The organism is Burkholderia sp. Bp8984, assembly GCF_003853755.1.
In the GTDB taxonomy this organism is placed as follows: domain Bacteria; phylum Pseudomonadota; class Gammaproteobacteria; order Burkholderiales; family Burkholderiaceae; genus Burkholderia.
In genome coordinates, this window is record NZ_QTQN01000039.1 from 1 (window position 1) to 56,747 (window position 56,747).

At 66.4% G+C, this 56,747-nt stretch carries 52 protein-coding genes and 2 pseudogenes; 26 read left to right on the forward strand and 28 right to left on the reverse strand.

The window, feature by feature from the left end:
• The coding region (locus tag DID98_RS29695) for a 4Fe-4S dicluster domain-containing protein (RefSeq protein WP_148093545.1) at positions 1-114 on the forward strand (114 nt) is incomplete at its 5' end.
• An 18-nt stretch (positions 115-132) separates the two neighbouring features.
• On the opposite strand, the pseudogene DID98_RS29700 reads toward DID98_RS29695, so the two are convergent.
• The 10 genes and pseudogenes from DID98_RS29700 to DID98_RS29745 form a co-directional block, all read right to left on the reverse strand.
• Positions 133-549 (reverse strand): annotated as a pseudogene (locus DID98_RS29700) (methyl-accepting chemotaxis protein); the annotation flags it as partial.
• A gap of 193 nt (positions 550-742) precedes the next feature.
• A pseudogene (locus tag DID98_RS29705) lies at positions 743-964 on the reverse strand (aldehyde dehydrogenase family protein); the annotation flags it as partial.
• Positions 965-1,218: 254 nt separating this feature from the next.
• Positions 1,219-1,926, reverse strand: coding sequence for a GntR family transcriptional regulator (locus tag DID98_RS29710; protein ID WP_124489294.1), 708 nt, complete (start codon positions 1,924-1,926; stop codon positions 1,219-1,221).
• An 11-nt stretch (positions 1,927-1,937) separates the two neighbouring features.
• Positions 1,938-3,044: an ABC transporter ATP-binding protein gene (locus DID98_RS29715; RefSeq protein WP_124571885.1), complete on the reverse strand. Its 1,107-nt coding sequence runs from the start codon at positions 3,042-3,044 to the stop codon at positions 1,938-1,940.
• A gap of 11 nt (positions 3,045-3,055) precedes the next feature.
• Positions 3,056-3,856 (reverse strand): ABC transporter permease, encoded by an 801-nt coding sequence (locus DID98_RS29720; protein WP_124489296.1) that lies wholly within the window; start codon positions 3,854-3,856, stop codon positions 3,056-3,058.
• An 86-nt stretch (positions 3,857-3,942) separates the two neighbouring features.
• Entirely contained in the window at positions 3,943-4,827 is an 885-nt protein-coding gene (locus DID98_RS29725) for an ABC transporter permease (protein ID WP_124489297.1), read from the reverse strand.
• Between the two features lie 141 nt (positions 4,828-4,968).
• A complete protein-coding gene (locus tag DID98_RS29730; RefSeq protein ID WP_124571886.1) occupies positions 4,969-6,009 on the reverse strand; it encodes an ABC transporter substrate-binding protein in 1,041 nt (346 codons plus the stop codon).
• Positions 6,010-6,159: 150 nt separating this feature from the next.
• Positions 6,160-7,128 carry a flavin reductase gene (locus DID98_RS29735; RefSeq protein ID WP_124489299.1) on the reverse strand — a complete coding sequence of 323 codons (969 nt, stop codon included), beginning with the start codon at positions 7,126-7,128 and terminating at the stop codon, positions 6,160-6,162.
• 206 nt (positions 7,129-7,334) lie between these two features.
• On the reverse strand, positions 7,335-8,024 hold the full coding sequence (locus DID98_RS29740) for a GntR family transcriptional regulator (protein WP_124489300.1): 690 nt from the start codon (positions 8,022-8,024) through the stop codon (positions 7,335-7,337).
• Between the two features lie 132 nt (positions 8,025-8,156).
• Positions 8,157-8,447 carry a DUF1330 domain-containing protein gene (locus tag DID98_RS29745; protein ID WP_124489301.1) on the reverse strand — a complete coding sequence of 97 codons (291 nt, stop codon included), beginning with the start codon at positions 8,445-8,447 and terminating at the stop codon, positions 8,157-8,159.
• Positions 8,448-8,553: 106 nt separating this feature from the next.
• On the opposite strand from DID98_RS29745, the gene DID98_RS29750 reads away from it, so the two are divergent.
• The 7 genes from DID98_RS29750 to DID98_RS29780 all read left to right on the forward strand — a co-directional run bounded on the left by DID98_RS29750 (position 8,554) and on the right by DID98_RS29780 (position 15,344).
• Positions 8,554-9,156, forward strand: a complete 603-nt coding sequence (locus DID98_RS29750; RefSeq protein ID WP_124523129.1) for an amino acid synthesis family protein — start codon at positions 8,554-8,556, stop codon at positions 9,154-9,156.
• Positions 9,125-9,943: an alpha/beta fold hydrolase gene (locus DID98_RS29755; RefSeq protein ID WP_124489303.1), complete on the forward strand. Its 819-nt coding sequence runs from the start codon at positions 9,125-9,127 to the stop codon at positions 9,941-9,943. Before DID98_RS29750 ends, DID98_RS29755 begins: the two co-directional genes overlap by 32 nt.
• A gap of 1 nt (position 9,944) precedes the next feature.
• Positions 9,945-10,880, forward strand: a complete 936-nt coding sequence (locus DID98_RS29760; protein WP_124489304.1) for a flavin reductase — start codon at positions 9,945-9,947, stop codon at positions 10,878-10,880.
• A gap of 11 nt (positions 10,881-10,891) precedes the next feature.
• Positions 10,892-11,929: an LLM class flavin-dependent oxidoreductase gene (locus DID98_RS29765; protein ID WP_124489305.1), complete on the forward strand. Its 1,038-nt coding sequence runs from the start codon at positions 10,892-10,894 to the stop codon at positions 11,927-11,929.
• A 12-nt stretch (positions 11,930-11,941) separates the two neighbouring features.
• Positions 11,942-13,411, forward strand: a complete 1,470-nt coding sequence (locus tag DID98_RS29770; RefSeq protein WP_124571887.1) for an aldehyde dehydrogenase — start codon at positions 11,942-11,944, stop codon at positions 13,409-13,411.
• A 115-nt stretch (positions 13,412-13,526) separates the two neighbouring features.
• Positions 13,527-14,939, forward strand: coding sequence for a cytosine permease (locus DID98_RS29775; protein ID WP_124571888.1), 1,413 nt, complete (start codon positions 13,527-13,529; stop codon positions 14,937-14,939).
• Between the two features lie 15 nt (positions 14,940-14,954).
• Positions 14,955-15,344 carry a carboxymuconolactone decarboxylase family protein gene (locus DID98_RS29780; RefSeq protein ID WP_124489308.1) on the forward strand — a complete coding sequence of 130 codons (390 nt, stop codon included), beginning with the start codon at positions 14,955-14,957 and terminating at the stop codon, positions 15,342-15,344.
• Between the two features lie 89 nt (positions 15,345-15,433).
• On the opposite strand, the gene DID98_RS29785 is transcribed toward DID98_RS29780, so the two are convergent.
• The 4 genes from DID98_RS29785 to DID98_RS29800 all read right to left on the reverse strand — a co-directional run bounded on the left by DID98_RS29785 (position 15,434) and on the right by DID98_RS29800 (position 18,375).
• Entirely contained in the window at positions 15,434-15,907 is a 474-nt protein-coding gene (locus DID98_RS29785; protein WP_124489309.1) for a hypothetical protein, read from the reverse strand.
• A 155-nt stretch (positions 15,908-16,062) separates the two neighbouring features.
• Positions 16,063-16,530, reverse strand: coding sequence for a sodium:proline symporter (locus DID98_RS29790; protein WP_124571889.1), 468 nt, complete (start codon positions 16,528-16,530; stop codon positions 16,063-16,065).
• 33 nt (positions 16,531-16,563) lie between these two features.
• The gene (locus DID98_RS29795; protein ID WP_124489311.1) at positions 16,564-17,223 is read right to left on the reverse strand and encodes a nitroreductase; all 660 of its coding nucleotides are present in this window, start codon (positions 17,221-17,223) and stop codon (positions 16,564-16,566) included.
• A 171-nt stretch (positions 17,224-17,394) separates the two neighbouring features.
• Complete coding sequence (locus DID98_RS29800) at positions 17,395-18,375, reverse strand: LysR substrate-binding domain-containing protein (protein WP_124571890.1); 981 nt, start codon at positions 18,373-18,375, stop codon at positions 17,395-17,397.
• 57 nt (positions 18,376-18,432) lie between these two features.
• Between DID98_RS29800 and DID98_RS29805 the strand changes: the two genes are divergently transcribed.
• From DID98_RS29805 to DID98_RS29815, 3 genes are all read left to right on the forward strand, one after another.
• Positions 18,433-19,338 carry a DMT family transporter gene (locus DID98_RS29805; protein ID WP_124571891.1) on the forward strand — a complete coding sequence of 302 codons (906 nt, stop codon included), beginning with the start codon at positions 18,433-18,435 and terminating at the stop codon, positions 19,336-19,338.
• Positions 19,339-19,919: 581 nt separating this feature from the next.
• A complete protein-coding gene (locus DID98_RS29810; protein WP_124523117.1) occupies positions 19,920-21,074 on the forward strand; it encodes a branched-chain amino acid ABC transporter substrate-binding protein in 1,155 nt (384 codons plus the stop codon).
• Between the two features lie 88 nt (positions 21,075-21,162).
• Positions 21,163-21,465: an XRE family transcriptional regulator gene (locus DID98_RS29815; RefSeq protein WP_124489315.1), complete on the forward strand. Its 303-nt coding sequence runs from the start codon at positions 21,163-21,165 to the stop codon at positions 21,463-21,465.
• An 81-nt stretch (positions 21,466-21,546) separates the two neighbouring features.
• On the opposite strand, the gene DID98_RS29820 is transcribed toward DID98_RS29815, so the two are convergent.
• Positions 21,547-24,600, reverse strand: a complete 3,054-nt coding sequence (locus tag DID98_RS29820) for an FAD-binding and (Fe-S)-binding domain-containing protein (RefSeq protein WP_124571892.1) — start codon at positions 24,598-24,600, stop codon at positions 21,547-21,549.
• Positions 24,601-24,753: 153 nt separating this feature from the next.
• Here DID98_RS29820 and DID98_RS29825 point away from each other — a divergent pair, with 153 nt between their 5' ends.
• The gene (locus DID98_RS29825) at positions 24,754-25,644 is read left to right on the forward strand and encodes a LysR substrate-binding domain-containing protein (protein WP_124571893.1); all 891 of its coding nucleotides are present in this window, start codon (positions 24,754-24,756) and stop codon (positions 25,642-25,644) included.
• Between the two features lie 24 nt (positions 25,645-25,668).
• On the opposite strand, the gene DID98_RS29830 is transcribed toward DID98_RS29825, so the two are convergent.
• Positions 25,669-26,517 carry a LysR substrate-binding domain-containing protein gene (locus DID98_RS29830; RefSeq protein WP_124489318.1) on the reverse strand — a complete coding sequence of 283 codons (849 nt, stop codon included), beginning with the start codon at positions 26,515-26,517 and terminating at the stop codon, positions 25,669-25,671.
• Positions 26,518-26,623: 106 nt separating this feature from the next.
• Between DID98_RS29830 and DID98_RS29835 the strand changes: the two genes are divergently transcribed.
• Positions 26,624-27,271 carry a LysE family translocator gene (locus tag DID98_RS29835; RefSeq protein ID WP_124571894.1) on the forward strand — a complete coding sequence of 216 codons (648 nt, stop codon included), beginning with the start codon at positions 26,624-26,626 and terminating at the stop codon, positions 27,269-27,271.
• A gap of 43 nt (positions 27,272-27,314) precedes the next feature.
• On the opposite strand, the gene DID98_RS29840 is transcribed toward DID98_RS29835, so the two are convergent.
• The 5 genes from DID98_RS29840 to DID98_RS29860 all read right to left on the reverse strand — a co-directional run bounded on the left by DID98_RS29840 (position 27,315) and on the right by DID98_RS29860 (position 32,459).
• Positions 27,315-28,763 carry an APC family permease gene (locus tag DID98_RS29840; protein WP_124489320.1) on the reverse strand — a complete coding sequence of 483 codons (1,449 nt, stop codon included), beginning with the start codon at positions 28,761-28,763 and terminating at the stop codon, positions 27,315-27,317.
• A 148-nt stretch (positions 28,764-28,911) separates the two neighbouring features.
• Positions 28,912-30,141, reverse strand: coding sequence for an SfnB family sulfur acquisition oxidoreductase (locus DID98_RS29845; RefSeq protein ID WP_124530020.1), 1,230 nt, complete (start codon positions 30,139-30,141; stop codon positions 28,912-28,914).
• Between the two features lie 192 nt (positions 30,142-30,333).
• A complete protein-coding gene (gene sfnG, locus DID98_RS29850; protein WP_044848650.1) occupies positions 30,334-31,437 on the reverse strand; it encodes a dimethylsulfone monooxygenase SfnG in 1,104 nt (367 codons plus the stop codon).
• A gap of 35 nt (positions 31,438-31,472) precedes the next feature.
• A complete protein-coding gene (gene msuE, locus DID98_RS29855; RefSeq protein ID WP_124523108.1) occupies positions 31,473-32,033 on the reverse strand; it encodes an FMN reductase in 561 nt (186 codons plus the stop codon).
• Positions 32,034-32,222: 189 nt separating this feature from the next.
• On the reverse strand, positions 32,223-32,459 hold the full coding sequence (locus tag DID98_RS29860) for a hypothetical protein (protein ID WP_124523106.1): 237 nt from the start codon (positions 32,457-32,459) through the stop codon (positions 32,223-32,225).
• An 88-nt stretch (positions 32,460-32,547) separates the two neighbouring features.
• Here DID98_RS29860 and DID98_RS29865 point away from each other — a divergent pair, with 88 nt between their 5' ends.
• Positions 32,548-33,666 (forward strand): sigma-54-dependent Fis family transcriptional regulator, encoded by a 1,119-nt coding sequence (locus DID98_RS29865; protein ID WP_124571895.1) that lies wholly within the window; start codon positions 32,548-32,550, stop codon positions 33,664-33,666.
• Positions 33,667-33,842: 176 nt separating this feature from the next.
• On the opposite strand, the gene DID98_RS29870 is transcribed toward DID98_RS29865, so the two are convergent.
• Positions 33,843-35,033 carry a collagen-like triple helix repeat-containing protein gene (locus DID98_RS29870; RefSeq protein WP_124571896.1) on the reverse strand — a complete coding sequence of 397 codons (1,191 nt, stop codon included), beginning with the start codon at positions 35,031-35,033 and terminating at the stop codon, positions 33,843-33,845.
• A gap of 353 nt (positions 35,034-35,386) precedes the next feature.
• Between DID98_RS29870 and DID98_RS29875 the strand changes: the two genes are divergently transcribed.
• From DID98_RS29875 to DID98_RS29915, 9 genes are all read left to right on the forward strand, one after another.
• Positions 35,387-37,096: a dihydroxyacetone kinase family protein gene (locus DID98_RS29875; protein ID WP_124571897.1), complete on the forward strand. Its 1,710-nt coding sequence runs from the start codon at positions 35,387-35,389 to the stop codon at positions 37,094-37,096.
• 269 nt (positions 37,097-37,365) lie between these two features.
• Complete coding sequence (locus DID98_RS29880) at positions 37,366-37,845, forward strand: MarR family winged helix-turn-helix transcriptional regulator (protein WP_124530012.1); 480 nt, start codon at positions 37,366-37,368, stop codon at positions 37,843-37,845.
• Entirely contained in the window at positions 37,842-39,992 is a 2,151-nt protein-coding gene (locus DID98_RS29885) for an FUSC family protein (protein ID WP_124489328.1), read from the forward strand. The genes DID98_RS29880 and DID98_RS29885 overlap by 4 nt, the downstream gene beginning before the upstream one ends.
• Positions 39,993-40,026: 34 nt before the next feature.
• Positions 40,027-40,239, forward strand: a complete 213-nt coding sequence (locus tag DID98_RS29890; protein WP_011879627.1) for a DUF1656 domain-containing protein — start codon at positions 40,027-40,029, stop codon at positions 40,237-40,239.
• Positions 40,240-40,241: 2 nt separating this feature from the next.
• Entirely contained in the window at positions 40,242-41,207 is a 966-nt protein-coding gene (locus DID98_RS29895; protein WP_124489329.1) for an HlyD family secretion protein, read from the forward strand.
• On the forward strand, positions 41,204-42,703 hold the full coding sequence (locus DID98_RS29900; RefSeq protein ID WP_124571898.1) for an efflux transporter outer membrane subunit: 1,500 nt from the start codon (positions 41,204-41,206) through the stop codon (positions 42,701-42,703). Before DID98_RS29895 ends, DID98_RS29900 begins: the two co-directional genes overlap by 4 nt.
• A gap of 183 nt (positions 42,704-42,886) precedes the next feature.
• Positions 42,887-43,312, forward strand: a complete 426-nt coding sequence (locus tag DID98_RS29905; protein ID WP_124571899.1) for a molybdopterin-binding protein — start codon at positions 42,887-42,889, stop codon at positions 43,310-43,312.
• Positions 43,313-43,397: 85 nt separating this feature from the next.
• A complete protein-coding gene (locus tag DID98_RS29910) occupies positions 43,398-43,988 on the forward strand; it encodes a nitrogen fixation protein NifQ (protein WP_124571900.1) in 591 nt (196 codons plus the stop codon).
• A 118-nt stretch (positions 43,989-44,106) separates the two neighbouring features.
• A complete protein-coding gene (locus DID98_RS29915) occupies positions 44,107-44,472 on the forward strand; it encodes a bleomycin resistance protein (RefSeq protein ID WP_124571912.1) in 366 nt (121 codons plus the stop codon).
• 125 nt (positions 44,473-44,597) lie between these two features.
• Here DID98_RS29915 and DID98_RS29920 read toward each other — a convergent pair whose 3' ends face one another.
• The 4 genes from DID98_RS29920 to DID98_RS29935 all read right to left on the reverse strand — a co-directional run bounded on the left by DID98_RS29920 (position 44,598) and on the right by DID98_RS29935 (position 49,040).
• Positions 44,598-45,659, reverse strand: a complete 1,062-nt coding sequence (locus DID98_RS29920) for a DMT family transporter (RefSeq protein WP_124571901.1) — start codon at positions 45,657-45,659, stop codon at positions 44,598-44,600.
• 782 nt (positions 45,660-46,441) lie between these two features.
• Positions 46,442-47,101 carry a ProQ/FinO family protein gene (locus DID98_RS29925; RefSeq protein WP_044849165.1) on the reverse strand — a complete coding sequence of 220 codons (660 nt, stop codon included), beginning with the start codon at positions 47,099-47,101 and terminating at the stop codon, positions 46,442-46,444.
• Positions 47,102-47,704: 603 nt separating this feature from the next.
• Positions 47,705-48,196: a flavodoxin family protein gene (locus DID98_RS29930; protein ID WP_124571902.1), complete on the reverse strand. Its 492-nt coding sequence runs from the start codon at positions 48,194-48,196 to the stop codon at positions 47,705-47,707.
• A gap of 193 nt (positions 48,197-48,389) precedes the next feature.
• Complete coding sequence (locus DID98_RS29935) at positions 48,390-49,040, reverse strand: TetR/AcrR family transcriptional regulator (RefSeq protein ID WP_124489333.1); 651 nt, start codon at positions 49,038-49,040, stop codon at positions 48,390-48,392.
• Positions 49,041-49,124: 84 nt separating this feature from the next.
• On the opposite strand from DID98_RS29935, the gene DID98_RS29940 reads away from it, so the two are divergent.
• On the forward strand, positions 49,125-50,249 hold the full coding sequence (locus tag DID98_RS29940) for an MBL fold metallo-hydrolase (protein WP_124571903.1): 1,125 nt from the start codon (positions 49,125-49,127) through the stop codon (positions 50,247-50,249).
• Between the two features lie 1,230 nt (positions 50,250-51,479).
• Here the strand turns inward: DID98_RS29940 and DID98_RS35965 are convergent.
• Positions 51,480-51,710: a hypothetical protein gene (locus tag DID98_RS35965; protein ID WP_185640900.1), complete on the reverse strand. Its 231-nt coding sequence runs from the start codon at positions 51,708-51,710 to the stop codon at positions 51,480-51,482.
• Between the two features lie 397 nt (positions 51,711-52,107).
• Between DID98_RS35965 and DID98_RS29950 the strand changes: the two genes are divergently transcribed.
• Positions 52,108-52,803 carry a ParA family protein gene (locus tag DID98_RS29950; RefSeq protein ID WP_006759638.1) on the forward strand — a complete coding sequence of 232 codons (696 nt, stop codon included), beginning with the start codon at positions 52,108-52,110 and terminating at the stop codon, positions 52,801-52,803.
• Positions 52,796-53,827 (forward strand): ParB/RepB/Spo0J family partition protein, encoded by a 1,032-nt coding sequence (locus DID98_RS29955; RefSeq protein ID WP_124523082.1) that lies wholly within the window; start codon positions 52,796-52,798, stop codon positions 53,825-53,827. The genes DID98_RS29950 and DID98_RS29955 overlap by 8 nt, the downstream gene beginning before the upstream one ends.
• Before the next feature lie 90 nt (positions 53,828-53,917).
• On the opposite strand, the gene DID98_RS29960 is transcribed toward DID98_RS29955, so the two are convergent.
• The gene (locus DID98_RS29960) at positions 53,918-55,234 is read right to left on the reverse strand and encodes a replication initiation protein (protein ID WP_124571905.1); all 1,317 of its coding nucleotides are present in this window, start codon (positions 55,232-55,234) and stop codon (positions 53,918-53,920) included.
• Positions 55,235-56,747: the final 1,513 nt, after the last annotated feature.

Below are 56,747 nucleotides of genomic sequence, written 5' to 3' on the forward strand. Positions count from 1 at the left end.
ATCAACGCGCAGAACTGCGTGCACTGCAAGACCTGCGACATCAAGGACCCGACGCAGAACATCGTGTGGGTCACGCCGGAAGGCAGCGGCGGGCCGAATTACCCAAGCATGTAACGTTGAGAACGCCCGCTTTCATGCAGACATTTCGCTCTCCGAGGCCTTGAATACCGAGCCAGCCTTGCCCGGAGTCATTGCCTGCTCTTCCAGCAAACGTGCCGCTGCCGCCGACTGTTCGCCAAGAGCCCCATTCTGCCGCGCGACGGCCTGATCGACTGGTTCGATCCCGCGGCTCGGCTCGTCCGACACAGCGGCGATCTCGCCGACGATATCGGACACCGGCCTGATCGCCTGCTTGACGCGTCCCATCGTCGCGCCGACGTCCGTCGCCTGCGTCGCGCCGTCCAGGATCAGGGCAACAGAAGTGCTGACCAGTTCCTCTATTTCTTTCGGAGCCGAAGCCGAGGACTGTGCCGGACCGTGCACTTCGCTCGCCACCACGGCGAATCCGCGCCCCTGCTCGCCAGCGCGGGCAGCCTCCACGACAGCGTCATTCGTTCGCCATCGTCTTCATCGCGAGGCAAATCGCAACGACGTGCAGCGTTACCCGGGCGGGTATCGCGTGCCGGCGAGTTCGCCCGCATCGACGATGCGTGTGTCCCATGCGATCGCGCGCGAGTCCGGCGTTTCTGGACGACCACGTATCCATGTCGGCGCGCCCTCTTTCAGTCAAACGAACCGGCGATCAGACCGCCATGCACAGATACTTGATGACCAGATAATCGTCGATGCCGTAGCGGGACCCTTCGCGGCCGACTCCCGACTGCTTCACGCCGCCGAACGGCCCGACCTCGTTGGAAATGAGGCCCGTATTGATGCCGACCATCCCGTATTCGAGCTGCTCGGCCACCCGCCACACACGCCCGATGTCGCGGCTGAAGAGGTAGGCGGCGAGCCCGAGCTCGGTACGGTGCCGAGTGTTGCGCCCGTCGCCGGGCCGAGCACGCCGAGGCGCTCGCCCGAGTCGGCGTCGCACCATTGCCCGTCGACATAAGCCTGCTGACGCAACAGCGCCGGGGCCTTCAACAGCGTGTTCAATTCCACGATCGGTCCTTCCGGGGATAAAAATGCAGGAGGCGACCCGAGCACGACTCGAGCCGCGAATACGGAGAATTTCAAATGACGGAGGGCGCCAGGCACTGCATCACGAAGCCAGACGCGCTACCCCGCCTGACGCCACGATGCACTCTCGTGACCGTGCGTGAGCAGCCCGCGTGCGATCTCGGCCACCCGGTGCACGTGCGCGATGGCCGCTTCGCGCGCCGCCACGCCGTTGCCCGCCGCGATGGCCGCGAGAATCGCGCGCATCTCCTCGACCGCCCGGTGCCCGCGATCGTCGGACGCGATCGTCAGCGCACGCAGCCGGTTGATACGCGCGATCAGCGTCTGAACGATTTCCCATGCGACGTGCTTTTGCCCGGCGATGAACATGCGTTCGTAGAATGCCGACGTGAGCACCTTCACCGCCTGATGATCCTGCGCATCGAACGCTTGCCGGATCGCGTCGATACACGCGCCCAGCTCGGCGACGAGCGATTCGTCCGCATGCTGCGCACAGGCCATCGCCGCCTCGCCCTCCAGCAACGCGCGTATTTCGTAGATCTCGGCGGCCGTGTCGAAATCGAGGACCGCGACGATCGGCCCCTGGTTCGGAATCGAGGCGACGAGACCTTCCGTTTCCAGATGCCGCAGGACCTCGCGCACGACGGTTCGACTCACGCCGAGGATCTCGCACAGCGAGCGCTCGACCAGCCGCTCGCCGGGCTGGAAATGCGCATCGAGGATCGCGGTGCGCATCTTCTCGAGCGCGAGCTCGCGCAGCGTTGCGGTCGGCCGCTGGACTTTCAGGGACGGCGGAGCAGGACTCATGACTGCCGCCGTCAGGCTTGCGCAAAGAGGCGCGCGTCGCGTGCGTCCCAGTCGACGAGTGCCTGCGCGCCGATCACGATGCCGTTGTCGTGCCGATGCGCAGCCGGCGTGCGGATCGAGATTTCCTGCTGCCACGGCGTCGCGACCGCGTAATGCATCGCATCGCCGAGATAGGTGACGTCGCGCACGGTCACGGGCAAGGCCGACGCGGCGCTCAAACCATTCGTGCCGCTCGCGCGCTGCAGCGAACTGATACGCATCTGTTCAGGGCGGATCATCAGCGTGTCTTCGTCGCCGGCGGCGAGCGTCGGGTGGAACATGTCCGACGCCATTTCGAGGCCGTTGGGCAACACACCGCCGATGCGGCCGTCGCCGTGCTTCATCACCTTGACCGGCAGGAAATTCGAGTTCCCGATGAAGCTCGCGACGAAGCGCGATGCCGGGTTCGCGTAAAGCTCCTCGCCGGTGCCGACCTGCTCGATGCGCCCCTGGTTGAACACGGCGATGCGGTCCGACAGGCGCAGCGCCTCCTCCTGGTCGTGCGTGACATAGAGAATCGTCACGCCGGTTTCCTGGTGAATGCGGCGCAATTCGAGCTGGATTTCCTCGCGCAGCTTCTTGTCGAGCGCAGAGAGCGGCTCGTCCATCAACAGCACGGGCGGATCATATGCCAGCGCACGCGCGATCGCGACGCGCTGCTGCTGGCCGCCGGAGAGTTGCGCGGGCATCCGGTCGCGGCATTCGGACAGATGCACGAGCTTCAGCATCTGCTCGACCTTCGCGCGCACTTCGGCGTCGGGCCGGTGGCGCACGCGCAGCGGGAACGCGACGTTCTCGCCGACGGTGAGATGCGGGAACAGCGTATAGCGCTGGAACACCATCCCGATATTGCGCCGGTTCGGCGCGACCGACAGCAGCGGCTTGCCGTCGAGCAGCACGCGACCGTCGGTCGGCTCCTGGAAGCCCGCGACGATGTAGAGCGTGGTGCTCTTTCCCGAACCCGACGGCCCGAGGAAGGTCATGAATTCGCCCTTGCGCACGTCGAGCGATACCTGGTCGATCGCGACGACGTCGTCGTAGGTCTTGCGCAGGCGCTGGATTTGCAGGAATGCAGTCATGGCGTGTTACCTCAGTGAGCGCGTGCGCGGCGCACCACGGCGCCCGCCAGCATCAATACGGTCGTGAGTCCGACGAGCAGCGACGAAGCGGCCGCGACGACCGGCGTCAGGTCTTGCCGCAGCGTCGCCCAGATCCGCACGGGCAGCGTTTGCAGCGTCGGGCTCGACATGAAGATCGACACGACGACTTCGTCCCACGATGCGAGGAACGCGAAGATCGCGGCGGCGAAGAGGCCGAGCCGGATGGCAGGCAGCGTGACGCGCAGCTTCACGGTAAGCGGCGACGCGCCGCAGATCAGCGCCGCGTCTTCGAGCGCCGTGTCGAAGCTCACGAGCGAATTGCTGATCGAGATGATCGAGAACGGCAGCGCGATGATCAGGTGGCCGATGACGAAGCCGGTCATCGTGCCGTTCAGGCCGATGCGCAGGAAGAACCCGTACAGCGCGACGGCGAGCACGACGACAGGCAGCACCATCGGTGTGAGGAAGAAGCCCCGCACGGCCTCGCGGCCGCGGAACTTGCCGCGCACGAGCGCCAGCGACGCGAGAAACCCGATCGCGACGGACAGCATCGTGACGATCACCGCCAGTTTCGCGCTGGTCAGCAGCGAGTCGATCCAGCCCGCGTCGGTGAAAAGCTGCCGGTACCATTCGAGGGTCCAGCCCGGCGGCGGGAAGATGAGCCACTGCGAATCGCCGAACGACAGCGCGACGATAAAGACGATCGGCAACAGCAGAAACAACGCAACAGCCGCGCCCACGGCCACGAGGATCCAGCGCAGCGCGCCCAGGCGATCGAAATCGAGCAACATGTCAGTCCTCCCGCCGGGCCGCCCCAAGGGAGGCTGGCGCCCCCTCCGGGAGCAGCGAACGTAGTGAGCTTCGGGGTTGTTTCATCTCAGCGGCCTCCGGTGGTGGCGTGCGCGCTGCCGGTGAAGCGCAGCTGCAACGCATAGAGGGCTAGCGTCACGGCGAGCAGCACGAAGGCCGCGGCGCCGGCGAGGCCCCAGTTCAGCAGTTCCTGCACGAGCTGCGCGATCAGTTCCGCCAACATCATGTACGACGGGCCGCCGAGCAGCGTCGGCGTGACGAAGTAACCGAGCGCCATCACGAACACCATCAGGACGCCGGAGGCCACGCCCGGCATCGCGAGCGGCACGAGGATGCGCCAGAACGCCTGCCAGCGGCTCGCGCCGCACACCGCGGCCGCGCGCAGTGTCGACGGGTCGATGCCGCGCAGCGTTGCATGCAGCGGCATCACGAGGAACGGCAGCATGATGTAGGTCATGCCGATCGTCACGCCGGTCAGGTTGTTCACCAGCGACAGCGGCTCGTGAATCACGCCGAGCGCCATCAGCGCGCGGTTGATCGGCCCCGTTCCCTGCAGCAGCACCATCCATGCGAACGTCCGTGCGAGCAGGTTCGTCCACATCGACAGCAGCAGGATCGCGAACAGCACCGAACTGAGCCGGCGCGGCGCGATCGCGAGCAGCCATGCCATCGGAAAGCCGACGATCAGCGTGACGAGCGTGACGACCGTCGCAACAAGAAACGTATTGCCGAACACGCGCACGTACGTCGTCGAGCCGAGCAGCTGCTCGTAGTTGTGCAACCCGGGCATCGGTTCGAGCACGCTGCGCAACAGCAGTGACAGCACCGGCAGCAGGAAGAAGATCACGAGCAGCAGCACTGCGGGCATCAGCAGCCGCATGCTGCGCCAGTCGCGCCGCTTGCGCGGCGGCGTCGCGCTCGGATGCGCGACGGTACTCAATACGTTTGGCATGGTGGCTCCTTGGTCGGCCAGCGCCAGCACTTGAGTGCCTGTTACCGCTGGCCCCAAGCAGGTTCGTTGCTCATCCGCGCCGGCTCGATCCGGTTCGGCCTCCTTAACAGAATTCAGATCCATACGACTGGCCACGCCGGCTTACTTCGACTGCCACGCGTACCAGCGCTTCGCGATCGCGTCGCGATTCTCGGCCCAGTACTTCATGTCGAGGTTGATCTGCGTGGCCTTGTACTGGTCCGGGAGCGTTTTCGCGATTGCCGGTTGCATCAGCGCCGCCGACTTCACGTTGATCGGCGCATAACCGGTGTCGGCCGCGAATTTCGCCTGAGCCTGCGCACCCGTCGCGGCGGCGAGGAACTTCATCGCCGCGTCGCGATGCTTCGCGCCCTTCGGGATCACGAGCATGTCGGCGGCGGTCAGGTTCTGGTTCCATGACATGCCGACCGGCACGCCTGTCTGCGCGAGCGCATGCAGGCGGCCGTTCCAGAACATGCCGATCGGCGCTTCGCCCGACGCGAGCAACTGCTGCGACTGTGCACCGCCGCTCCACCAGACGATGTCACCCTTGATGGAATCGAGCTTCTTGAATGCGCGGTCGAGGTCGAGCGGATACAGCTTGTTGGGCGCGACGCCGTCGGCGAGCAACGCGATCTCGAGCACGCCCGGCGCCGACCACTTGTAGAAGGTGCGCTTGCCAGGGAAGCGCCTGGTATCGAACAGGTCCGCCCAGTTCTGCGGCTGCGCGCTCGTGTATTTCGCCTTGTAGTAGCCGAGCACGAACGAATAATAGAAGCTGCCCACCGCAGACGGCGTCGTGAAGCGCGGGTCGAGTTCGGCCTTGTTCACCACCGAATAGTCGATCGGCTCGATCAGCCCTGCCTTTTCCGCCGCATACGCGAAGTCACCCTCGACGTCGACCACGTCCCAGCTGACGTTGCCGCTGTCGACCATCGCCTTGAGCTTGCCGTAGTCGGTCGGCCCGTCCATCAGCACGTTGATGCCGCTCGCCTGCGTGAACGGCTGCGCCCAGTCCTTCTGTTGCGACGACTGGGTCGTGCCGCCCCAGCTGGTGAACACGATCGGATCGGCGGCCAGTGCCGGCGCGGCGCACAGGGCGGCCAACGGTGCAATGCATGCCAGGCGCGACGCTGCGAAACGCGGGATGCTTCTGCTGCTCATGGTCTCTCTCTCCAAGGGGAAACGCCGCGCGTCGCGACCGCCGGGATGGCAGCCATTCGAATACGCGCCTTCAGACCGGCGGCGCAAACCTCGCCGGCATCATGATCCTGATTCTTGTGTCTTCGCCACGCCTGATTGCGGCAAGTCGCTTCAATGCGCGACTGCAAGTGTCTGCACGGTGCCAGCCTCCGTATCGCCGACATAGATGCCGTACGCGTCCTGCCGGCGTTCACGCACGTAGCGTTCGAGCATCGAGCGCACGGCGGGGTCGGCGATCTCGTCCCACGGCACTTGCCAGAGCGGCACGATACGGGTGCTGCTGTCGAACCACGGCGAACCGGTAGGCATAACACGGCCGCGGTAATAGATATGGACGCCAGCCTCGCGCCCGCCGGCCGATTCGAAAACTGCGAACAGGAAGTCGAGATGCGCGTTGAGCCCGAGCTTCGCGAGCACGCCGCGCAGGCTCGCGGGGTCACTGGCCGGATCGAGCCGGGTGCCGGTCGGCAAGCGCAGCCCGTGCGGCGTATCGACGAGCACCAGCCCGTCGCGATGTTCGAGAATCGCACCCACCTCGGCATGCCCGCCTGCTGCGGACAACGCGTCCTGCGACAGCGTGAAGTTCACGTAAGCGCCGCGGCAATAGCCGAGCGGCGACGCGCTCGTCTGCGCGAAATCGACCACGCGCCCGATCAGAATGACGTGGTCGCCTGCATCGACCACGTCGTGGGTCACGCAGTCGAAGCTCGCCGCCGCATCCCGGATCACCGGTGCGCCCGTCTTGCGCGTATCCCATGGCACTTGCGCGAACTTGTCCTGCGCCTTCGATGCGAACACGCCGGACACGTTGGTCTGGTTTTCCGCCAGCACGCTGACGGCAAAACGCTGCGTAGCCGAGAACACCGCATGGCTCGATGCCGTCTTCGCGATGCACACGAGGATCAGCGGCGGATCGAGCGACACCGACGTGAACGAGTTCGCGGTGAAACCGCGCGGCGACCCGTCGGGCTGGATCGTCGTGACGACCGTCACGCCGGTGACGAATGCGCCGAGGGCGCGGCGGAATCCGAGCGTGTCGAATGCCTGCTGCGCGGTGGACCCGGTCATCGACTCAGTCATGGCGTGCTCCCGTGATTACTGCGCTACTCGATGAGATTATGGTATGCCATCTTATGGTCGACAACAACGTGTCAAAAATCATGGAAAACCATGATGCATCCGCGGATCGCCACGTATTCGATAGCCAAAACAAAAGGCCGCCGGCGTAGCACGCCGGCGGCCTTCCGGGTCAATTCGCGCGTCTGGATGCTCGCGCTCGGGCTGCATCAACTATCGCTGGATGCCTCGTCCTGCTGTTGCGCGAGCGCAGACAGCGCCAGCTCGGAAACCCGCTTGATGTGCGCAGCCGACGCGGCCGATGCCGCGTTGCCGTCGCGCTGCTCGATCGCTTCGAGCAGGCGGTTCATCTCGGTGTTGGAATCGCCGCCGCGCCCCGGCATCGCGATGGTCAGCGCGCGCAACCGGTTGATGCGCGCGTTCAGCGTCTTGACCACCGTCAGCGACACCTGCTTTCCTGCGGCTTCGAACAGGGTTTCGTAGAAACGCTCGGTGAATTCGAGCACACGTGGCAGTTCCTGCTTCTCGAACGCATCCTCGATCGTTGCCCGAATTTCTCGCAACTGCCGCACGACTTCGGGCGTCGCGCGCTCTGCGCAGGCACGCGCGGCATTGGCTTCGAGCAGGCCGCGCAGTTCGTAGATCTCGCCGACTTGCGCCGGATCGAGCCGCGCGACCACCGGCCCTTGCCGCGACACGGTCTCGACCAGCCCTTCGGTCTCGAGATGCCGCAGCACCTCGCGCACCACCGTGCGGCTGACGCCGAGCTCATCGCACAGCGTGCGCTCGACGAGCCGGGCACCCGGCCGGAAATAGCCCTGCACGATCGCGCCACGCAGCTTGTCGAGCGTCAGTTCGCGCAGGGTCTTGGCATTGCGGTCGATTTTCAGGTCTTGCATGAGCGGCACTCTGGAAACGGGTATGGGCCTGCAGCCGGCCGCGAGCCGGGCGCAAACATGGAATGCCATATTATGACCTAACTGCCAGCGTCTTCCATCCCGCCCGGCCTGCGCCCGCGCCCGACCAGGCGATCAGCCCCCGAGCCCCTCGACGATCGCGATCTGCGCCCGGCAATATCCATCCCGCTTCGCCTTCGCCGCCTGGTACTCCGGCGAGTGATAACACGCAAGCGCCGTTTCCATGTCGGGAAAGCGGATCACGACGTGGCGCTCGAACGCATCGCCCTCCAGCGTCTGCGACGCGCCGCCACGCGCCAGGAACACGGCACCGAATTTCTTGAACGCCTGCGGCGCGATGTCCGTGTAGTCCTTGTACTTCACGGGATCCAGCACCTGCACGTGGGCAATCCAGTACGCACTCATTTGTCACCTCTCTTGGGAAATTCCTGCTACGGGTTTACACGCATGGCATGCCGTAACATGGTATACCACAATGAATCGCACAATCAACGCACGAAAGGAAGGTGCCATGAGCCTGATTCGGAAATCCGTCCTCCATGTCGAGACGCTCTACGTGGATGGCGACAAGGTCGCTGCCAAGCCACTGAAGATGATCGGCGCCGTCGCCGTCATCAAGAACCCGTGGGCAGGCCGCGGGTACGTCGAGGACCTGTCGCCGGAGATTCGCGCGATCGCCCCGCAGCTCGGCGAACACCTGACCAAACTGATCCTCGACGAGGCCGGTTCGGGCGACGCGGTCGAAGCGTTCGGCAAGAGCGCGATCGTCGGCCTCGACGGCGAAATCGAGCATGCATCCGCGCTGATCCATACGCTGCACTTCGGCAACATCTATCGCACGGCCGTCGGCGCGAAGTCGTACCTCGCGTTCAACAATACGCGCGGCCCGGCCAATGCGCCGCTGCTGATCCCGATGATGGACAAGAATGACGAAGGCCGCCGTTCGCACTACCTGACGCTCCAGTTCTCGATCCCGGATGCACCGGCCGCCGACGAACTGGTCATCGCCATCGGCGCCGCGACCGCCGGCCGTCCGCATCACCGCATCGGCGACCGCTACAAAGATCTCGCAGAGCTCGGAAATGACGTCAAGAACCCTGCTGCTGTCAAATAAGCGCGTCGCCCACTATCTCGACCAGGGCACCGGCGAACCGCTGGTGCTGATTCATGGGGTCGGCATGCAGGCGGGCGCGTGGTATCCGCAGATCGACGACCTGTCGCGCGATTTCCGCGTGATCTCCGTCGACATGCCGGGCCACGGGATGAGCGATGCGCTCGACACCGACGCCGACCTGCAGCAGTTCGTCCAGTGGGCCGTCGGGTTCATCGAGGCGCTGAAGGTCGGCCCCGTCAACCTTGCCGGCCACTCGATGGGTTCGCTGATCGCCGCCGGCGTCGCCGTGACGCGGCCCGATCTGGTCAAGCGCGTGGCAGTCCTGAACGGCGTGTACCGCCGCACCGAACAGGCGCGCGAGGCCGTGCTGCAACGTGCCGCCGAACTGCGCTCGGGCACCATCGACATCGATACGCCGCTGCGGCGCTGGTTCAACGCGGAAGACTCGCAGCAGGCCGCCGCGCGGAAGGTGGAAGCGTGGCTGCAGTCGGTCGATCTGGCCGGCTACGCGACCGCGTACACCGCGTTCGCGAACGGTGACGACATATACGCGGACGGCTGGCACCGGATCGCGTGCCCTGCCCTCGTGCTCACCGGGTCGGACGACCCGAATTCGACGCCCGAGATGGCCCGGCAAATGGCGCAGGCCGCGCAAGACGGCAAGGCTGTCGTGATCGAGAACGAGCGCCACATGGTGAACCTGACCGCGCCCGACGCCGTCAATCGCGCGCTGCGTGCGTGGCTGCAGACCGTGCCGCAGGCGGAAACCCTGAAATCGGAAGTGTGACATGAGCCAAGCAATCAGCCAGGAAACGCCGATCATCAACTCGCGGGAGCTGCGCGACGCGTTCGGCGCATTCATGACCGGTGTGACGATCGTCACCACCGCGCGCGACGACGGCCAGCCGCTCGGCTTCACCGCGAACTCGTTCTCGTCGGTGTCGCTCGATCCGGCGCTGCTGCTCGTCAGCATCGCGAAGACGTCGAGCAATTTCCAGACGTTTTCCACGATCGGCCACTTCGCGATCAACATCCTCGCCGAAGGGCAAAAGGACCTCTCCAACACCTTCGCGCGACCGAGCGACGATCGCTTCGCGAACGTCGGCTGGCACCTGAGCGCGCATCGCAACCCGCTGATCGACGACGTCAGCGCGTGGTTCGACTGCACGACGCACGCGGTGATCGACGCGGGCGATCACGCGCTCATCATCGGCAAGATCGAGGCGTTCCATTCCGCCGGCTACGCGGGGCTCGGCTACTACCGCGGCGGCTACTTCACGCCGGCGAAGCTGTCGGCCGAAGTCATCGCCGGACCGAAGGTCATCGTCAGCGCGATCATCACGCGCGACGACAAGGTCCTGATGGTGAAGACGGCCGATCGCAAGTGGGCGCTGCCCACCCGGGAAATCGGCAACGCAGGCGCCGACAAGGCGCTCGCCGAACTGTTCCGGCAATACCAGCCGGACGCATCGGCAAGCTTCATCTATTCGGTCTACAACAATACCGAGACGCACTACCAGTACATCTCGTTCCTCTGCAGCGCACCGGACGAAGCGGCGGTCGCCGGCGAATTCGTGAGCCTCGACGACCTCGACGCCGACGCGTTCCAGGACAGCGCGCTCGCCAGCATGCTCGAGCGCTATCGCAAAGAGAGTCAGTTGAAGAGTTACGGCCTGTACTTCGGCGATCACAGCACCGGCACCATCCGCCCGCTTCTTTCCTGAAAGGTCACATCATGCGTTTTTCGCTTTTCGTCCACATGGAGCGCGTCTCCGACCAGACCAGCCAAAAGCAGCTGTACGACGAGATGGTCGAGCTGTGCCAGATCGCCGACCGCGGCGGCATGCATGCCGTCTGGACCGGCGAGCACCACGGCATGGACTTCACGATCGCGCCGAACCCGTTCATCAACCTCGTCGACCTAGCGAACAAGACGAAGCGCGTGCGGCTCGGCACGGGCACGGTCGTCGCGCCGTTCTGGCATCCGATCAAGCTCGCCGGCGAAGCCGCGATGACGGACATCATCACGGGCGGCCGCCTGGAGCTCGGGATCGCGCGCGGCGCGTACTCGTTCGAATACGAGCGCCTGATGCCGGGCCTCGACGCGTGGGGCGCAGGCCAGCGCTTGCGCGAACTCATTCCGGCCGTAAAGAAGCTGTGGGAAGGCGATTACGCGCACGGCGGCGAGTTCTGGCAATTCCCGTCGACGACGTCGTCACCGCTGCCGCTGCAGCAGCCGCATCCGCCGATCTGGGTGGCCGCGCGCGATCCGAACAGCCACGAGTTCGCGGTGGCCAACGGCTGCAACGTGCAGGTCACGCCGCTGCACCTCGGTGACGAGGAAGTCGAGAAGCTCGTCGGCCACTTCAACGCCGCGTGCGCGAAGTTCAGCGACGTGCCGCGCCCGCAGATCATGCTGCTGCGTCACACCTATGTGGCAAGCAGCGAGGACGACGCACAGCTGGCCGCCGACGAAGTCAACGTGTTCTACAACTACTTCGGCGCGTGGTTCAAGAACGAGCGTCCGGTCAGCCGCGGGATGATCAAGCCGCTGAGCCGCGACGAAATCGCGGCGCACCCCTTCTACACGCCGGAAGCGATGCGCAAGAACAACGTGATCGGCACGCCCGCGGAAGTGATCGGGCGCCTGAAGGCCTATGAAGAGCTCGGCTTCGACGAGTACTCGTTCTGGATCGATACCGGCATGAGCTTCGAGCGCAAGAAGGCGTCGCTCGAGCGGATGATCCGCGACGTGATGCCGGCGTTCCAGTAAGGGGGCGATGCCATGAATGTGCAATTTCAGCTGTATATCGACGGGCAGTTCGGGCCCGGTGTCGCCACGTTCGGCAGCATCAATCCGGCGACCGGCGCCGTGTGGGCGCAGATGCCGGAAGCCCGCACCGACGAGGTGAACCGCGCGGTAGCGGCGGCCGGTCGCGCGCTGACCGATCCCGCCTGGGCGGGGCTTTCCGCGTCCGCGCGCGGCAAGCTGCTGTACAGGCTCGCCGATCTGGTCGAAAAAGCTGCACCGCGGCTCGCCGAAATCGAAACGAACGACACCGGCAAGATCATCCGGGAAACGTCGAGCCAGATCGCGTACGTCGCCGAGTATTACCGCTACTACGCGGGCATCGCCGACAAGCTCGAAGGCAGCAGCATCCCCGTCGACAAGCCGGACATGCAGGTGTGGCTCGAGCGGCAGCCGGTCGGCGTGGTCGCCGCGATCGTGCCCTGGAACAGCCAGCTGTTCCTGTCCGCGGTGAAGATCGGCCCGGCGCTCGCGGCCGGCTGCACGGTGGTGCTGAAGGCGTCCGAGGAAGCACCGGGACCGTTGCTCGAGTTCGCGCGCATCGTGCACGAGGCAGGATTCCCGCCGGGCGTCGTCAACGTCATTACCGGCTTCGGCCCGGAATGCGGCGCGGTGCTGAGCAGCCACCCGGGCGTGGACAAGGTCGCGTTCACCGGCGGCCCCGAGACCGCGCGCCACATCGTGCGAAACACGGCCAACAACCTCGCGAAGGTGTCGCTCGAACTCGGCGGCAAGTCGCCGTTCATCGTGTTCGCCGATACCGATATCCAGAGCGCGGTGAATGCGCAGGTCGCCGCGATCTTCGCGGCGAGCGGCCAGAGTTGCGTCGCGGGGTCGCGCCTGCTGATCGAGGCTTCCGTCAAGGAGCAGTTCCTTGCGCTGCTGGTCGAGCGTGTGTCGCGGATTCGCGTGGGTTCACCCAACGAGCGGGAAACCGAGTACGGCCCGCTGTGTACGGAACGGCAGCTTCGCAACATCGAGACGGTCGTCGAGAACTCGGCGCGCCAGGGTGCCAAGGTGCTCGCAGGCGGAAAGAGGCTGGAGCGCGACGGGTATTACTACGCACCGACGATCCTCGACTGCACCGGCGTCGCGCAAGCCGACAGCATCACGACCGAATTGTTCGGCCCGGTGTTGTCGGTCGACACGTTCGAATCCGAACAGGAAGCGATCGAGAAGGCAAACGGCACCGCCTACGGCCTCGCGGCCGGCATCTTCACGACCAACCTGACGCGTGCGCACCGCGTGTCGAAGCACGTGCGCTCCGGCATCGTGTGGATCAACACCTATCGGGCCGTGTCGCCGCTCGTGCCGTTCGGCGGCTTCGGGCTGTCCGGGCATGGACGTGAAGGCGGCCTGAGCGCCGCGCTCGAATACACGACCACGAAGTCCGTGTGGCTGCGCACGTCGGACGATCCGATCGGCGACCCGTTCGTGATGCGCTGAGCGGCTACGCTTTCGCCGGCAGTATCGACTCAAGGCCGCAAGGGCCATGCCGCGCCGCGCGCGTCATCAGGCGCATGCGGCGACGGATGGCCCCGGCAATAAAGATGGAGACAGCATGACAAAGCAGGAAAGCGACGGCAGCGTTCTCGCCATCGAAAGCAACTCGATCGAATATGTTCCGCCGGAGGCGCGGCACGGCAAGCCGGCCGACCTCTTCACCCTGTGGTTCTGCACGAACGTCGCCCCGCTGGCCGTGATTTCCGGTGCGACGTCGGTACTGGTGTTCCACCTCGACCTCATGAGCGCGATTGTCGCGATCGCGGCCGGGCAGTTCTTCGGCGCGATCTTTCACGCGCTCACTTCCGCGCAGGGGCCACTGGTCGGCGCGCCGCAGATGATCCAGAGCCGCGCGCAATTCGGCCGCTACGGATCGCTGCTGGTCGTGTGCTTCACCACGCTGATCTATCTCGGCTTCTTCGTGTCGAACATCATTCTCGCGGGCAAGACGCTCCACACGGCGGCGCCCGCAGTGCCGGTGCCGATCGCAACCGTCATCGGCGCGGTGCTCGCGACGCTGGTCGGTGTGATCGGCTGCCACTTCATTCATCGCTTCAACAAGATCGGCGCGTGGTTCATGGGTGGCGCACTGCTGATCGGCATCGCGCTGATGGTGCCGGGCCTCGATGCGCGGATGTTCCAGCAGGGTCATTTCGATCTCGCCAACTGGTTCGCGATGTTCGGCTTGTGTGCGGTCTGGCAGATCAGCTTCGCGCCCTATACGTCCGACTATTCGCGCTATCTGCCGGCTTCCGCCGGATTCGGAAAGACCTTTGCGTACACGTACCTCGGCACGTCACTGGGGACGATCTTCGCATTCCTGTTCGGCGTGCTCGCCGTCAGCACCGGGCATTCGACGGACGCGATGCAGGCGATCCGCGAGCAGACCGGCGCGTTCGGCTACGTGCTGATCTTCCTGTTTCTGGTCAACATCATCGGCCACAACGGGATGAACCTGTATGGCGCGGTGCTGTCGTTCATCACCGCCGCGCAGACGTTCCGGCCGCACTGGGTGCCCGGCCGCAACTTGCGCGTCGTCGTGTCGGCGGTCCTGCTGGTGGCGTCGACCGCGGCTGCACTGTGGGCGTCGAGCAACTTCATCTCGATCTTCCTCAACGCGATCTTCGCGCTGCGCATCGTGCTGGCACCGTGGATCGCGATCAACCTGATCGACTTCTACCTGGTCAACAACCGCCGCTACCGGGTCACGGAAATCATCAGCAGCAGCGGTGGCGTGTACGGGGCGTTCAACGTCAGGGCCATCGCGATCTACGCGTTCGGGATTGCGGTCCAGGTGCCGTTCATGGAGGAGAGCTTCTTCCACGGCGCGTGGGCATCGGTTCTCGGCGGCGCCGACGTATCGTGGATGGTGGGCCTCGTCGTCACCGCGACGGTCTGCTACCTGTTCGCGTCGAAGGACGGTTCGCGTTCGCGCGGACGGTGCCCGGCGGGCGCCGGGGCTTTGGAATAACCGGGGAAATCGATCATGAACGAAGATGATGCGCTGTTTCAGAAGGGCTTGCCGATCCGCCGGGAAGTGCTCGGCCCGGAATATGTCGATGCGTCGATGGAAAAGGCCGACGCCTTCATGATGGCGTTCCAGCGTGCAACCACGGCATGGGCGTGGGGCTGGGCATGGGGCGATGAAACACTCGACCGCAAGACGCGCAGCCTGCTCAATCTCGCGATGCTGACCGCCGCCGGTCATACGAACGAGCTCAAGCTGCACGTGAAAGGCGCGCTCAACAACGGCGTGAGCGTCGATGAAATCAAGGCGACGCTGCTGCATGCCACCGCGTATTCCGGGATCCCGCACGGGCTCGGCGCGTTCAAGGCTGCACATGAAGTGCTGGTGGCCGAAGGGGCGTTGAAGTAAGCGAGCCGCTCGCGCGCGCGTAATGCGAGATCGCAACGACGCGGCGCACACACACTGCGGTGGGCGTCCGCCGCGCCATGTACGCCGGCTCAATGCCGCCTCATTCCCCCGAACCCGTGCTCACCGCCGACGAACACCGGGCCACGGTGAAAGCCGGTGCCCATCGGAGCACCGACACGACCACGCATGCCCCCGTCGAAGTGGCCGGCGTGACCGAAGTGGTCGAAGTGATGGCGATGATGGAAACGGTCGATGAAGACGAAGCTGACGCCCGTGCCGACGAACACCGCCGGTCCCCAGTACCACGGGTCGGCGTACGGATAGGCGGTATCCGGATACCACACGATGCTGCCGTCCGTGCTCTGCATCATCTGCCAGGTGCCGTCGCCTTGCCGGCACGCGCGCCCGACGATCTGCTGTTCCGTGCCGTCGATTTCCGCTTGCATGACGACCGCACGGCAGCGGGCGCCTTCGTCCGGCGAGTCGTCATAGGTTTGCGCAAGCACGCACATGGAGCAGCCGAGACAGACGACGCCCATCCCGACCCGAAACAAGTTGCACATGATCGGCTCCTGCATTGTTGCCCCCGACCACCCGAGCCTTGGCGTCACGGACGACGCGCGGCTTCGTATAGGGTCACCCGACCATTAGACGATGTGGCATGGCGGATTATTCCTGGGGTCGGGATACGCATGCGTGATGCACGAACCGCCGACGATCATGCGCGCGCCGAACGCCGGACGATGCAGTAGACGCCCGCCGCCATCACGCCGAAGACCACATGGGCGATCAGCGTGATCGCGCCGCGCACCGGAACGAACCACGGGAAGATCGCGGTGAACGCGTGCAGGTTGATACCGTAGAGCAGCAGTCCGAACGCGCCGCCCGCCACCAGCGCGGCGCCGGGCGACAGGTTGCGCACCATCCTCGCCAGCACGGCCGTATAGGCAAGCGACAACGCGGCATGCACCAGCGTCGCCACGCCCATGATCGTCGGATCGAAGCCCGGGGACGCGCCGAGCACGGCTCGCCCCATCACGAGGGCGGCCGTCAGGCGCGCGTCGCGCAGCAGGTTGTGAAAGGGGTCTTCTCCGGCAATCGGCCAGAGCATCAGCTCGATGACGGTCGAGCCGACCGCCGCGCCGAACGCTGCCCAGAGAATCGGGACCGGACCGTCCTGTTTCAATGGTGCTCCACGATGGCCGCGCGCCGTGCGGACTTACAGCGGACGTTCGCAATCCGTCCAGTATGCGAACGGATCACGATGCTTCGGGTAGTGCTCGTCGAGCCATTTCAGCAACGTCGCACGCGCGTTGTCCAGATCGGCCTTCGACGACGACGTCGTCAGCTCGTGCACCTCGGCGGATTTTTCCCGATCCATCACGTAGCAGTTCCAGTCGGGGCCGTCGAGATCCGGGTCGTCGGACGCCTTCGACGACTTGCGCCAGCCGACCCCCTTGCGCGCATCGATGTAATAGCGCGGATGCACTTTCAGATACGACATCTCGCCGCCCTGCAGGCTGCTTTCCGCGCGCAGCACGTCGCGTTCGTCGACGATCTGCGTGACTTCCGGCAGCCGGCGCGAGCGCCAGCCGGCCGGCAGCGTCGCCGTCGCCCGCACGGCGTCGTACGGGCCCCACGCGAGGCCCCAGGCTTCGGCCATGCGCTTCATGAACGCATCCGCGCCCGGGTAGCCGCGCAACTGGATTCTCGTCGACAGCGTGACTTCGACGCGGCCGTCGGCGCCGGCGGGGTCGCCTGCCGCTTCGAACGGGTTGCCCGGGCGCGACGCGCGCTGCTGCGCGTCCGCGGGCGCCATGCCCGAAAACAGCTGGTCGAGCGCCGCACGCGCTTTCGACGACTTGTCTGGTCTATTCATTCCTCATTCCCTCTGCATTCGAACGGTTCAACACGCTCGATTCTCGTTAATCTGTCGGGTCCCGCAATTTTCCGCGGTCGCATTGTCGACGATCCGGTAGCCCGGGTCGAGCGGCGGCGCCGTCCGCGCCGCCTGCGTCGCCGGCGTCGCACACCTCGACGCCCGTGCCGCCTATCCCAGCGCGGCCCGCATCCGCTCCATCAGCGCGAGCACCTCCGGACGATTCTCGCCCTTCGCATGCACGAAGTGATACCTGAGCGGCGACTCGACCTCATGCCGGCTCACGCGGACGAGCGCGCTGCGCCTGAGATACGCATCCGCGAGCGGCGTACGCGCCAGCGCCACGCCGAGCCCCGCCTCGGCCGCCGCGAGCACGAGGTTGTAGTCCTCGAAACGGCGATCCTGCGCGCGCGGCTTGAACGGTATGCCGAGCGCGTCGAACCAGGTGCGCCAGCCGGTCACGTCGGAGTCGTGCAGCAGCGGCATCTCGAGCAGTGCGGCGGCGTCGTTGCGACGGCGCCGCGCGGCCAGCTGCGCGGCGAGCCGCGGATGCGCGACCGGATGGAGCGTCTCCGGCATGAACGCGCTGGTTTCGAGCTGACGCCAGTTGCCGCGCCCGTACCGGATCGACAGATCCGCTTCGCCGGCGGCGATGTCCACATTGCGAAGCTCGATGCCGAGCTCGATGCGCAACGCGGGCGCCTCGCTCTCGAGCGCATGCTGGCGCTCGAGCAGCCAGAGCTGCGCGAATGCCGGCACCACGCTCATCCTGACCAGTCGCGGCGTACGCGGCGAGCGCCACTGGTCGGCCGCGCCGTCGATGATCGCGAACGCCTGTTCGATCCGGCCGACGAAACGCTGGCCGTCCGGCGTCAGCCGCACGCCGCGCGCATGACGTTCGAACAACGCCATGCCAAGCCAGTTCTCGACGGCCGCCACGCGCCGGCTGATCGCGCCGTGCGTGACGCCGGACGCGTCGGCGGCCGCCAGGAACGAGCCCAGCCGCGCCACCGCACAGACGGTTTCCAGGCTGGCCAGCGGCGGCCGCGGGCCGGGTGCCGGCGCGACCGACGGCAGCGCGTCCGCCGCATGCTGCTGCGTGCGCGCCGGGCCATCGGCCCGGCGTCGCCCCGAGCTGTGAGCCATATTCATACCCGCTGGTTGATCTGTGCGCTAGCTTAACATCTCGCGTCGCCACACCATTGCCGCATGAACACGCTTTCCTCCCCCTCGTCGCGCAGCGCGCGACTGCCGCTCGTCGCGGCCGGCGCGGTGGCGTTCACGATCGTCTCGTGGGCCTCCGCCTTCCCGTTCATCCGGATCGGCCTGCACGGGCTGGCTCCGCTGCAACTCGCGGCCGCGCGCTTCGCGACCGCGGCGGTGCTCGCGATCGCATGGCTCGCATGGCGGCGGCCTCGCATGCCGGCCAGACGCGACGCGTTGCGCTTTCTCGTCTGCGGCCTGCTCGGCATCGCACTCTACAACGCGCTGCTCAATACCGGCGAGCAGACCGTGTCGGCCGGCGCGGCGAGCTTCATCGTGAACACGCTGCCGATCTTCACGGCGCTGCTGGCGGCGGTGTTTCTTCGCGAACGCTTCAATCGCCGGGGATGGCTCGGTTCGCTGGTCAGCCTGGCCGGCATCGCCGTGATCGCGCACGGCCAGCCCGGCGGCCTCGTGCTCGGCTCCGGCAGCACGCTGATCCTCGGCGCGGCATTGTGTTCGGCCAGCTATTTCGTGCTGCAGCGGCGGCTGATTCCCGTCTACGGCGCGCTGCCCTGCACCGCGTATACGCTGCTGGCCGGTGCGCTGCTGCTCACGCCCTGGTTGCCCGGCGCGCTCGCATCGCTCGGCGGCGGCGGCGCGTCACGCGACACGGCACTCGCCGTCCTGGTGCTCGGCATCTTTCCCGCCGCGCTGGGTTACGCGACCTGGACCTTCGCACTCGGCTACTTCGGCGCGGCACGCGCCGCCAATTTCCTGTACCTGACACCGGCCGTCGCGACGGTGTTGTCGATGGCGCTGACAGGCGAGCGGCCCGGCATCGAAACGGTGTGCGGCGGCCTGCTGGCGATTGCCGGCGTGATATTCGTGGCCTTGCGCGGACGGACGTAGGGATGCGGCCGCGCCGAACGGCAACGGCGGGCCGGACGAGCCGGCAGTGGGCCGAACCGGCCCCGTCATCTGCAAAGCCGGACGTACACGCTGCGCCGAACGGCCCGTCGCCATTCGCCATTCGCCGACGCCGCCGGGCTCGACCGTTAGTTGCAACAAGCGGGTGGCGGCATCTCGAGCAGCGCCACGGCGATGAAACTGTGCAGACGAATCGACCGAACAGTGCCGGATTGATTGCATCGCGCTGTCCATGGTCATCGGGATCGGCCCGATCGAATAATCGAAGCAATCGACGGCGCAAGACGCTCACACCTGCGCGACGCATCGCGAAACGGCTGCGCCATCGCATCACATTTGCGCAAGGCCGGGCAATTCGCGGAAGCGGGCGCAAGCGCGTTCGGATATATTCATACGAATTGCGTGTCGCCGGACGCAATCGCCCGCTCGCTCGTGCGAGCCCCGGGCGACATGCAAGCCGGGCCCGTCACGGGTCACGGAGATTCGTCCGGCACACCGACCGCCTCACAAGGGCGCGCGGCAAACCGGACGGCACCAGAAATATCAATCAACGGAGATGGCAGATGGAACGAAGCACTGTCGGCATGCGCTGCAAACCCCTGATCACCGTCGCACTGGCGGCCGCCGCATTTGCGGCCGCGTCGGGCGCGATGGCCGACCAGGTCGTGAAGATCGGCAGCGTCGAACCGACGACGGGCGGCATTTCGCACCTCGGCAAGGACAACGAGAACGGTGCGCGCCTCGCGGTGGAAGAAATCAATGCGAAGGGCCTGACGATCGGCGGCCAGAAGATCACGCTGCAGCTCGACGCGCAGGATGACGCGGCCGACCCGCGCCAGGCCACGCAGGTCGCGCAGAAGCTCGTCGACGACAAGGTCGTCGCCGTCATCGGCCACCTGAACTCGGGCACGTCGATCCCGGCGTCGAAGATCTACAGCGACGCGGGCATCGTGCAGATCTCGCCGTCCGCCACGAACCCGACCTACACGCTGCAGGGCTTCAAGACCACGTATCGCGTGGTCGCGACCGACGCGCAGCAAGGTCCGGCACTCGCGAGCTACGCGCAGTCGAAGGGCGTGAAGAGCGTCGCGGTGATCGACGATTCGACCGCGTACGGCCAGGGCCTCGCGAACGAATTCGAGAAGAAGGCGAAGGCGCTCGGCCTGAAGGTGCTGTCGCACGACGCGACCAACGACAAGGCCGTCGACTTCCGCGCGATTCTCACCAAGGTCAAGGGCGAGAACCCGGACGCGATCATGTACGGCGGCATGGACGCCACCGGCGGCCCGCTCGCGAAGCAGGCGAAGCAGCTCGGCCTGCGCGCGAAGATCCTGTCCGGCGACGGCGTGTGCACCGACTCGCTCGCCCAACTGGCCGGCCCGGCCGCCGACAACGTGCTGTGCTCGCAGGCGGGCGCGGCGCTCGAGAAGATGCCGGGCGGCGCGGCGTTCCTCGCCAAGTACCAGAAGCGCTTCAACCAGGGCATCAAGTTCGATGCGCCGTTCGCGTACGACGCGGTCTACATCGCGGTCGACGCGATGAAGCGCGCGAACTCGACGGACCCGGCGAAGATCCTCGCCGCGATGCCGTCGACGAAATATGAAGGCGTGATCGGCACGACGACGTTCGACGCGAAGGGCGACCTGACGCACGGGATCATCTCGATCTACGGCTACAAGAGCGGCAAGAAGACCTTCCTCGACCAGGTGAAGATGTAACGCCTCGCGACGCCGGCACGACGGGAACGCCACCCGTTTGCGCCGGCGTCGCGCGGGGCCGATTCAAGTTTTGCGGAGATGAGGCGACATGTGTGCAATGGCGTACGCGGAATTTCAACAGGAGTTGAAGAAAGCGCAGTTGACGGCGCGCGAGTTCGCCCGGCTGATCCGGATGAACGAAAGTTCCATCACGAACTATTCGAGCAAGGGCACCGTCCCTTCCCACCTCGCGGTCATCGCGACACTTATCGGCGCGCTCGCCGCGCACGAGATCGATTTCCGGCACGTGATCGGCAAGACGGGCATCGAGCCGAAACGGCCGCGCGGCGTCGGCGCGTTTCCGGTCGCGGACAAGCCGCGCACGCGAAAGACCGCGAAAGCCGGCTCCTGAGCCGCAGCGGTCGGTAGCGGCATCGCCGGTGCCGCTCGACACCGTCACGCGCGCTGCCGCGCCGCGCTCGCGGCCCGCCCGTCACGCCGCCGCACGCACGTGCTCGAGCAGCGCCTGCAGCGGATGACGCACCTGCCGCGCGGACATGCGCTTCACCTGGCTGCGGCACGAATACCCGGTCGCCAGCGCTTCACCCTCCACGTCCGGCGCATCGACATGCGCGGCCCACGATTGCGCATAGATCGTGCGCGACGTCTGCAGGTTGCGCGCCTCGTGCCCGTAGGTCCCCGACATCCCGCAGCACCCTGCCGCCTGAACCGCCAGGCGCAACCCGCGACGCGCGAACACCTGCGCCCACTGCTTGCCGCTGTCGGGCGCGTTGGTCTTCTCGGTGCAATGCGGCAGCAGCCGGTACGCTGCCGACACGCCGTGCGCGCCCGCCCCGGCCTCCGGCATCGCGTCCAGCAACCACTCCTGCGGCAGCGCGACCTTCGGCACGTCGGCGAGCCCCGTCACCTTCAGGTATTCCTGCCGATACGTGAGCGTCATCGCCGGATCGAGGCCGACGAGCGCGACACCCGAGGGCGCGAGCGCGGCCAGTTGCGTCGCGTTGCGAATCGCCGCCTGCCCGAACGCGCGAAGAAAGCCCTGCACGTGCAGCGCCTTGCCGTTCGGCGCGAGCGGCGCGAGCCACACCTGGAAGCCGATACGCGCGGCCAGTTCGATCAGCGTCGCCAGTTGCTCGGTGTCGAAATAACGCGTGAACGTGTCCTGCACGATGACGACACTGCGTGCGCGCTGCGCATCGCTCAACGCGGCGAGCGCCTGCGGCTCGGCCGGCCGCACCTTCCATTGCCGGATCACGGCCGCGAGGTCGAAGCGGCTCAGGAGCGGACTATCGACCATGCCGACGTGCCGCTCGAGCAGCGTGCGCACCCAGCCGGCGCGCATCAGGCCGTTGTACAGCGCGGGCACGCGCGCCATCCACGGCATCGTGAATTCGAGCGAGCCGATCAGGTAGTCGCGCAGCGGCCGCAAGTAGCGCTGGTGATACAGCTCGAGAAAGCGCGAGCGGAACTCGGGCACGTTGACCTTGACCGGGCACTGCCCCGCGCACGACTTGCACGCGAGGCAGCCGGCCATCGCGTCGTACACCTCGTGCGAAAAGTCGGCTTCGCCGTTGCGCGCCGCGCGGCTGTTGCGCCAGCGTTGCGCGAAACCGCGCAGGAACGGCTGTCGCGCACGCGCGGCCGCGACGACGTCGACGCCGGCCTGTCCTTGCAGACGCAACCATTCGCGCATCAGCGACGCGCGCCCCTTCGGCGACTGCACGCGTTCGCGCGTCGCCTTCCACGACGGGCACATCGCGTCGTCCGGATCGAAGTTGTAGCACGCGCCGTTGCCGTTGCAGTGCATCGCCGTGCCGTAGCTCTGCCACACGCGCTCGTCGATCTGCCGGTCGTGGTCGCCGCGCGTGGGCACCTCGTCGATCTTCAAGAGCCGCAGCGTCGGCGCCGGCGGCGTCGCGATCTTGCCCGGGTTGAACTGGTTGTGCGGATCGAACGCGGCCTTCAGCTGCTGCAGCGACGGATACAGCTCGCCGAAGAACGCCGGCGCATATTCGGAGCGCACGCCCTTGCCGTGCTCGCCCCATAGAAGGCCACCATGCCGCTGCGTGAGTTCGGCCACCGCGTCCGACACCGGCCGCACCAGCGCGGCCTGCTTCGGGTCCTTCATGTCGAGCGCAGGACGCACGTGCAGCACGCCCGCGTCGACGTGGCCGAACATCCCGTACTGCAACCCGTGGCCGTCGAGCAGCGCGCGGAATTCGGCGATGTACGCGGCGAGATTCTCGGGCGGCACCGCGGTGTCCTCGACGAACGGCTGCGGGCGCGCCTCGCCCTGCACGTTGCCGAGCAGGCCGACCGCGCGCTTGCGCATCGCATACACGCGCTTCACCGCGTCGTCGCCGGTCGCGAGCGTGTGGCCGAGGCGCTCGACGCTCGTGTCGGTGCGCAAATGCTCGACGAACGCACGCACGCGCGCATCGACGTCGCCGGCGTCGTCGCCGCAGAATTCGATCAGGTTGATGCCGAGCGTCGGACGCGCATCGTCCTGCGGGAAATACTCGGCCACGCTGCTCCACACGAAGTCCTTCATCGCGAGCATCAGCACCTTCGAGTCGACCGTCTCGATCGACAACGGCTTGAGTTCGAGCAGCGCGCGCGCATCGCGCAGCGCGTCCATGAAGCCGGCGTAGCGCACGTTGACCAGCACCGAATACTTCGGGATCGGCAGCACGTTCAGCTTCGCCTCGACCACGAAACCGAGCGAGCCTTCGGCGCCGCACAGCACGCTGTTCAGGTTGAAGCGGCCGTCCGGTTCGCGCAGGTGCGCGAGATCGTAGCCGGTCAGGCAGCGATTGAGCTTCGGAAACTTCGCGTCGATCAGCGCGGCCTTTTCGTCGCTGATGCGGCGCGCGGTGCGATAGACCTTGCCGACCCGGTCCTGCCGTGCGCAGCGGCGTTCCAGTTCGTCGTCCGCGAGCGCGTCGCTGTGCAGCTGCTCGCCGCCCATCAGCACGAAGTCGAGCGCGAGCACGTGGTCGCGTGTCTTGCCGTACGTGCAGCTGCCCTGCCCGCTCGCGTCGGTGTTGATCATCCCGCCGACCGTCGCGCGGTTCGACGTCGACAGCTCGGGCGCGAAAAACAGGCCATGCGGCTTCAGCGCGGCGTTGAGCTGGTCCTTGACGACGCCCGCCTGCACGCGCACCCAGCGCTCGCCGGCGTTGATCTCCAGGATCCGGTTCATGTTGCGCGACAGGTCGACGACCACGCCGTCGGTCAGCGACTGCCCGTTGGTGCCCGTGCCGCCGCCGCGCGCCGCCACCGCGACGTCGCGGTGCGCGGGTTCGGCGAGCAGGCGCGCGAGCAGCCGCACGTCGTCCGCATGCGCGGGACAGATCACCGCCTGCGGCAGGCGCTGGTAGATCGAGTTGTCGGTCGCCTGCACGGTCCGGTTCGCATGGTCCGCGCGGATTTCGCCGGCGAATCCGGCCGCCCGGAGGGCGGCGAGAAAGTCGCGGTAACGAGCCTCGGGCGGGCTGGCGGGACGGGGCAACGGAGCGATCGGCATGGGATGAAAGCGCAATGTGGAGGGAGCCGGTGCGCGGCCTCGATCGAAAACATGAGTTTTGAGCAAGATTTCGCGCAGCCCGGAAATCCAGTATCGTGCGAATCAGCGCGAGAAACAAACGAATTCTCCCCCGGCAAAACTTGCATAAAACTCATGAATTACCGTCGCCTGACCCCGTCCATGTCGCTGCTGCTGGTGTTCGAGGCCGCCGCGCGCCACGAAAGCTACACGCGTGCGGCCGACGAGCTGTCGCTGAGCCAGAGCGCGATCAGCCGGCAGGTCCAGACGCTCGAGGATCAGCTCGGCGTGCCGCTGTTCCGGCGTGAAGGCCGCTCCGTGAAGCTGACGGACGTCGGGCGGCGCTACTTCGTCGAGCTGAGCGGCGCGCTCGGGCGCATCCGCGGCGCGACGCTGCAGGCGATGTCGCACCAGGCCGGCGCCGGCACGCTGCGGCTCGCGACCTTGCCGACCTTCGGCTCGAAATGGCTGCTGCCGCACCTGCACGATTTCTATGCCGCGCATCCGGGCGTGACCGTGCACCTGCATTCGCGGATCGGCGGCATCGACTTCCATACCGACGATCTCGACGCGGCCATCACCGTCGGCGCGGGCGACTGGCCCGGCCTGCACGCGCACCGGCTGTACAACGAGTTCCTGATCGCGATCGCGAGCCCCGAGTCAGCCGCGCGCCGCAAGGCGGCTCCGCGTGCGCCGGCATGGGCGGCCGGGCAGACGCTGCTGGGCGTGACGAGCAATCAGCACGCGTGGGCCGAATGGTTCTCGCATTTCGGGCTCGATCATCGCGAGATGCGCATCGGTCCCAGTTTCGAGCTGACGTCGCACCTGATCCAGGCCGTGCGGGCGGGAATGGGGATCGGCCTCGTGCCGAAGGTGCTGGTGGAAGACGAGCTGAGCCGCAACGAGCTCGTGTCGATCGGCGACGCGATCACCAGCCAGCGCAGCTACTACCTCGTGTATCCGCCGGAAAACGACACACTGCCGTCGCTGGTCGCGTTTCGGGAATGGCTGCTGAAATCGTGCTGACGTGCAGGCAGCCGCGCGGCGCGCTCACGCGCGCCATTCGTCGAGAATCTGTTCGGCGAGGTAGTCGCACAGCGGGCGCGCCGATTGCGCGCTGCGCGCGAGCACGACCTCGACCGCGTCGAGCGGCGGCAGCCCTTCGTTCTGCGACAGCCGGACGAGATGCGCGGGAATGCTGCAGCGCGCGAGCGGCGCGATCGCGAGGCCGGCCTCGACCATGCTGAGCAAGCCGAGGAAGCTCGGGCTTTCGTATGACATCCGGAACGGAATCTTCTGCCGGTTCAGCGCCTTGAGCGCGTGATCGCGCGCCATGCTGCCGTGCGTGAAGAGCGCGACCGGCAGCGGCCGCTCTTCCCATACGTTCCGTTTCGCCGAGCCGGTCCACACGATCGGCTCGCGCCGCACCAGCTCGCCGGTCACGCCCTTGATGCGCGTGAGGCAGGCAAGATCGATGGTGTTGTCCTTCAGCATCGGCACCAGCGCGCTGCTCGGCTGGCCGATCACGCGCACTTCGACGCGCGGATGCATCGCGGCGAACTTGCCGAGCACCTGCGGCAGCAGCGACGAGATGTAGTCGTCCGGCACGCCGATCGTCACGCGCCCGCGGATCTCCGGCCGCACGACCGACGCCCACGCCTCGTCGCGCAGCGCCAGCATCCGGCGGCCGTATTCGGCGAGCATGCGGCCGTCGTCGGTGGCCGTGACGTTGCGCGTGTCGCGGATGAACAGCGGCTTGCCGAGTGCATCCTCCAGCGCCTTGATCTGCATGCTCACCGCCGACGGCGACCGGTGCACCGCCTGCGCGCCCTGCGCGAACGAGCCGGACTCCGCCACGGCCACCACCATCGCCAGCACATCGAGGTCGAGCTTTTTCATGTCATTCAGAAAATCTGATCAATCGATTCAGTTTATCCCGTTTTACTGTCCTCCTCCAACGCCGGACAATGGACGTCATCGACATTCATCGCGGGAAGCTGTAACCATGCATACCTCCGGCTCGCTCTACGGATTCCTGGTCATCGGCGGCCTGCTCGCGATCACGCCGGGGCCGAACATGGTCTACGTGATGTCGCGCTCGATCGCGCAAGGGCGCACCGCCGGGATGATTTCGCTGGCGGGCGTGACGGTGGGCTATCTGTTCTACATGTTCGGCGCCGCGTTCGGGATCACGACGCTGTTCCTGAGCGTGCCGTACGCGGGCACCGTGCTCGGCGTGGTGGGCGCCGCATATCTGCTCTACCTCGCGTGGCAGGCTGTCCGGCCCGGCGGCCGTTCACCGTTCGAGGTGAAGACGCTGCCAAACGAGCAGCCACTGCGGCTGCTCGCAATGGGCGCGACGACCAGCGTGCTGAATCCGAAGCTCGCGATGCTGTTCGTGTCGCTGCTGCCGCAGTTCATCGATTACCGGCAAGGCAGCGTGTTCGGCCAGTCGCTCTTTCTCGGCTCATTGCTGATCGCGGCGTTCGTGTCGGCGAACGGACTGGTCGCGATCGGCTCGAGCCGCATCGCGACGTTCCTGCACGGGCGGCCGGCGCTGCTGCTCGCGCAACGCTGGGCGATGGGCGCGGTGCTCGGCGGCCTCGGCGTGCAGATGCTCGTCGAGGCGTCGAGCATGGCGGGTGTGGCGTGACGGCCGCGACGCACGTATCGAGGTACATCGCGCCGCCGCGCGTTCACTTCGTCAGCAATTCGGCCTCCAGGTCGCGCAGTTGCTCCGGAAACCGCACGCGCAGCACCACGAACCACGCGAGCCCGACCGCCAGCAACGCGACGAACACGTATGGCAGCCATGCATAGACGCCGTCCGGCACCGGATACACGCTGCCGGCGAGCGGAATCGCGAGCAGCACGACCGCGACGACGCTGATCGCGACGTGCCGCGCGCGAAGCCTGCGTTGCCGACGCAGATAGAGCGGCGCACCGATCGCGACCAGCACGTAGGCGAGCAGCCAGCCGTAGGTGGCGATCGAGCTGAGATAGCCGTACGAATCGAGCAGCGCCGTGCCGCGTGCGGTCAGCACCAGCGCCGTCGCCAGCGCGAGCACCGCGATCAGCGCGACCGCGACGTGCGGCGTCGCGTTCGTCTCGTGCGCGCGCCCGGTCGACGCATGCAGCACGCCCTGTCGCCCGAACGTATAGACGATGCGCGCCGCCGCGTTGATCGACGAGAAGAACGCCGCGAAGAAGCTGAGCGCCACCCCTGCGTCGATCAGCACCCCGACCCACCCGGCGCCCAGCCGATGCGCTAGCACCGCGAGCGGCCCGTCGACGCGATCGAGCGGCGGCGTCTGCCCGTGGAACGCGCCGACCATCCCGTACGCGCCCACCACGAACAGCAGCGCCGGCCCGACCACGCTGATCAGCACCGCACGCGGAATCGCGCGGAACGGGTCGCGCGCCTCGGCGCCGAGCACGGTCGCGCTCTCGAACCCGGTGAAGCTGAAGAACGCCAGCACCATCCCGAGCTGCAGCTGCGTCGGCTTCACGCCTTCGAGCGTGAGCTGCGCGCGATCGACGGGATGACCGCCGAATGCGATCGTTCCGATCACGACGGCGGCGATCAGCAGCAGCGTCGCGAGCTCGACGAACAGCGTGAAGCGCGTGGACAGCCGGATGTCGCGAAACGCGATGTACCACGCGGCAAACGCGGTGACGACCGTGAGGCCGAGCACCGTGCCGAGCGGCGTGGCGCCGCCGAGCAGCCCCGTTTCGCGGCCGAGCACGAGAAACGTGTTGATCGTGCCCTGCAGGATGCCCGCCGCGGCCACCGCATAGGCGATCAGCAGCGACCAGCCGCAGATGGCGCCCCAGGTCGGCCCGATGCCGGCCGACACGTATGCATACAGCGCGCCCGGCGACGCCGAATCGCGCGCGAACACCGAGATGCTCCACGACGAGAACAGCAGCGCGACGATCGCGAACAGGTACGCGAGCCAGGTGCCGTTGCCGGCCGTCGCGAACACGGCGGGAATCAGCACGCCGATACCGCCCGACACGCCGACGAGGCCGATCGACTGCGCGATCAGCTCGGGCAGGCTCAGGTAATTGCGCCGCAGGCCGCCTGCCTGCGGCGCGGTGCCCGGCGCGGGCAGCGCCTGCGCGGGTGTGGCTGGATGGCTCATCGATTCACCTTGTCATGTTTGAGGCGGCGCGGCGTGTGCCGCGTCCGTGGCATCGCCTCGACGCGGGCCGCTGCGTGCGCCCGTACGAAAATGCGCATCGCGGCGCGCATCGGAACGACGTCACGGCAACGACGCCGGCTCGGGTTCGTCAGTTCCACGAATGGCGCGCGGGCTTCGCGCCGTTGAGGTAGTAGTTGCCGATCGCGTGGTATTTCCAGCGCACGGGATCGTGCAGCGTATGCACGCGCGCGTTGCGCCAGTGGCGGTCGAAGTTGTATTTCGCGAGCGTCGACTTGCTGCCGCCCAGTTCGAACAGCTTGCTCGCCGCGAGCAGCGATACCTCGGTCGTCGCGATCTTCGCCTCGCCGACGGCGATCGCGGCCTGCGCGACCGTGTCCTCGTCAGGCTCGCGCTTCGCGACGTCGACGAAGCGCCCCGCGCGCGCGAGCAGCGCTTCGGCCGCATGCACGCGGTACGCGATGTCGCCGATCTGCGCGATCGTCAGCGGGTCCTCGCTTGCGCGTTCGACGCCGCTGTCGATCCAGGGCCGCGCATGCTGCTGCACGAATGCGATCGTGTCCTGCAGCGCGGCGCGCGCGATGCCGAGATCGATCGCGGCCGTCGTGATCTGCGCGAACGGGCCCGCGAAGGTCGGGCGATCGTACGAACGCTGCGTGTGGAAGATCTCGAACGCGCTCACGCGCACGTTCTCGGCGATCACCGTGCCGCTCGCGGTGGTGCGCTGGCCGAAGCCGCTCCAGTCGTCGACCACGGTAAGCCCCGGCGCGCCCTGCCGCACGAATGCAAGTACCGCCTGGTCCGCCTCGTCGAGGGCCAGCACCGGAATCCAGTGCGCGAACAGCGTACCGGTCGAGTAGAACTTGCGGCCGTTCAGCACGAATCCGTCGCCGTCGCGGCGCACGCGGGTCCGGATGTCGAGCACGTTCTTGCCGCCCGCTTCCGAAAACGCGTTGCCATAGCGCGCGCCCTTCAGCACGAGATCGAAGAAGAAGCGTTTTTGCGCATCGTTGCCTTCGAGACGAATATCCTCGATCAGGCAGTAGTGATTCTGTGGAATCTGCCCGATCGACGGGTCCGCCTGCGAGACGATCGCAATCACTTCCGCGAGCGTGACGTTCGACACTTCCGCGCCGCCGTATTCGCGCGGCACGGTGATCCCCCACAGTCCGCTCGACGAGAACAACTCGATTTCGTCATACGGCAGCTTCCGTTCGCGATCGCGCAGCGCCGCATGTTCGGCGAGTCGCGCCGCGACCTGATGCGCGACGTCGAGCGCTTCGGCATCGGAGCCGATGACGGGAACCGGCGCAGCGTCTGCTTGCGGCCGCGTGTGTTCTTCGATGATTTCCGTGGACATGGAGTTTCCGGCAAAAATCTGCATGGATCGACGGCGCCGCGCAGGCATCCGTCGACCGCCTGTTTCGATAGGGGAAGCGTCAGTCACCTGCGATGCTCCTCGCAGGCAGTCCGTTCGCCCGCCCGGTGCGCGGCCTGCGTCAGCGTCTCAGCGTCTCAGCGTCTCAGCGCCTCAGCGCGCAGGCGCCGCGCATCACGCGGCAACCGCCTGCCGCTGCGCTTCCAGTTCGCGCACGAGCGGCAGCACGCGCTTGCCGAAGTACTCGACTTCCTCGATGAAATGCAGGAACCCGGCGAGCACGAGATCGACGCCGATCGCCTTCAGCGCGACGATCCGCTCCGCGATCTGCTGCGGCGTGCCGATCAGGTTCGTGCGGAAGCCGTCGTTGTACTGCACGAGATCCTCGAACGTCGATTTCGCCCAGTTGCCCTCGCCTTCCGGCGACGCCTTGCCGGCCTCCTTCACCGCATCGCCGAACGCATTCACCGCCTCGACATGCGCGTGCCGGATGATGTCGTCGAGCACGGCCTTCGCCTCTTCCTCGGTATCGCGCGCGATCACGAACGCGTTGACGCCGATCCGCACGCGATGGTTGTTCGCAGCGGCCTTCGCGCGGATGTCGTCGATCTGCGCCTTCAGGTTCTCCGGCGTATTGCCGTTCGTGAAGTACCAGTCCGACACGCTGGCCGCGTTGTCGCGTGCCGCGCGCGAGCTGCCGCCCTGGAAGATCTCCGGGTGCGGTTTCTGCACGGGCTTCGGGCTCAGCGTGTAGTCGTTGAAGCGGTAGAAGTCGCCCTTGAACGTGAAATTGTCCTGCGTCCAGATGCCCTTGAGTGCCTGGATGAATTCCTTCGAGCGCCGATAGCGTTCGTCGTGCTCGAGCCACGGCTCGCCGATCGCGGTGAACTCGCCCTTGAACCAGCCGCTCACCACGTTGATCGCAATGCGTCCGTTCGAAATGTGGTCGATCGTGGCAAGCTGCTTCGCGACCACGGCCGGATGCCACGGCCCCGGCAGGATCGCCGCGAGCACCTTGAGCTTCGTCGTCGCGTGCAGCAGCGCCTGGCTGAACGACACCGACTCGTGCTGGTATTCGGCGCCGTAGCCGGCCGTGAAGCGGATCTGGCTCAACGCGTAGTCGAAGCCGGCCGCTTCGGCTGTGCGCGCGAGTTTCTGGTTGTATTCGAGGCTCCAGTCGGTACGCTGCTCGATCGTGCTGACGACGAGGCCGCCGCTGACGTTCGGCACCCAGTATGCGAATTTGACGCCGTCGGCCGAAGGTTCTTGAATGCTCATGAGAAGTCCTGATCCAATGGAAAACGAGAGACGGGCTACGCGGCCGCGGCGGCAAGCGCGCGCGGACGCAGCTGCGGCACCGCACGCTCGACCGCGAGCGCGATGCGTGCGCGCAGTGCGGGGTTCGCGATCTCGTAGCGGTCGAAATCGCTTTCGGCCGCATACACGCCGATCGGCAGCGTGCGCGCCTGGAAGAAGCTGAAGAGCGGCCGCAACTGATGGTCGATCACGAGCGCATGCCGCTCGCTGCCGCCGGTGGCCGCGAGCAGCACCGGCACATCGACCAGCGACTCGTGATGCACGAGGTCGAACAGGTGCTTGAAGAGGCCGGTGTACGACGCGCGATACACGGGGCTCGCGACGACGAGCGCATCGGCCGTCTCGATCGCGCGGATCAGCGCGTCGAGATCGGGCGGTACCTGCGCGCGCTTCAGCGCGCCGGCCAGCCGGCTGCCGATTTCGCCGAGTTCGATCGACCGTGCGTCGATCGGCACGGCATCGCCGAGCGCGCTGACGATCGCGTTCGTCAGCGCCAGCGTGCGTGACGGCCGCTGCAGGCCGCCCGAGATGGCGACGACGTTGAGGGTATTGCTCATGCCATGCGTTCCCGTTGTCGAGTTGCGCGTTGCCGCGCCGATACCGTGTCGAGTCCGCAAGGAGCGTGCCATTGTCGACGCAGGCGCGATCGCGTCGATCTTCTGCATCACGAAATATCGTCCGAGCGCCCGCCTGGCATGGCTTCCGCAGCCATATGACCGGCCGCGGCAAGCGTTCCGGAAATCACGTCACATCGATATTCCGCACGGCGATGAACCGGCGGAAACAGCCGTGCTGATGCGCTGCTGCTCAATCAGCAGTGCCGCGCGCTCCAGCCGTCCGATCGCAACGCCCTGCGCGCGTCGCGCCGAGCGCAATGCCGTCGAATCCGCTGTCACGGCAGCACGTTCCCGCGCCGTTGCATCCTGCGCAGCAATCCCGCTTTCGTTATCAGAAATCGATGTTTCCCGTGCGGCGCAAAACACTGAACACTCTGCTGACCGGGCAGCAACCGGACCGCAGCGCCCGTCGGCGCGGGTCCGGCCCGTTCGATCGACTTACGCCTTCATCGCCATGACTTCACTGTTTGCCACGCCACGTCCGGTCAATCTTCGTGTCGTCACCGCGCAGCCGGACGAATCGCATAGCGCGCCCGCTCCCGCCGTTCCGGCGCACCACGCACCGGTCCGCCCACGTACGCACGTCTTCGTCGATCCACGTTCGCTCGCGCTACTCGAGCGCGTGCGGTGCGTCGCGCCAAGCGACGCGAACGTGCTGATCGTCGGCGAAACCGGCACCGGCAAGGAGCTGATCGCGCGCCACGTGCACGACGTCAGCCATCGCGGCGGCGGGCCGTTCGTCGCCGTGAATTGCGGCGCGCTCTCCGACACGCTCGTCGACAGCGAACTGTTCGGTCACGAGAAAGGTGCATTCACGGGCGCGGCCGGCACGAAGCCGGGCTGGTTCGAGGCCGCGAACGGCGGCACGCTGTTTCTCGACGAGATCGGCGACCTGCCGCTGTCGATGCAGGTCAAGCTGCTGCGTGTATTGCAGGAACGCGAGGTCGTGCGGCTCGGCTCGCGCACGAGCATCCCGATCGACGTGCGCGTGGTGGCCGCGACCAACGTCGACCTGCAGCAGGCGGTGGCGGACGGACGGTTTCGCGGCGACCTGTTCTACCGGCTCAACGTCGTGCGGCTCGACGTGCCATCGCTGCGCGAACGGCCCGGCGACATCCTGCCGCTCGCGCGCCACTTCTTCGACGCATACCGCGGCCGCCTCGGCCACGGGCCGCGCAGCATCGATCCGCGCGCGGCACGCCGCCTCGAAGCGCATTCGTGGCCCGGCAATATCCGCGAATTGGAGAACGTGATGCATCACGCGCTGCTGGTGAGCCGTCACGATGCACTGCAGGACACCGACCTGAACCTGGCATCGTCGTGCGTGCCGGTCACGGCCGCGGGGGAAGCGGCGAGCCGGGTGCCTGCCCGGGAAGCGCTCGAGCTGGCGCTGTGCGCGCTGTTCGACGAGGCGCACGAGAACCTGTTCGAGTATATCGAGGACACCGTGATGCGGGTCGCGTTCGACTTCAGTCACCGCAACCAGATCCAGGCCGCGCGCCTGCTCGGCATCAGCCGCAATGTGCTGCGCGCGCGCTTGATTCGCGCGAAGGCGATCGCGGCAGCCAAGTAGGCGCGATCGCGCGGCGGCACGCGGCGCCGCGCGTCAGGTGCTGCGGGTGACGGCCGCGTCGGCGCGTCGCGCATCGTCGCGCATCGTCGACGGCGTGGCTCGGCGAAGGCGATGCGGCGCGCGTTCCCGCAGCGGCGAGCCGCGCGTCGTCCGGCCGCTCGCCGCGCGGTGCGCCGCTATTTCCCGACGCCGCCCGTCACACCGCCGAGCAACGACGTCACGGGCGCGAGCGGATTCGCCGCGCCACTATCGACCACACCGGTGACCGTCGACACGAGATTGGTCACCGGAGCAAGCGGACTCGCCGCGCCGGCACCGGCCGCGCTGCCGAGCGCACCGGGCAGCGACCCGAGCGGCGTCGAGCCGGCCCCCGACAGCAAGCCGCCGAGCGGGCCGGACGCGCTCGAACCGCCCGGCGCGCCGTTCGACGGACCGTTCTGCACGGTGGTGATGGAAGCGCCCGCGAGACTCACGATCAGGCCGGGAATCGGCGCGACGCCGTTCGGGCCGTTGGCGTTCACGAGTCCACCTGCGTTCGTGACGGTATTGCCGAGCGCGCCGACGACTTCGCCCACCGCCCCGACCGCCGGTTGCGACGAAACGGAGCCCATCCGCCCCCCTGTCGTCGCCAGCACGCCGCCGACCTGCCCGAGCAGGCCGGCCACCGGCTGCCCGAGGCCCGTGGTCGCGCCGATCTGCTGCGTCGCCTGGCCGGCCGTGATGACGAGCGGCGTGACGGCCGAGCTGAGCGGCTGCGTGACCTGCTGCACGGCGCCCGACGCCAGCGTCGCGCCGACCGTCTTGCCCGCCGTGCCGAGGCCGCCGGCCACGGTGTCGAGCGCCGCGCCGACGGGGGTGGTCACCGGCGCGAGCGGCGCCAGCGGCCCCGAGCCGAGCGCGCGGACGGTCTGCGCGAGGCCCGCGACCGGATTCGCCGTTGCGCCGACCACGTCGCCGAGGCCGGCAACCGTCGTGCCGACCGGATCGGACGTCGAGCCGATCCTGCCGAGCCCGTCGCTGAGCGCATTGGTCGCGGCGCGCGAAATCGTGCTGACGCTCGAGATCGTGTCGCCTGCGCTGCGCGTCACGGCGTTGCCGAGTACCGGCAACGACGCCGCGCTGACGGTCGAGCCGACGCCGACCGCGAGCGCGCCGGCGGTACTCACGACGCCGCGCGTGCCGGGGGCGCCGCTGGTGCCCCAGCCTCCGTCCGGCGTGTTGCTGCCGGGCGCGTCGCCCGCGATGGTTGCGCCACTGGTGCTCGCGGCGGCGCTCGACGGCGCGGCGACGTCGTTGCCGCCGCAGGCGGCCAGCACGCCGGCGGCGGCGAGCAACGCCGCGGACGTGACAATGCGGGTGCGATACATGGTGGTCTCCTCGCGGTCCGGGCGATGGAAGGTTCGATTGAGGACCGGAGGAAGAAACAGCATTTTCCATGCCATTGGCGCGAGCGCACGGGCATCCCCGCCGCCGTGCCGGCGCCCGCGGGCCCGGACAAGCGCCTGCCCGCGATCGCGATCAATGCGTTTCATGCCCATGAGCGGCGCTGGTATCGTTACATTCGTGCTACGAATGCTTCGATGTTACGTAACGCTAGGCGCGGCGCATTGCATTCGGCGCGCGCCGCCTGCCATTCAGCGCCTACCATCCACAGTACGCAGCCCCGGCGGCACCGCACGCGTGCCGCCGTGCTACGCCCCATCGTCAGGAAACCGTCGCCATGAAAAAGCTCGTGAACCACCCGTCCGACGTCGTGCGCGAAATGCTCGAAGGCATCGCGCGGCAGTCGCCGCATGTCGCGATCCTCGGCGACGAGCAGGTGCTCGTCCGCCAGCCGCTGCCCGAGCCGTCGCGGCGCCCCGTCGCGATCCTGTCCGGCGGCGGCAGCGGTCACGAGCCCGCGCACGGCGGCTACGTCGGCGAAGGGATGCTGAGCGCGGCCGTTTGCGGCGAAGTGTTCACGTCGCCGCCGACCGACGCCGTGCTCGCCGCGATCCGCGCGAGCGCTGGCCCGAACGGCGCGTTGCTCATCGTGAAGAACTACACAGGCGACCGCCTCAATTTCGGGCTGGCCGCCGAACTCGCGCGCGCCGACGGCATTCCGGTGGAGACGGTGATCGTCGCCGACGACGTGTCGCTGCGCGGCCGCGTCGAGCGCGGGCAGCGGCGCGGCATCGCCGGCACCGTGCTGATCCACAAGCTGGCCGGCGCGGCTGCCGCGCGCGGGCTGCCGCTTGTCCGCGTCGCGGCGATCGCACGCGACGCGGCCGCCGACCTCGGCACGATGGGCGTCGCGCTCGACGGCTGCACGATCCCCGGCGCCGACAAGTCGGGCTTCAGCCTCGCCGAACACGAGATCGAGCTCGGCCTCGGCATCCATGGCGAGAAAGGCGTCGAACGCACCGCGCCGATGCCGGCCGACGCGCTCGTCGAGACGCTGCTGTCGAGCATCGTCACCGACCTCGTGCTCGATCGCGGCGAACGCGTCGCATTGTTCGTCAACGGTCTCGGCGCGACGCCGGACATGGAACTGGCGATCGTGCTGCGCGCCGCGTACGACAACCTGAGCCGGCGCGGTATCACCGTCGCGCGCGCATGGGCCGGCACGTTCCTGTCCGCGCTGGACATGCCCGGCTGCTCGATCTCGCTGCTGCGCTTGAACGACGAGCGGATCGCCCTGCTCGACGCGCCGACGCAGGCGCGCGCATGGCCCGGCGGCGGCGCCGTCAACGCGCAGATTCGCGTGGCCGCGGCCGCCGCGCACGACGAGCCGCTGCCGCCGCTCGATGCGGCCGGTCATGCATGGGCCGCCCGGCTGCAGCCGGCGCTGCGTGCGGTCGCGCAGGCGTTGATCGACCACGAGGCGACCCTGACGGAACTCGACACGGCCGCCGGCGACGGCGATCTCGGCGCGAGCATGCGGCGCGCCGCGCAGGCGATCCTCGCGTTGCCTGACGCCGCGCACGGCTCGCCGGCCGGCACGCTCGCGGCGCTCGGCGCCGCATTGCGCCGCGCGATCGCCGGCAGTTCGGGACCGTTCTACGCGACCGCGCTGCTGCGCGCGTCGCGGCGCCTCGCCGCGGCAGCCGATACCGCCGAGCCGTCGGCACGCGACTGGGCCGCGGCGTTGCGCAGCGCAGCCGATGCAATCGCCGAACTGGGCGGCGCACGCGCCGGCGACCGGACGATGCTCGACGCGCTGCTGCCCGCCGCCGATGCGTTCGACCACGCACTCGACCATGACCGCGACCCCGCGAGCGCATGGGCGGCCGCCGTGGACGCCGCGGAACGCGGCGCGCAGCAGACGGCCGGCATGACACCGCGTGCGGGACGGGCGAGCTATCTCGGCGAACGCGCGATCGGCACGCCGGACGGCGGCGCGGTGGCGGTCGCGTACTGGCTGCGCGCGTTGCTGCCGTACGTGCGGTAGACGGGGATCCGGGCGACGCGTCGGCCTCGCGAGCCGGCGTTCGCCGGGCGCGATCTCCCGGTCGGACCAGACGGCGCGATCCGGTCGATCCATCGGGTTGCCGCGCGGCATCACGGCGCACCGCGCGCTTGCGACCTTACAGGTTGACCCGCTCTCGGCCGGACGCCCGAATTGCGCATTGCAGGTCGGCGCCCCGGCATGCGGCATGACACCCGGGTGACAAAACCGATAGTTTGCTATCGAATGTTTTTGCTCCTATCATCTCGCCCATGACCAATCTGCACGACCTCCGCCTCGCCGTCAGCAGCCTGCTGGTGCTCACCGCGCGCAAGTGGCGCCGCACGAGCGACGGCGTGCTGACCGCGTACAACGTATCCGAAGCCTGCGCGACGCCGCTGCTGATCGCCGGCCGCCTCGGCGAAGGCGTGCGCCAGGGTACGCTCGCCGAACACGTCGGCATCGAGGGGCCGTCGCTCGTGCGCCTGCTCGACCAGCTGTGCGCGGCCGGCCTCGCACGCCGCGACGAGGATCCGCACGACCGCCGCGCGAAGACGATCTCGCTGACGGCCGCCGGCCGCGCGGTCACCGCGAAGATGGAAGAAGACCTGCGCGTGTTGCGCGCCCAGGTGCTCAAGGGCGTCACGCGCGCCGATCTCGAAGCCACGCTGCGCGTGCTGAACGCGTTCAACGCGGCCGATGCGCAGCATCCGGCGTCGCGTCCGTCCCACCCCGCCGACTCCGCGTCATGACCTATCCGAGCCTTCGCGACTGGCTGTTCTCGGGCAAGACGTTCGCCGCGTCGATGCTGGCGCTGTACCTCGGCCTGTATTTCCAGCTGCCGCGCCCTTACTGGGCGATGGCGAGCGTCTACATCGTGTCGAACCCGTTCGTCGGCGCGACGCGCTCGAAGGCGCTTTATCGCGCGCTCGGCACCGCGCTCGGCGCGGCCGCCGCGATCCTGTTCGTGCCGCCGTTCGTCGAGACGCCGTTCCTGTTCAGCGTCATCGTCGCGACATGGTGCGGCACGCTGCTCTATCTCGCGATCTCCGACCGCACCGCGCGCAGCTACGTGTTCATGCTGGCCGGCTACACGATGCCGCTGGTCGCACTGCCGACGGTGACCGATCCGTCGACGATCTTCGACGTCGCGATCGCGCGGACCGAGGAAATCGTGCTCGGCATCGTGTGCGCGAGCGTGGTCGGCAGCGCCGTGTTCCCGAACCGGCTCGCGCCGACGCTGATCGAGCGCACCGACGCATGGTTCAAGGACGCCGCATTCTACGGCCGCGAGACGTTGTCCGGGCATATCGCGGGCAAGGCGCTGTCCGCGTGCCGGCAACGCCTCGCCGCGACCATCACCGGCCTCGAATTCCTGCTGAGCCAGCTGAGCTACGACCATGCGCACCCGCGCGTGCTCGCCCGCGCGCAGGCGCTCGCCGGCCGGATGCAGCTGTTCCTGCCGCTGATGTCGTCGCTCGCCGATCCGCTGATCGCGCTGATGCGCGACCTGCACGTGCGGCCGCCGGCGCTCGACGCGCTGCTCGCCGACGCAGCGAAGTGGTTCGACGCGCCGTTGCCGGCCGTGAAGGCCGGCAGCGACGGCGACATGGCGCACGACCCGGTCGCGGACGACCTGCGCGAACGCATCGCCGCGCTGCAGCCGGCCGACGGCGCGCTGGCGAGCTGGGACGGCGCGCTGCTGTCGAACGCGCTGTGGCGGCTGCGCCAGGTCATCGACATCTGGCAGGACTGCCGCTCGCTGCGCGCGCTGATCGCGAACGAGTCGGGCGTCTGGCAGCCGCGCTACCGGCACTGGCGGCTCGGCGGCACCGAACGCTTCTTCGATCGCGGGATGATGCTGTTCTCGACGCTGACCGTCGTGCTCGCGATCGTGTTCGCGTGCTCGCTGTGGATCTCGTCCGGCTGGCACGACGGTGCCGCGGCCGTCACGCTCGTGGCCGTGTCGTGCAGCTTCTTCGCCGCGCTCGACGAACCGGCGCCGCTGGTGTTCAAGTTCTTCCTGTCGACGGCCGCGAGCGTCGTGTTCGCCGGGCTGTACCTGTTCGTCGTGCTGCCGCACGTGCACGACTTCCCGATGCTCGTGCTGATGTTCGCGGGGCCGTTCATCCTGATCGGCACGCTGCTGCCGCGCCCGCAATTCAACATGGTGACGATGCTCGTCGCGGTGAACACCGCCACCTTCATCAGCATCCAGAGCGCATACGACGCCGACTTCTTCGTGTTCCTGAACAGCAACCTCGCGGGTGTCGCCGGGCTGCTGTTCGCGTACGTATGGACGCGCGCGACGCGGCCGTTCGGCGCGGAGCTCGCGGTGCGGCGCCTGCTGCGCTCGGGCTGGGAGGACGTCGCGCGCTCCGCGTCGACGCAGCCGCTCGACGACCAGCGCAACCATGCGTCGCGCATGCTCGATCGCGTCACGCAATTGCTGCCGCGCCTCGGCGCGTCGGACGACCACCGCCATCCGTCGATCGAGAGCTTCCGCGACCTGCGCATCGCGCTGAACGCGCTCGACCTGCGCCGTTCGCGCCGCAAGCTGACGGGCGACGTGCCCGATGCGATCGACCGCGTGCTCGCCGGCGTCAACGATCACTACACGCGCTGCGCGGCCGCGAATGCGCGCCAGCCTGCACCGCCCGCGCTGCTCGCATCGATCGACGACGCGCTGCAGCGCGTGGCCGGGCGCAACCTGCCCGGCACTTCCGTCGCGCCGGCGGACGGCGGCACGACGCCCGGCGCGCCCGCGGCGCCGGTCACGCCCGCGACGCACCGCCGGTTGCGCGATACGCTGCACGCGCTCGTCGGCCTGCGCCTGTCGCTGTACCCGGCCGCATCCGCGCAGCCGCCGCAAGCCGCACCGGACGGAGCACGCGCATGATCCCGCTTTCCAACCCGTCTTTCCGACCGCGACCATGATCGGCGAAATCGACATCTTCGGCGTATTCGTGCCGGCTCCGCTCGTGCTGATGCTGATCGCCTACCTGATCAACATCGTCGTGCGCGCGCTGCTCGAACGCGTCGGCTTTTACCGCCTCGTCTGGCACCGTTCGATCTTCGACCTCGGCATCTACGTGTTCGTGCTTGCCGCGGTCGTCGTCGTGTCTCACCATCTCGTGGCTAGCTAACCGTGAAAAAAACCTGGCTCTCGGCAGGGCAGATCCTGCTCACCCTGATCGTCGTCGTCGTGGCCGCCCTCGTGCTGTGGCGGATCATCAACTACTACATGTTCTCGCCGTGGACACGCGACGGCCACGTGCGCGCCGACGTGATCCAGGTCGCACCCGACGTGGCGGGGCTCATCACCGCGGTGCAGGTCGCCGACAACCAGGAGGTGAAGCGCGGCCAGGTGCTGTTCGTGATCGACCAGGCCCGCTACGCGCTCGCGCAACGGCTGGCCGAAGCGACGCTCGCGCAGCGCCGCGCGACTCTCGCCCAGGCGAAGCGCGAATATGCGCGCAACCAGCAGCTCGGCAACCTGGTCGCCAGCGAACAGGTCGAGGAAAGCCGCACGCGCGTCGAGCAGGGCGAAGCCGCCGTCGCCGACGCGCAGGTGTCGCTCGACACAGCGAAGCTGAACCTGCAGCGCACGACGATCGTGAGTCCCGTCGACGGCTACCTGAACGATCGCGCGCCGCGCGTCGGCGAATACGTGCCGGCCGGCCGCGCGGTGCTGTCGGTCGTCGACCGCAATTCGTTCCGCGTCGACGGCTACTTCGAGGAAACCAAGCTGCGCGGCATCCACATCGGCCAGCCGGTCGACATCGTCGTGATGGGCGAGCCGCGGCCGCTGCGCGGTCACGTGCAGAGCATCGTCGCCGCGATCGAGGATCGCGACCGCACGCAGGGCGCGAACCTGCTGCCGAACGTGAACCCGGCATTCAGCTGGGTGCGGCTCGCACAGCGCGTGCCGGTGCGCGTCGTGCTCGACGAGGTGCCCGACGACTTCCGGATGATCGCAGGGCGCACCGCGACCGTCGCGATGCGCTCGCCCGATGCGCGTCGTGACGACAAGGCGAAGCCGGCTGCCGGCGCTGCCGCGCCGGCGACGGCTTCGGCACCCGCGGGCGCAAGCGCGACGGGAGCCTCGCAATGAAGCGGCACGGCCTGCGCCTCGCGGCGGCACTCGCGCCGCTCGCGCTCGCACTCGGCGCGTGCAAATCCGTCGGCCCCGACTACAGGCTGCCGCAGCAGGCGTACGTGAATGCGCCGCTCGCGAACCATGCGCTCGACGATGCGAACGGCACGCTCGTGTCGCGTGACCCGGTGCCCGGCAACTGGTGGCAGCTGTACGACGACCGCGTGCTCGACGAACTCGTGCGCAGCGCGCTGAAATCGAACACCGACCTGCGCGTCGCCGCGGCCAACCTTGCGCGTTCGCGCGCGGCGCTGGAAGTCGCGAACGAACAGGGCGGCTTTTCCGGCCGCGCGGAAGCCGCCGTGCAGCGCGCGCAGGAATCGGCCGAACAGTATCTGCTCGAAAACAAGCTGCCGGTCGTGAACGAGGGCGCGGTCGGCATCAGCGTGTCGTACGAGCTCGACCTGTTCGGCAAGCTGCGGCGCGGCGTCGAGGCCGCGCGCGCGGACAGCGAAGCCGTGCAGGCGGCCGCCGACCTCGCGCGCATCACGGTAGTCGCGGACGTCGTGCGCGCCTACGTCGAATCGTGCTCCGCCGGCGACGAGCTCGCGATCGCGAAGCAGTCGCTCGCGCTGCAGCAGCAGCGCGTGAAGCTGTCGCAGCGGCTGCGCGACGCGGGGCGCGGCAACCAGACCGACGTCACGCGCGGCGTCACGCAGGTGCGCACGCTCGCGGCCGACATCCCGCGTTTCGAAGGCCGCCGCAAGATCGCGCAGTACCAGCTCGCCGCGCTGCTCGCGCGTTCGCCGGCCGACCTGCCGAAGGCTGTCGCCGAATGCGAGCGGCTGCCGAAGCTGCGCCAGCCGATTCCGATCGGCGACGGCGCCGCGCTGCTGCGCCGCCGCCCCGACGTGCGCGAGGCCGAGCGCCAGCTCGCCGCCGCGACCGCGCGGATCGGCGTCGCTACGGCCGCGCTGTATCCGTCGGTCAGCATCGGTGCGTCGGCCGGCTCGGTCGGCGTCGCCGCCGACCTGTTCTCGTCCACCACCAATCGCTGGTCGTTCGGACCACTGATCAGCTGGTCGTTCCCGGTCAACGGCCAGCGCGCGCGCGTGCGCGAGGCCGAAGCCGCGACCGGTGGCGCGCTCGCGCATTTCGACGGCGTCGTGCTGAACGCGCTGCGCGAAACGCAGTCGAGCCTCGCGACCTATGCTGCCGATGTGCAGCGCACCGATGCGCTGCGCACGGCCTACGAATCGGCGCGCAGTTCCGCTGACGAAACGCACCGGCTTTATACGGCCGGCCGCGAGTCGTTCATCTCCGATCTCGATGCGACGCGCACGCTGACGAGCGTGCGCGCGCAGGTCGCCGCGGCCGAGGGCCAGGTCGCCGCCGATCAGGTCAAGCTGTTCCTCGCCCTCGGCGGCGGATGGGAAGGCGATGCTGCGCCCGCTGCGGCGCAGCGGACTTCGGCAGCGGGTACGCCGGCTGCTGCGCCGGCCGCCGCAAAGTAAGCGCGCGCGGGGCGGCAGCCGGCGTGCACGACACGTCTGCCGTCCCGCGCCATCGTGCGCGATTTCGCATGTCCGGTATGTCGATGCCGACGTCGCGCGTCGCCTGCATTGCCGGTAAACTCGTCCGCAGTTTCCGTCATTCGCCGGCCGCCCGTCGGGCCGCCCATTTCCCGGAGAGTCATCATGCGAACCAGCGCCCGTAATCAATTCGCCGGCCAGATCGGCGCCGTCAAGCCCGGTGCGGTCAACGACGAAATCACGCTGCGTACCCAGGACGGCCTCGACATCGTCGCGGTGATCACGCATGGCAGCGTCGCATCGCTGGGCCTCGCGGCCGGCACGAAGGCGTTCGCGCTCGTCAAGGCATCGTCGGTGATCGTGATGGTCGACGTCGACGGCAGCAAGGTGTCGGCCCGCAACTGCGTCTCGGGCACCGTGTCGTCGATCGCGAAAGGCGCGGTCAATTCGGAAGTCGTGATCAAGGCGGCGGGCGGCGCCGAGATCGTCGCGATCGTCACCAACGACAGCGTCGATCGTCTCGGCCTCGCGAGCGGCAAGGCCGCGTCCGCCATCTTCAAGGCGTCGAGCGTGATCGTCGGAGTCGAGTGAGCGCCCTGTCGACCGCACCGACGATCCATCGTGCGCCGCGCCCGCAAGCGGCGTGCGACGCTCGACCGGCGCGCGGGCGCACACGATGACGTCCATGCTCGAGCACGCGCATGAGCGCGTATTGCAATCGCTGCTGGCCGGGGCGGCCGACGCCGATTCTCCGGATGCACGTCTGTTCGGCACGCTCGTTGCGGCACGCGCATGCCGCAACGAGCTCGCGCTGCTCGGTCTGTCTCCCGCACGGTTGAGCGGCCTGCTTGCCCGCCAGTTTCCGCACCTGGGTTCGGACGATGCCGCCGCGCTCGTGTCGGCGGCCGCCATCGCGCCGCTGCCGACCGCGCACGCGCAGTTCGTCGCGACACTGCACGCGCGGTTGATGCAGGATGCGCATTGCGCCGTCGCACGCGACGATGCCGACTGCGTCGCGACCATCATCGCGCATGCGTGCCTGCGCCCCGATCACCTGTGGCGCGATCTCGACCTCGACGGACGCGCCGCGGTGTCCGCGCTGCTCGACCGCTATTTTCCCGCGCTCGCCGCACGCAATGTCGCGAACCTGCGCTGGAAGAAATTCCTCGCGCAGGAAGCGGCCGCATCGCTCGGCCTGCCGCCCGGGCCCGCCCCCGGATGCCCGGGCTGCGAGGATTTCGGATTCTGCTTTCCCGCGGGACGATAGTCGCGGCGGCGGCTTGCGCGGCTTGCCGGTGCGCATCGTTGACCGACCATGCGCGACATCCGTCCGCACGTTTTTCCCGCGCGTTCGTTCGATCGCTGCGCCCACTGGAGGAACCGCCTTGACCGACTTTGCGAGTCCCAATCTGCCGTCGCGCGATTTCGAAGTTACGTCGCTTTTCTACGCGAAGCTCGGCTTCGTCGAAACCTGGCGCGACGACGGCTGGATGATCCTGCGGCGCGGCGACCTGCTGCTGGAATTCTTTTTGCATCCCGGTCTCGATCCGGCCACGAGCTGGTTCAGCTGCTGCTTCCGGCTCGCCGACGTCGGTGCGTTTTTCGACGAAGTGCTCGCCGCCGGCATTCCCGAGCAAACGACCGGCTGGCCGCGCGTGCATCGGCCGAAACGCGAGGCATGGGGCGGCACCGTCGGCGCGCTGATCGACCCGGACGGGTCGTTGATCCGGTTGATTCAGACGGACGACTGACTCGCCACGGTTCGCCCCGTCGATCGACGCCGAAGCCGTGCAGCGGACACGAGCGACGGCCCCATAAACGGTTACCTTGCGATGCGCGCGGCACACAGCGCGGGGCGTGCGCCCGTGCCGCGCGATCAGTGTCGATGGCGGTGGTGAATATCCGGGAAATGCGCGTGACTGTGCGTGATCGGCAGATGCACGTGCGGATGCGTGTGCGGCTCATCGCCGTCGTACGGAAAGTCGTGCGCGTGCTGATGATGTTCGTCGTGCCGATGCCGGTGCGTATGCTCGAGCCGCTCATGCGCATGCTCGTGTTCGTGCCGTTCGCGCACATGCAGCCAGATGCCGAGCGCCATCAGCGCGGCCGCGATCCAGAACGTGACCGACGGCAGCGCCGGCCAGATCAGCAACGACAGCACGACGCCGAACAGCGGCGCCACCGAAAAATACGCGCCCGTGCGTGCACTGCCGAGATGGCACAGCGCGACGACGAACAACACGAGACTGATCCCGTAGCCGCCGAGGCCGGTCAGCATCGCGGCGGCCGTGGCCGGAACGGCGGGCAGCGACGCACCCGTCGCGAGCGCGATGCCGATGTTCACGGGCCCGGCGACCAGGCCTTTCACGCACGCGATGACCATCGCATCGTTCGCGGCGACCTTGCGGGTCAGGTTGTTGTCGATCGCCCAGCACAGGCATGCGCCGGCAATCAGCAGCGCGCCGACCGGCACGCCGGCGCGCCCCGGCACCCACGACAGCAGCGTGCCGCCCGCGACGATCGCAACCATGCCGAGAAACACCTGGACATCCACGTTCTCGCGAAACACGACCCACGCGATGACCGCCGTCAGCACGCCTTCGAGATTGAGCAGCAGCGCACTCGTGGCGGCCGGCGTGCTCGACAGCCCGAGCATCAGCAGCGCCGGACCCGCGACGCCGCCGGCCGCGATCGCGCCGGCGAGCCACGGCAGGTCCGCGCGCTGCAGCGGCGCTGCGTCCTCGGCCGGCGCTCGGCGGCGGCGCAACCCGCGCAGCAGGATCCCGACGCCCAGGCCGATGCCGCTGCCGAGATAGAACAGGCCCGCGACCATGAACGGCGACATCGCGCCGATCAGTGCCTTGGCGAGCGGCGTCGCGGCGCCGAACAGCGCGGCGGCGGTGAGCGCGACGAGAATCGCGGAATGTCTCGGGTTCATGATGCGGTCTTGGCGTTGGCGTTGGGCGTATGGAATCGGCAGGTTGCGTGCGATGCGGTGGCGCTTGCGGTTTGCCGGTGCCTTTCAATGTCGGGGAATGTCGGACGAATTGCGCAGGCTTTCAGGTACCTGTCGCGTCATGCGCGGGCGGCAACGCAGGCCGGCCCGACGATTCGTGCCGGGGAGATTATCGCGTTTGTGTTACGGGTCGCCAACTGACGAGCGGCCGGCCGCGGCGGCGTATCCGGACATCTCAACGTCCGTCTCTCGAATACGGCCGCACTTCACGCCTGACAACAGTTCACGTGAGACATATTCGCGTGGGTGCGAATCCGGGTTTCATCGCCGATCCGATTACATTAGGAACACGAATTATCGTGATTGAACGCAAGCGGATGTGCGTTGGTCACTCACTCGATGGCGCATGCGTCGATCGTCTGCGCGCAAGCGCGGATACGCAGTCGTACGGGACGCCCGCCTGTGCATCGTTCTCCGGATGGGACGGCACCGTGCATTCATGATGCGCGCCGACACTCCCCGATGCCTGGTCGCCGCGCGCCCGACGTAAGCGACACGTTGCGCAAGCCGCGTCCGCCGACGTGCTTTCGTCGTCGGTTCGATTGGCAGTTCGATGCTGATCGGGCAAGGCTGACTGGCTGTACGGCCAGCGGTGGCAGTCCCGACCCGCCCGGACAAGGACAGGTCGGTCCGTCTGTGATGCGCGATATGCGCGGTGAAGGCCGGCGCGTTACCGCGCATATCGCGCGGCGACGCATCGCGTGTTACTCGCTCGCGGCCGTTTGCTGCTCGGCCTGCGGTGCTGCGTCGGCCGGTGCTTCCACGGCTGCCGGCTGCGGCGCGGCGGCGTCGGCCTGTGCATCGGCCTTCGGCTGCTGCGGTGCGCCCTTCGCTGCTTGTGCGCCGCCCTTGTTGCCCGGACGACGCGACTTCAGCCGGCGCGCACGCGCGGCGTCGTCATGCGTCACACGTCCGGCTTCGTTACCTTGCAGATCGACCCGCACCGCGTCTTCGACGAGACACGACCAGTAACGATTGCCGCGGCACCACGTGGACATTGCCTCGCGCAGCTCGGCTTCGCTCAGGCCGACGGCTTGCGCCTCGCGGGCGAGATCGTCCCAGATACCGACCTTCAGCGGCACCTTGGGAGCCGGATTCTTCGGGAACGCGCGCGGGAACCGGCGCTGCAGTTTGCCGATTGCGACGATGACCGGATCGACCGGCGTCGACGGCTTCGCCGAAGCGGGCTTCGCGCCGGACGGCGCTTTGGCCCCGGCACCCGATTTGGCCCCACGAGCGGGCCGATCGCCGGACTTCGGCTTCGCGCCTGCGTCCGGTTGCGTAGCCGGTCGCTTCGCGTTGCGCTCCTGCTTGGCCTTGGCTGCGAGCTGCGCCCGCAATTCGGCAAGTTGTTCAAAACCCATAAATTCAATCCACCAGGAATATAAGGTGTGGTTCGTGCGGCCATTCCGCACATCGGCGTTCGCCGCATCGCCTGCGGCTCGACTGCCACCGATGCGGATCATTGCGGGGCCGCATCGCCACCACCACTGTTTCAGGCACCCGGCCACGATGCCGGACAAAGGCAGGAGTGGAAGTATACCGGTACGCGCGGCAGTCGGTTGACTCACCGGTTCGGATTTGACGGATCCGGGTGGCAGGCAAGGCGTCCGCGCAGTCGTGACGCGCATTATGGCGGTGTTTTCGACAGGTATCGACACACGCGTTACGTAGTGTCGCTTTCCGCACTTTCTCGCTTCAGTGCGCTTCACGTGAAAAGCCGGTGGCCCGAACATCATGGGCCGCCAGTATCGGCAAAGGTTGACCGGGGCATCGACAAGCTGTTGGTGTCGCTTGGTATCGCTGGGTGTCGCTGCCGCGAACGGCAATGCGGTTCGCTGGAGTGGTGTCCCGCGAATCGTGCGCATCGCTAGCACTCGCGGTCATCGAATGCGGCACACGAGGCGTCGCGCTCCGGTCGTTGCGCGCAGTTGCGGCTTCGCGGCGGCCGGCTCGATCGTCGCCAATCAGAACACGCCGAGAGCAAGCCCTGCGGCAAGACCCGCGCCGATCTCCGTGCAGCGCGCGAGATCGTCGCTGCCGATCGTCTTCGGCGCGAGGATGCGCTCCGGTGTCTGCGCATGGGTGCAGACGATCAGGCCCGGCGCCACATTCCTGAGCCGCCATCCGGTCGCGATCCGGTCGATCTGGCGCAGCGCGTTCTGTCCGTCGCTGCCTGCGCAGATCATCGCCGCATACGGACGGCCGTTCACCCGATCGAGTGCCGCGTAGTAACAGCGATCGAAGAAATCCTTCATCAGCCCGGACATCGCGGCGAGATTTTCGGGCGTCGCGAAGAGGTAGGCGTCGGCGGCGAGCACGTCATCCGCGCTCGTCGCATCCGCACGCTGCAACCTGACGTCGACGCCGGGTTGCTGGCGCGCGGCATCCGCGGCCGCCTCGGCCATCTGCTGCGTGCCTCCGGTCATCGTGTGATAGACGATCAACAGCGTCTTCATCGGGGTTCGCTCGCGTTCGGTTTCAAATGCGTCCGCCGCACACGTCGGTACGGCTCAAACGGACTACGTCGACGTGTGTGCCCGGGCCTGCGTTCTTCCGCTGTCGAATGGCAGATTCTTCGAGGCGGCAGACGCAGCGCACATCGAGTATATCGACGCGCCTGTTCCACTCCGCGCTTCGCACGATGTGCGGTCAGTCCTGCCCGGCACTCGCACCATCGCGATCCGCACGTGCGTAGTACGCAAGAAACATGTCGGCGGCCGTTTCCGCGACCTTCTTCTGCTCCCGCACACCGAGCGGCGGCTGGCCCATCGTCACCTGCGGCCAGAACGCGAACGCTTTTACGATTCCGTGCAGCTGATGCGCGGCGAATACCGGATCGGTCACCGTGAGCCGGCCGGCCGCCGCGGCCGCGCGAATCCAGACCGTCACGTCTTCTTCGCGCTCGCCCATGCGTTCGACCATGTCGCGCGCGCGTTCCGGCGAGTGGATGGCCGCACCGATCGCGACGCGTGCGAGTGCGAGAAACGCTTCGTCGTTCAGCAACCGCAATTTGCGGCCCAGCAGCGCGAGCAGTTGATCGCGCAACGGCACGTCGGCGCAGTAAGCCGGCGCGCCGGCGGTAAGCGTCGCGTCCCACAGCTGATGCAGGATCGCCGCGAACAATGCTTCCTTGCCCGGGAAGTGGTTGTAGACGGTGCGCTTCGACACGTCGGCGCGCGCGGCAATGCGATCCATGCTGGTTGCGTCATAGCCGGCCGCGAGAAATTCCTCGATCGCCGCGGCGAGTATTGCCGCACGCTTTCGGTCGGTCAGGCGCTGAGGAGAGGTGCTCGTATCCATACAAAAAATTTTACACCGCCGAGTTTACTTTTCCCAGGGATAAACTACACTGCTCGGTGTACTTTTATTTCCGGACGAATCGACATGGCTTCGCCTCTCGTTTTTCTTCATCGCGTACTGGGTTTCGCCGCCGCCAGGCGTGGCCGCACGCTGTCCGGCGAGTCGCCGCAGCACAACGGCGAACGCTTCAGCAACGTCGCACCGCGACCGGTCGAAGGCTTCGGCAAGACGCTGGGTATCGCATGGAACATGCTGGTCAACAAGCCGCGCAACACGGTTCCGACAGGCGCATTGCCCATCGATTCACTGACCCGCGAGCAACTCGACGCGGCCCCCGACCGCAGCCTGTATCGGCTGGGGCATTCAACGTTATTGTTGAAACTGCGCGGTGAGTTCTGGCTGACCGATCCCGTGTTTGCCGAGCGTGCATCGCCGTTCCGGCGCGTCGGCCCCAAGCGCTTCCATGCGCCGCCGATTGCGCTCGAGGACCTCCCGCCGTTGCGCGGCGTGATCCTGTCTCACGATCACTACGATCACCTCGACCGCGACACGGTGCTCGCGCTTGCGGCCACCACCGGCGTGTTCGTCACGACGTTGGGCGTCGGCGACCGCCTGATCGAATGGGGTATCGACTCGCAGAAGGTACGGCAGCTCGACTGGTGGCAGAGCATCGACGTCGACGGCCTGACGTTGATCGCGACACCGGCGCAGCACTTCTCCGGGCGCAGCCTGTTTGACGGCAACAGCACGCTGTGGGCGTCATGGGTCGTCGTCGACGACGATCTGCGCGTGTTCTTCAGCGGCGACACCGGCTATTTCGACGGTTTCCGGACAATCGGCGAGCGTCTTGGGCCCTTCGACGTGACGCTGATCGAGACCGGCGCATACGACCCGCAATGGCCTTACGTGCACATGCAGCCGGAAGAAACCGTGCAGGCACATATCGACCTGCGCGGTCGCATGCTGATGCCGATTCACAATGGCACGTTCGATCTCGCGATGCACCGTTGGCAGGAGCCGTTCGAACGCGTCACCGCGCTGGCAATGGTGCATGGCGTCGAGCTATCAACGCCCAGGATGGGCGAGCGACTCGATCTGAATGAGCCGCATCGCGGCGAGCGGTGGTGGCGATCGGTCGATGAGCCGGCAAAGACTTCCGAAACGAAGACACGCCGGTGGCAACCCTGCGCGTCGCAAGCGACGAAGTAGGTTCGATGGCCGCGACGGTTTCTGGGCGAGAACGTCGCGGCGGTGAATTTTTGTCGCGATACGGGGTTGATGGTCGGTGAGGCCGGAAATCTGACCTTCCACGCTATCCAGATAGACACGGCCGGCCCGACGATGGCAATGCACCTTATCTTCTTGATGCAGTTTCTGCAGATCCCCGTTTCGTATGCGCTGCGATAGACATTGGCCAAGCCCCTCGGAGACGTTCATCCGAGGCTGTCTACAGAATCAGCATTAGTTCGACGCAGTCTTTGGACGCCCGGTAAATTCAACATCGGCCCGGCGCCCGCTTCGATTTCTCCCAACCCCCGTGGATTCGCAATCCGGCACCGCCGGGGCAGCGCGTTGTCACGTGACAACTGGCGATGAAGAGGGGCGTTGCATCTCTTGAATCCCGGGTCTGTTCGGCGACGTCGCAGTTCGACGGCGTGTCGATTGTCTTCGCAGAGCGAAACGTATTGAAAACCACAAAACACGTTTTCATTGATACGGTTTGACCTCACTTTTCATCGCTTGAACCCAATAGGACGCTCGAGATCCATGCGCCCCCATTTTACCCATCAATCACGTTCAGTTCGCGTGAAACAACATGAAGAAAGTGGCGCAACTGATTGCTAGACAAGGGTTTACGGAGACGAACCGTTTTAGAGAAATGTTTCACGACCCTGTCGATTCGCGTCATCTCGCCTCGTCGACATGCATGAATTCGCCCCAAAAGCCGTCGCGCGATCAGGATACGTGAAACTACGTCGATACCCGCCACCATTGAATCACTCGTCGACGCAACAAAGCTCCGAATATCAACCCTCCCCGTGCCACGTCGTCGTGGCAAGGGGGAGCGCAGACAGGGGTCAATTTATTGGGGCCATATCATGGCCGCCAAAGTTCCCATCTGACATGCCGTGGGGAGATCGAGAGCCCGCACAGTACAAGAATGCTAGGGGATGGCCGAGCCGCCCGGCCAGTACCGCTCGCTCGCACATATCACTCGCACGTTCCAACTCGCTAATTTGGCTCCCCAATGAAGACGCCGCATCGGTATGAAGCAGGTCATTCCGACACGAGACCTCAGCGGTTGTCACGTGACAACCATGCGACTCGAACGGTTCCCCCATCCATGACCTGGTCCGATCGACCACGTCACTTCACCTATCGCACGGATTTCTTCACGCTAGCAAGTTTTCTAGTAAGTGCAAGCGAACCCGCCCGGAATCACAACTGAGGCGGGTTGTCACGTAACAACCACGTCCGTCGCAGTCGCAGTCGCAGTCGCAGTCGCAGTCGCAGTCGCAGTCGCAGTCGCAGCACCAGCACCAGCACCAGCACCAGCACCAGCACCAGCACCAGCACCAGCACCAGCACCAGCATATCTGAGTGCAACAGCGGCAATGACGAAAGAGGAAGAAAGAATCCCCACGAGTCCACCGCGCGTCGAATCTGCATACTCCCCGTCGGCGGGGATTTGCGATCCTAGTCATCCGCATCGGCTTGTCACGTGACAACTGCAGATCCCGACGCTGTTCAAGTTCGCAAGTAGTTGGAAAACCTGCCCCGCATTTTCAGGTCGACAACAAAATCACCCTTAGAAACCGCACCGCGATTCTTGTCGCTTCCGCCGCTGAATTCCCCACCACTCCATCGGCACGTACCATCTCAAACGACGTGTTGTCCGTTTTTTATTTTTCAGTTGATTTGAACTCAAGAAACAATCTGCTAGCCATTTGGCCTGCTTGTCACGTGACAACCACATTGATCAGAAAATTTCTCTGTTTATCTAACACTTTTCTGGACTTTTCAACAACAACTGCATATATTACGCAAAACTCCTTGGAGGAATTTAATGGCTTTCAAGATCGCCGTTAGCAATCAAAAAGGTGGTACTGGAAAGACGACCATCTCCGTCAATATCGCGGCGGCCTTCGAGGCTGGCGGCAACAAAGTCGCCTTGATCGATGCCGACCCTCAAGGCACGTCAGTCAGATGGGTCACAAGCGGGGAAAATACGCTCCCGATGACGGTTCTGTCTTTGGCCCCCGCCGGTCGCGGCATCGGCGGCGAGATCAAGAAGCAGGATGCAAATTTCGATGTGATCGTCGTGGACTGCCCGGGCAACCTCGAAGACCCGCGCATTGCGTCGGTGCTGGAAGTCGCCGATTTCTGCCTCGTACCGCTATCCCCGTCCCCGGCCGACCTGTACAGCACCGTCGCGATGATTCGGATGATCGAGTCGATGCGTGCCGTTCGGAACCCGAATTTGTCTTCCGCGCTGATGCTGAATAGCGTCAATGGAAAAACTAAAATGCGTGAAGAAATTTTAAAAATTCTAAGGGCTGAAGAAATAGGGGAGCATCTGCTCGACAGCCAGATCGCGCAGCGAGAGGTCTACCGGCAGACGTTCGCCCTCGGCACCACGATCCATCATCACAATCGATACCTGAAGGGGCTGAAGGAAGCCCGCGCGGAAATCGAGCGGCTGGTCACCGAAATGGCCCAATACATCGCGTCGACGCGCGCTACCGGAGCCGCTCATGGCTAAGGACACCTCAAAAGAGAAGAAGCCGACCGGCAACCTGCACCTCGCGGCCGGCCTGCTGCGCGGGCTCGCGCAGGAAAACGCGGCGCTCGAAACGCGCCTGCCGGAGCCGGTGGCCGCGTCGAATCCCGCCACCGAAGCCGCTTCCCCCGTCGCCCCCGCCTCGACCACGTCCGCCGACGCGATCGACCTCGGCGCGCCGCAGAAAGTCGCGGTCAAGGACTGCATCCCGAACCCGTTCAACCCGCGCGTGTTCTATTCGGAATCGAGCCTGCACGAGCTCGCACTGACATTGAAGCGGGAAGGGCAGATCGAGCCGATCAAAGTCACGCGGCTCCCGGAGTTTCCCGGCAAGCTCGTCGTGATCGACGGGCAACGCCGCCTGCGCGCGACGAGCATCAACGGCGACGAGACGATCAACGCGACGTTTCGCACGGACCACACGCCCGAGCAACTCTATACGATCGCGTATCGCGCCAACCACGACCACGAGCGCCAGACGATCTTCGACGATGCGGTCGCGTGGAAGCGTCTTCTCGACGAAAAGGTCTTCCCCGACCAGAACACGCTCGCGGAAAAGATCGGCAAGGACAAGGCATCGATCAGCAAGACGCTGTCGCTGAACGCTCTGCCCAACACGCTGCTCGAACGGATGGCCAGCGCGAACGATGTGGTCGGCCTGCAGGCGGCGTACTTCCTGAAGCTGATTTTCGAGCGCCTGGGCGAACCGGCTGCCGACCGGCTGCTCACCGCGGTGATCGACCGGAAAAAGTCGGTACGCGACCTCGAGAATTTCCTGCGCGCGCAGAGCGACGGCAACAAGAAGGCGGGGCGCACGCGCTACAGCGTCCGTCACGATTTCGCGCTCGAATCACGCGCGATCGGTCAGCTGAAGACCTATCCGGACGGGCGTCTGGATCTGCAACTGAAGGGAGTCGATGCGTCTCACCAGGAAGCACTCGCCGACCGCCTCAAGACCGTAATCGATGCGTACGTCGCCGAACTGGCAGACGCCGCGCAAAAGTAGCCGCGCCAAGACAAAGGCCCCGCGCCTGCACGGCACCGCGCAACCGGATGAAGTCCGGCGCGCGGCGCATGCCAGGCTGCGAGGCCTTGATCAGTTGGTCGCGAGGCTGCTTTTCAGCAGGAATTCCAGCAGGTCGTCCGAGGTCGGTTCGCCCCAGGTGTCGATCGCCAGCCAACGGAAGAAACTGGTTTGCGCCAGCTTGCTCGCCTTCTTCTTCGGCGACAGCGTGAGATCCTTCGAACCGGCCACCGTCTCGTTGTAGCGCTCGATCAGCTTGGTCTGGTCGTCGATCTCCAGCTCGCGGAAATACGCGCCAGCTTCGTCGACCTTCGCCGCCAGGTATTTGTCGCGAATCTGTTCCTGCTTGCTCTGCGCGGATTCCTTTGCCGGCGCGGCCGTTTCGGTCCCCTGACCGTCGGCCAGCGTATAGCCGTGTGTCAGCGCCTTGCGGAAATACGCGGCCACGTTGTCGACAGGGGCGGCATTCTTCTTCGTAGTCCGATTGAGCGTATAGGCAATTGCCGCCTTGATGCGCTGCACACCGTACTGCGTGATCAGCCGGCGCGCTTCCGAACGCGGGATGCCGAACTTGGCGACTTCGTCGACGAGTGCTTCGTTCTTGACGTCGCCTTCCTCGACCGTATCCGCGCTCTGCTTGCGCGTCACCTTGAACTGGACGGCCTCCACGCTACGACCTGACTTGTGTTCGATCAGCTCGAGCGTATGGTCGGAAACTTCGTTCACCTCCTGAATGCACGGCACCAGGACCTTGCTCTTGAAGAGCTTGTACTCCTTGTACGATTGCGACGCCTTGTCCTGACCGAGAATGAGATCGCGGAATTTTGGCAGCGGAATCTTCGCCGTGATGCCGATCCCCTCGTAGCGCACCGTGTTTTCCCACAGGGCAAGCGAGTGCGAGCGCCGAAACTCGCGCGCGATCCGCATATCGATGAGCGCGTAGATCTCCGGATTGAGCAGCTCGCTGCGAATCTGGTCGGAGAAGCTGTACTTCAGCACCGATTGCTCCAGTTCGGCGCCGGCGAGCAGGCCCGACGCCTTCCACACCGTCGAGCGGTCGGCCGCAAGGTAGTCCCAGTTGACGACGGTACTGATCAGCGAGTTGACCGTGTCCTTCACGTACTTCGTGTTGTTGCTGTTCAACCCGCTTTCGTGCGAGAGCGCGGCGATCGAGATCGAGAAGCTCGTCCGGCCGGGCTCGAACGCTTCCTGACGAAGGGCATTCTTGATCAACGAGCTGAACATCTTGCGCTGCTGCAGCCCGATCTTTCCGGACTTCGGAGCGATATGAATGGCCTGGACCGCCTTGCGCAGCAGATCGGGAGGCTCGGGCGTCTGAAATAGCGAAACCTGCTTGTCGGAGCCTTTGATTGCGGGCTTGCGCGGCATCGTGATGTCCGGAGAAGGTGACCGTGTTGATGGCGGACTTTATACCTTTTCCAGCCACCGAGCAACGTCTCTTTCTACGGTATCACTTTCACTATCGATGCTAAGTTCCAGTCACAAAAGGAAAAACCTAGGTTTTCCTATTTGTTCGGAGCCCCATATCCATATACCTTTGGGTCAAAAATAGCTCCCAAAACCTTCTACCTGTGTGGTTTGTCGCCAGGATCCGGCATGGGACTTGCCCTATCAAAGGTACCCATTCATGGGAAACAATCGACTCGAACTGGATTGGCGAACCCGATTCGTGGTGCCCTGCAACACGATCTGCGTTCCTCCCATAACGCGCTACCTTCGACACGCCCCATGAATGGGTACCTGTCGAAATCCACCGGCGTGGCGTTGTGTCTTCAACTGTGTCCGACAGGCGAAAATGCTCCCCATGGATGACTACCTTCAGACTCCCCCACAGAAGGTAACCTTTCTACCGGCCTGATCCTGTTTATGGGACGCCACAACCATAGGGACGAGCCAAACGAGATCACGCGGTCAATACAGGCACCCATAAACGGCTACCTGAAGTCCGCCCCATAACCGGCTACCCCACATAAAATGCTGTGCCCGGCGGCACGAACCGATCAGCTGGAACGCACCATAAATGGCTACCAATGGATTCCCCCATAGAGGGCTACCTGAAGTGTTTTTGGGCCGAATTCCCATAACAGGCTACGCGTGCCCCATATCCACAACCCCCATTTCCCATAACGCGGTACCCGATTCCCCAAATCCACAGACCTGAAACCCCATACTCTTCCGCCTGTGCTCCCATAAATGGGTACCGAACACCTGTCAAACCCTTGCCAGACAAGGCTGTGAGCCGTCTAAAAGTAGTTAAAGAAGTAAACGTTGTTTACCAAAGATGTAAACACACGTGTGCCTGTGCAGAAAAACAACCCCCATAAACCGCTACCAAAGGGACTCCAGCGGGCTCGACTGGCACAGCAATCCGGGTCTACAGCCTGTGGATCCCCCGATATGTGGCCTCATTCTGCGAGCCTCCCAGGCCTGACAAGGCTTCGCAAGAGGGTGAGTACCTACTAACAAGCGCTCAAACGTAGAAACCTATGGGATGGAATCCGCGTTTTCAGGACATAGGTTCCCATCTATGGGATCGGAAAATGCCCACAGCGGGAGGTTTCTCCGTCCGGGATTACCCGTAGACGACGGCCATCACACCCGCACAGGAATACTGCGGGTACGCCTCAGGGCAGTGAGAAATGACCGGAATTCATCCGCAAGCGGTTATTTTTGCGTCTGTGCCCGCGCTTCCGTGGATAAGTCTCCGGCTATCGCGCGCCGGCTCGTCCGACACTTTTCAGTCAGTAACCCGTGCGCGGACGAAACCCCCGGCCCTTGCTCCGTTCATTTGGCCTCATAGCTTTCTACCTTTGGGCCTGTATCGGAATCGGTACAGGATCCCGACAGCCGGGACAAGAATTGCATCCCTGTGCCGGTCGAC

What these genes read in the sequence shown, in the direction of transcription:
- DID98_RS29710 (WP_124489294.1), bottom strand. Translation starts at nt 1,926, where the DNA reads ATGAGTCCTGCTCCGCCGTCCCTGAAAGTCCAGCGGCCGACCGCAACG.
- DID98_RS29715 (WP_124571885.1), bottom strand. Translation starts at nt 3,044, where the DNA reads ATGACTGCATTCCTGCAAATCCAGCGCCTGCGCAAGACCTACGACGAC.
- DID98_RS29720 (WP_124489296.1), bottom strand. Translation starts at nt 3,856, where the DNA reads ATGTTGCTCGATTTCGATCGCCTGGGCGCGCTGCGCTGGATCCTCGTG.
- DID98_RS29725 (WP_124489297.1), bottom strand. Translation starts at nt 4,827, where the DNA reads ATGCCAAACGTATTGAGTACCGTCGCGCATCCGAGCGCGACGCCGCCG.
- DID98_RS29730 (WP_124571886.1), bottom strand. Translation starts at nt 6,009, where the DNA reads ATGAGCAGCAGAAGCATCCCGCGTTTCGCAGCGTCGCGCCTGGCATGC.
- DID98_RS29735 (WP_124489299.1), bottom strand. Translation starts at nt 7,128, where the DNA reads ATGACTGAGTCGATGACCGGGTCCACCGCGCAGCAGGCATTCGACACG.
- DID98_RS29740 (WP_124489300.1), bottom strand. Translation starts at nt 8,024, where the DNA reads ATGCAAGACCTGAAAATCGACCGCAATGCCAAGACCCTGCGCGAACTG.
- DID98_RS29745 (WP_124489301.1), bottom strand. Translation starts at nt 8,447, where the DNA reads ATGAGTGCGTACTGGATTGCCCACGTGCAGGTGCTGGATCCCGTGAAG.
- DID98_RS29750 (WP_124523129.1), top strand. Translation starts at nt 8,554, where the DNA reads ATGAGCCTGATTCGGAAATCCGTCCTCCATGTCGAGACGCTCTACGTG.
- DID98_RS29755 (WP_124489303.1), top strand. Translation starts at nt 9,125, where the DNA reads ATGACGTCAAGAACCCTGCTGCTGTCAAATAAGCGCGTCGCCCACTAT.
- DID98_RS29760 (WP_124489304.1), top strand. Translation starts at nt 9,945, where the DNA reads ATGAGCCAAGCAATCAGCCAGGAAACGCCGATCATCAACTCGCGGGAG.
- DID98_RS29765 (WP_124489305.1), top strand. Translation starts at nt 10,892, where the DNA reads ATGCGTTTTTCGCTTTTCGTCCACATGGAGCGCGTCTCCGACCAGACC.
- DID98_RS29770 (WP_124571887.1), top strand. Translation starts at nt 11,942, where the DNA reads ATGAATGTGCAATTTCAGCTGTATATCGACGGGCAGTTCGGGCCCGGT.
- DID98_RS29775 (WP_124571888.1), top strand. Translation starts at nt 13,527, where the DNA reads ATGACAAAGCAGGAAAGCGACGGCAGCGTTCTCGCCATCGAAAGCAAC.
- DID98_RS29780 (WP_124489308.1), top strand. Translation starts at nt 14,955, where the DNA reads ATGAACGAAGATGATGCGCTGTTTCAGAAGGGCTTGCCGATCCGCCGG.
- DID98_RS29785 (WP_124489309.1), bottom strand. Translation starts at nt 15,907, where the DNA reads ATGTGCAACTTGTTTCGGGTCGGGATGGGCGTCGTCTGTCTCGGCTGC.
- DID98_RS29795 (WP_124489311.1), bottom strand. Translation starts at nt 17,223, where the DNA reads ATGAATAGACCAGACAAGTCGTCGAAAGCGCGTGCGGCGCTCGACCAG.
- DID98_RS29800 (WP_124571890.1), bottom strand. Translation starts at nt 18,375, where the DNA reads ATGAATATGGCTCACAGCTCGGGGCGACGCCGGGCCGATGGCCCGGCG.
- DID98_RS29805 (WP_124571891.1), top strand. Translation starts at nt 18,433, where the DNA reads ATGAACACGCTTTCCTCCCCCTCGTCGCGCAGCGCGCGACTGCCGCTC.
- DID98_RS29810 (WP_124523117.1), top strand. Translation starts at nt 19,920, where the DNA reads ATGGAACGAAGCACTGTCGGCATGCGCTGCAAACCCCTGATCACCGTC.
- DID98_RS29815 (WP_124489315.1), top strand. Translation starts at nt 21,163, where the DNA reads ATGTGTGCAATGGCGTACGCGGAATTTCAACAGGAGTTGAAGAAAGCG.
- DID98_RS29820 (WP_124571892.1), bottom strand. Translation starts at nt 24,600, where the DNA reads ATGCCGATCGCTCCGTTGCCCCGTCCCGCCAGCCCGCCCGAGGCTCGT.
- DID98_RS29825 (WP_124571893.1), top strand. Translation starts at nt 24,754, where the DNA reads ATGAATTACCGTCGCCTGACCCCGTCCATGTCGCTGCTGCTGGTGTTC.
- DID98_RS29830 (WP_124489318.1), bottom strand. Translation starts at nt 26,517, where the DNA reads ATGAAAAAGCTCGACCTCGATGTGCTGGCGATGGTGGTGGCCGTGGCG.
- DID98_RS29835 (WP_124571894.1), top strand. Translation starts at nt 26,624, where the DNA reads ATGCATACCTCCGGCTCGCTCTACGGATTCCTGGTCATCGGCGGCCTG.
- DID98_RS29840 (WP_124489320.1), bottom strand. Translation starts at nt 28,763, where the DNA reads ATGAGCCATCCAGCCACACCCGCGCAGGCGCTGCCCGCGCCGGGCACC.
- DID98_RS29845 (WP_124530020.1), bottom strand. Translation starts at nt 30,141, where the DNA reads ATGTCCACGGAAATCATCGAAGAACACACGCGGCCGCAAGCAGACGCT.
- sfnG (WP_044848650.1), bottom strand. Translation starts at nt 31,437, where the DNA reads ATGAGCATTCAAGAACCTTCGGCCGACGGCGTCAAATTCGCATACTGG.
- msuE (WP_124523108.1), bottom strand. Translation starts at nt 32,033, where the DNA reads ATGAGCAATACCCTCAACGTCGTCGCCATCTCGGGCGGCCTGCAGCGG.
- DID98_RS29865 (WP_124571895.1), top strand. Translation starts at nt 32,548, where the DNA reads ATGACTTCACTGTTTGCCACGCCACGTCCGGTCAATCTTCGTGTCGTC.
- DID98_RS29870 (WP_124571896.1), bottom strand. Translation starts at nt 35,033, where the DNA reads ATGTATCGCACCCGCATTGTCACGTCCGCGGCGTTGCTCGCCGCCGCC.
- DID98_RS29875 (WP_124571897.1), top strand. Translation starts at nt 35,387, where the DNA reads ATGAAAAAGCTCGTGAACCACCCGTCCGACGTCGTGCGCGAAATGCTC.
- DID98_RS29880 (WP_124530012.1), top strand. Translation starts at nt 37,366, where the DNA reads ATGACCAATCTGCACGACCTCCGCCTCGCCGTCAGCAGCCTGCTGGTG.
- DID98_RS29885 (WP_124489328.1), top strand. Translation starts at nt 37,842, where the DNA reads ATGACCTATCCGAGCCTTCGCGACTGGCTGTTCTCGGGCAAGACGTTC.
- DID98_RS29890 (WP_011879627.1), top strand. Translation starts at nt 40,027, where the DNA reads ATGATCGGCGAAATCGACATCTTCGGCGTATTCGTGCCGGCTCCGCTC.
- DID98_RS29900 (WP_124571898.1), top strand. Translation starts at nt 41,204, where the DNA reads ATGAAGCGGCACGGCCTGCGCCTCGCGGCGGCACTCGCGCCGCTCGCG.
- DID98_RS29905 (WP_124571899.1), top strand. Translation starts at nt 42,887, where the DNA reads ATGCGAACCAGCGCCCGTAATCAATTCGCCGGCCAGATCGGCGCCGTC.
- DID98_RS29910 (WP_124571900.1), top strand. Translation starts at nt 43,398, where the DNA reads ATGACGTCCATGCTCGAGCACGCGCATGAGCGCGTATTGCAATCGCTG.
- DID98_RS29920 (WP_124571901.1), bottom strand. Translation starts at nt 45,659, where the DNA reads ATGAACCCGAGACATTCCGCGATTCTCGTCGCGCTCACCGCCGCCGCG.
- DID98_RS29925 (WP_044849165.1), bottom strand. Translation starts at nt 47,101, where the DNA reads ATGGGTTTTGAACAACTTGCCGAATTGCGGGCGCAGCTCGCAGCCAAG.
- DID98_RS29930 (WP_124571902.1), bottom strand. Translation starts at nt 48,196, where the DNA reads ATGAAGACGCTGTTGATCGTCTATCACACGATGACCGGAGGCACGCAG.
- DID98_RS29935 (WP_124489333.1), bottom strand. Translation starts at nt 49,040, where the DNA reads ATGGATACGAGCACCTCTCCTCAGCGCCTGACCGACCGAAAGCGTGCG.
- DID98_RS29940 (WP_124571903.1), top strand. Translation starts at nt 49,125, where the DNA reads ATGGCTTCGCCTCTCGTTTTTCTTCATCGCGTACTGGGTTTCGCCGCC.
- DID98_RS35965 (WP_185640900.1), bottom strand. Translation starts at nt 51,710, where the DNA reads ATGCAGATTCGACGCGCGGTGGACTCGTGGGGATTCTTTCTTCCTCTT.
- DID98_RS29950 (WP_006759638.1), top strand. Translation starts at nt 52,108, where the DNA reads ATGGCTTTCAAGATCGCCGTTAGCAATCAAAAAGGTGGTACTGGAAAG.
- DID98_RS29955 (WP_124523082.1), top strand. Translation starts at nt 52,796, where the DNA reads ATGGCTAAGGACACCTCAAAAGAGAAGAAGCCGACCGGCAACCTGCAC.
- DID98_RS29960 (WP_124571905.1), bottom strand. Translation starts at nt 55,234, where the DNA reads ATGCCGCGCAAGCCCGCAATCAAAGGCTCCGACAAGCAGGTTTCGCTA.